This is a genomic window from Anabaena sp. UHCC 0204, assembly GCF_009711975.1.
Lineage (GTDB): Bacteria > Cyanobacteriota > Cyanobacteriia > Cyanobacteriales > Nostocaceae > Dolichospermum.
In genome coordinates this window covers 1-53,824 of record NZ_VIKW01000028.1, presented here as the reverse complement: position 1 = coordinate 53,824, position 53,824 = coordinate 1, and the positions used below count along the sequence as shown (strand labels likewise).

28 protein-coding genes are annotated in these 53,824 nt (G+C 37.2%); 18 read left to right on the top strand and 10 right to left on the bottom strand.

Annotated features, from left to right (window positions below; genetic code table 11):
* From FJR04_RS19745 to FJR04_RS19730, 4 genes are all read right to left on the bottom strand, one after another.
* Positions 1–2,281 (bottom strand): condensation domain-containing protein (locus tag FJR04_RS19745; RefSeq protein ID WP_168497928.1); only part of this gene is annotated, 2,281 nt, incomplete at its 3' end.
* Between the two features lie 15 nt (positions 2,282–2,296).
* Positions 2,297–11,026 carry a non-ribosomal peptide synthetase gene (locus FJR04_RS19740; RefSeq protein ID WP_168497926.1) on the bottom strand — a complete coding sequence of 2,910 codons (8,730 nt, stop codon included), beginning with the start codon at positions 11,024–11,026 and terminating at the stop codon, positions 2,297–2,299.
* A 165-nt stretch (positions 11,027–11,191) separates the two neighbouring features.
* Complete coding sequence (locus tag FJR04_RS19735; protein ID WP_168497924.1) at positions 11,192–12,232, bottom strand: TauD/TfdA family dioxygenase; 1,041 nt, start codon at positions 12,230–12,232, stop codon at positions 11,192–11,194.
* A gap of 54 nt (positions 12,233–12,286) precedes the next feature.
* A complete protein-coding gene (locus FJR04_RS19730; protein WP_168497922.1) occupies positions 12,287–15,736 on the bottom strand; it encodes a condensation domain-containing protein in 3,450 nt (1,149 codons plus the stop codon).
* Positions 15,737–16,425: 689 nt separating this feature from the next.
* Between FJR04_RS19730 and FJR04_RS19725 the strand changes: the two genes are divergently transcribed.
* The 5 genes from FJR04_RS19725 (at position 16,426) to tilS (ending at position 23,864) form a co-directional block, all read left to right on the top strand.
* Complete coding sequence (locus tag FJR04_RS19725) at positions 16,426–19,353, top strand: TonB-dependent siderophore receptor (protein ID WP_217359437.1); 2,928 nt, start codon at positions 16,426–16,428, stop codon at positions 19,351–19,353.
* 99 nt (positions 19,354–19,452) lie between these two features.
* Entirely contained in the window at positions 19,453–20,466 is a 1,014-nt protein-coding gene (locus tag FJR04_RS19720; RefSeq protein ID WP_168497920.1) for an iron-siderophore ABC transporter substrate-binding protein, read from the top strand.
* 6 nt (positions 20,467–20,472) lie between these two features.
* Positions 20,473–21,786, top strand: coding sequence for an MFS transporter (locus tag FJR04_RS19715; protein WP_168497918.1), 1,314 nt, complete (start codon positions 20,473–20,475; stop codon positions 21,784–21,786).
* A 391-nt stretch (positions 21,787–22,177) separates the two neighbouring features.
* Positions 22,178–22,903 (top strand): sterol desaturase family protein, encoded by a 726-nt coding sequence (locus FJR04_RS19710; protein ID WP_371418197.1) that lies wholly within the window; start codon positions 22,178–22,180, stop codon positions 22,901–22,903.
* Positions 22,878–23,864, top strand: a complete 987-nt coding sequence (tilS, locus tag FJR04_RS19705; protein ID WP_168497914.1) for a tRNA lysidine(34) synthetase TilS — start codon at positions 22,878–22,880, stop codon at positions 23,862–23,864. The genes FJR04_RS19710 and tilS overlap by 26 nt, the downstream gene beginning before the upstream one ends.
* A gap of 145 nt (positions 23,865–24,009) precedes the next feature.
* Here tilS and hmpF read toward each other — a convergent pair whose 3' ends face one another.
* Positions 24,010–25,761, bottom strand: coding sequence for a pilus motility taxis protein HmpF (gene hmpF, locus FJR04_RS19700; protein ID WP_168497912.1), 1,752 nt, complete (start codon positions 25,759–25,761; stop codon positions 24,010–24,012).
* 602 nt (positions 25,762–26,363) lie between these two features.
* On the opposite strand from hmpF, the gene FJR04_RS19695 reads away from it, so the two are divergent.
* From FJR04_RS19695 to FJR04_RS19675, 5 genes are all read left to right on the top strand, one after another.
* Positions 26,364–27,590 carry a response regulator gene (locus FJR04_RS19695; protein WP_168497910.1) on the top strand — a complete coding sequence of 409 codons (1,227 nt, stop codon included), beginning with the start codon at positions 26,364–26,366 and terminating at the stop codon, positions 27,588–27,590.
* Positions 27,591–27,766: 176 nt separating this feature from the next.
* The gene (locus tag FJR04_RS19690; RefSeq protein WP_168497908.1) at positions 27,767–28,132 is read left to right on the top strand and encodes a response regulator transcription factor; all 366 of its coding nucleotides are present in this window, start codon (positions 27,767–27,769) and stop codon (positions 28,130–28,132) included.
* Positions 28,133–28,145: 13 nt separating this feature from the next.
* Positions 28,146–28,679 carry a chemotaxis protein CheW gene (locus FJR04_RS19685; RefSeq protein ID WP_168497906.1) on the top strand — a complete coding sequence of 178 codons (534 nt, stop codon included), beginning with the start codon at positions 28,146–28,148 and terminating at the stop codon, positions 28,677–28,679.
* Between the two features lie 16 nt (positions 28,680–28,695).
* Positions 28,696–31,629 (top strand): methyl-accepting chemotaxis protein, encoded by a 2,934-nt coding sequence (locus FJR04_RS19680; RefSeq protein WP_168497904.1) that lies wholly within the window; start codon positions 28,696–28,698, stop codon positions 31,627–31,629.
* A 117-nt stretch (positions 31,630–31,746) separates the two neighbouring features.
* A complete protein-coding gene (locus FJR04_RS19675; RefSeq protein ID WP_168497933.1) occupies positions 31,747–36,543 on the top strand; it encodes a response regulator in 4,797 nt (1,598 codons plus the stop codon).
* A 213-nt stretch (positions 36,544–36,756) separates the two neighbouring features.
* Here FJR04_RS19675 and FJR04_RS19670 read toward each other — a convergent pair whose 3' ends face one another.
* Complete coding sequence (locus FJR04_RS19670; RefSeq protein ID WP_254445327.1) at positions 36,757–37,941, bottom strand: tetratricopeptide repeat protein; 1,185 nt, start codon at positions 37,939–37,941, stop codon at positions 36,757–36,759.
* Positions 37,942–38,271, bottom strand: a complete 330-nt coding sequence (locus FJR04_RS26285) for a tetratricopeptide repeat protein (RefSeq protein ID WP_254445326.1) — start codon at positions 38,269–38,271, stop codon at positions 37,942–37,944.
* 144 nt (positions 38,272–38,415) lie between these two features.
* On the opposite strand from FJR04_RS26285, the gene FJR04_RS19665 reads away from it, so the two are divergent.
* From FJR04_RS19665 to FJR04_RS19640, 6 genes are all read left to right on the top strand, one after another.
* Positions 38,416–40,515, top strand: coding sequence for a prolyl oligopeptidase family protein (locus tag FJR04_RS19665; protein WP_168497902.1), 2,100 nt, complete (start codon positions 38,416–38,418; stop codon positions 40,513–40,515).
* A 251-nt stretch (positions 40,516–40,766) separates the two neighbouring features.
* Entirely contained in the window at positions 40,767–43,769 is a 3,003-nt protein-coding gene (locus FJR04_RS19660; RefSeq protein WP_168497899.1) for a response regulator, read from the top strand.
* Between the two features lie 270 nt (positions 43,770–44,039).
* Entirely contained in the window at positions 44,040–44,582 is a 543-nt protein-coding gene (locus FJR04_RS19655; protein ID WP_168497897.1) for a phycobiliprotein lyase, read from the top strand.
* 264 nt (positions 44,583–44,846) lie between these two features.
* Complete coding sequence (locus tag FJR04_RS19650; protein WP_168497895.1) at positions 44,847–45,158, top strand: RNA-binding protein; 312 nt, start codon at positions 44,847–44,849, stop codon at positions 45,156–45,158.
* A 651-nt stretch (positions 45,159–45,809) separates the two neighbouring features.
* Positions 45,810–47,087 (top strand): pitrilysin family protein, encoded by a 1,278-nt coding sequence (locus FJR04_RS19645; protein WP_168497892.1) that lies wholly within the window; start codon positions 45,810–45,812, stop codon positions 47,085–47,087.
* 75 nt (positions 47,088–47,162) lie between these two features.
* Entirely contained in the window at positions 47,163–48,041 is an 879-nt protein-coding gene (locus tag FJR04_RS19640; protein WP_174763562.1) for a fructosamine kinase family protein, read from the top strand.
* A gap of 43 nt (positions 48,042–48,084) precedes the next feature.
* Here the strand turns inward: FJR04_RS19640 and FJR04_RS19635 are convergent, their stop codons facing one another.
* On the bottom strand, positions 48,085–49,605 hold the full coding sequence (locus tag FJR04_RS19635) for an NAD(P)H-hydrate dehydratase (RefSeq protein WP_168497890.1): 1,521 nt from the start codon (positions 49,603–49,605) through the stop codon (positions 48,085–48,087).
* 30 nt (positions 49,606–49,635) lie between these two features.
* Positions 49,636–50,406, bottom strand: coding sequence for a hypothetical protein (locus FJR04_RS19630; protein ID WP_168497888.1), 771 nt, complete (start codon positions 50,404–50,406; stop codon positions 49,636–49,638).
* Between the two features lie 210 nt (positions 50,407–50,616).
* Between FJR04_RS19630 and mnmA the strand changes: the two genes are divergently transcribed.
* Positions 50,617–51,672, top strand: a complete 1,056-nt coding sequence (mnmA, locus tag FJR04_RS19625) for a tRNA 2-thiouridine(34) synthase MnmA (protein ID WP_168497885.1) — start codon at positions 50,617–50,619, stop codon at positions 51,670–51,672.
* 40 nt (positions 51,673–51,712) lie between these two features.
* A complete protein-coding gene (locus FJR04_RS19620) occupies positions 51,713–52,789 on the top strand; it encodes an SGNH/GDSL hydrolase family protein (RefSeq protein ID WP_254445325.1) in 1,077 nt (358 codons plus the stop codon).
* Here FJR04_RS19620 and FJR04_RS19615 read toward each other — a convergent pair.
* Complete coding sequence (locus FJR04_RS19615) at positions 52,731–53,507, bottom strand: class II aldolase/adducin family protein (RefSeq protein WP_168497881.1); 777 nt, start codon at positions 53,505–53,507, stop codon at positions 52,731–52,733. The two genes, FJR04_RS19620 and FJR04_RS19615, sit on opposite strands and share 59 nt — an antisense overlap.
* Positions 53,508–53,824 lie beyond the last annotated feature (317 nt).

Here is a 53,824-nt window from a genome sequence, read left to right as displayed (position 1 = left end):
CCCCTAAATAGGTGAGTACACCAACTGTATTTTCTGTGGGACCATAGTGATTAATAATTCGACAATGGGGCGCATTTTTTTCTATTTTCTCAATCAAATTCCAATCAGCAGCTTCACCACCAAGAATTAGTAACTGACGGGGTACAATTTCCCAACACTGGGAACTTAACAAAGCTGATAAATGAGAAGGAACTATTTTCAAGCAGTCAATAGGATGACGGCGGAAATAATCAGCTAATGCAGCCGGATCTGATGCCCGTTCCCAAGATATAATATGCAAACTGCCACCACTACACAAGCAAGGGAAAATGACGGTATTACCTAAATCTGCGGCAAATGTGGAAACGTTGGCGTAACTTCCATTAGTAGGAAGTTTTAGCTTTGGCAATATTCCATATAGGTAATTAAGTAATTGTTGATGTTCAACTGCAACACCTTTAGGTTTACCTGTTGAACCGGAAGTATAAATGATATAAACTAGGTTTCTTGGGTGGACATTGTTAATAGGATTATCTGTACTTTCTTGAGAAATAATTTTCCAATCATTCTCTAAATTTACTTCTAGAATATTTAGAAACTGTTCTCTATTTTCTATTTCCTGTTCCCTAATTAAAACGGATGCTTGAGCATTTTCTAAGCGGAATTGTAACGCCTCTTGGGGAAGATTGGGATCGATTGGTAGGTAAGCACCACCAGCTTTGAGAACAGCTAATAAAGAGACGATAAATTTGGGTGATCGCTCTACACAAATTCCTACTACTGCTTCTGGTTTAACTCCCAATTTCTGTAAGTAATGCGCTAATTGATTAGCTTTACAGTTTAATTCTTGATATGTGATTTCTTCATTTTCAAATACCACAGCAATTTGATCAGGTGTTTTTCCTACCTGTTCTGCAAATAATTCATGAATACATTTATCACGTTGATAATCAGCCTTTGTTTGGTTAAATTCAATTAATAATTGTTGGCGTTCACTGGCGCTGAGTATTCCTAATTGACTGATAGGGATATCAGAATTATTAATAATATTTATCAATAATGTTTGAAAACTTTTCGCTAATCTTTGAATTGTTAATTGAGAAAAACAATTAATATCATAGTAAAATTCTGCCATTAAACTATGATTTTGTTGTGTACAAGAGAGTTTAACTTTGAAAGGTTCAATAACGCTGTATATCTCCTGTAAGGTGAATTTAACTTTTGTATCATGAGAGTTTTGACCAGAAATATTATTAAATTCAAAACCGATAGGAAACGCTATCAAACCATCATTTTCCACCGCTTCAGGTACAAAATAATCTTGCCATTCAGTAGCATTTTCTAATGTTTGTTTTACTGCTGCTAATACTTCTCTAAAGTTTAAATTGGGGGTAAATTTAGTTTTAATTGGTAGCCAAGTTGCTAATAAGCCAAGTACATCATTAAGTTCTTCATATTCACGGCGACTAGCTGCTGTACCAATAACAATTTCTGCCTCTCCTGTGAGTCGCCAAATCAATATTTGCCAACAAGCTAGTAAAACCACATCAGGAGTTTTTTCATACTTTTGAGCAAACGCATTAATTTGAGTCAATAATTCCTGACTAATAACTAATTGATAACGCTCAGTGACAAATTTATGGTTCTTTATTTGTCGTTCATCAGGTAATTTTAATGCTGATAAAGAGTTAATTCTTTGTTGTTGCCAATATGCTCTTCCTTCTTCTGCATCTTCATCTGTAAGTAATTGATTCTGCCATTCAGAAAATTGGACATACTGCACATAGTCTCCGCTTATTTCTTTACCTTGACAACTTTGCTCATAACCTTGACTAATTTGATTAACCAAGTTTTTAATTGTTCTATTATCTGCACACAAAGCAGGTAGAGAAATAATTAAAATATGCTGATTATCTGACAGTTTTATTAAACATAACCGCAGTGGTAAATCTTGAGATTTATTTTTATATTCCTGTCTTGCTTGCCAGCATAATTCTTGAATTTTTGAAGAAATATTTTCCTGATATAAATTACTTAAATCTAAATATTGCCAATTCAATGAATTCTTATCTGCTACTACCATGACTGGAGTTTTTACTCCTGGTGGGCGATAAAAACTTGTTCGCAGGATGTCATGATGATTGACAAGTTGATGAATAGTATTTTCCAGTATTTCTGGTTGGAGATTACCGTCAATTAAAATACTACATTGAGAACAGAACGCAGAACTGTTTTGCTGTAAATGCCACAGTCTTTTTTGTTGAGGAGCAAGTTGAAAGCCACTAATTACTTGAGTTTGCATAGTTTTGAAGAATACTTATTTTTGAATATCTTGAATATTAATCATTTCTGCCATTGCGACAACGATTTTACGCTCTCCCCAATAGGGATTTCTAGCGTGAGCAGTCAGCATATTATCTAGCATGATAATGTCACCTTTTTGCCAAGGGAAGCTAGTTTGTGCTTGTTGATAAACTGCATTAATTTCGGCAATTTCTGCTTCTGTAATTGGTGTACCGTCACCAAAGTAAACGTTCCGGGGTAATTTTGATTCTCCAAAGATAGATAGCAGCGATTTCCTAACATCTGTATCTAAATAGGAGATATGGTGTAATTGAATTTGGTTGAAAAATACAGGTTCGCCAGTTTTGGGATGTACTGCTAAAGCTGGACGAATTTGGCGAGTAACTAAACCATTATTATTATACCATTCAAATTCAATTTTTGCTTGATGGCAATAATTTTCTACTTCTTGTTTATCTGTGGTTTGAAAGAAATTCTGCCAACTCACATCTAAACCTTCAGCATAATTCCTCACGTACATTAACTGTTTAATGGCTAACTTTTCTCGCAATTGAGGACTAAGTAATTGATAAGCTTTTCTACAGTCAACAATTGGCGTTTCTCCACCTTTATCCGCAGGTTGAACACAGTAGAACCAAATCTTTAAAGGGAAAGAATGTAAATGAGAACTTTCATTGTGAAACAGTATTGCTTTATCTGCTGGGTAAGGAGTAGAACCATAAACTTTACCACCTTCATCTGTGCGGGGTAAGTCGCCATATTCAGCAAATAAATTAGGGCAAATTGTTTGAGCTAATTTTTCAAACTCTGAAACTGATTTTACATCAAAACCTCTAAATAAAATCGCTCCATGTTTAAATAATTCTGTTTCCAAATATGAGCGGTTATTTTCTATCCAAGATATGATATCAATTTCTGCATTATGGGGCTGAATTACCAAGGGGAATTTTTTCCCATCTTGCAAATAATCTGTTTTAATTAATTGCTCTACTGATAGATTAACAGCCTTGGGAGCAATACTCATGAATTTTTGTCTTTTAGCTGCTTTACGCTCCTGTTGTTGCATAATTTGTTGTTCCTTTTCTGCTGCTGTAAGCATTTCTAATGTATTGATATGGCTTTGAGGTTGGTTAACAATACTGTTGATTAATGTTTGCCAATGATTGGTTAAGTTAGTGATAGTATCTGAAGCAAATAAATCGGCGTTATATTGCCATTTCCCTTCTATACCTTGCTCGGTTTCTGTGAGGAATAGGGCTAAATCGAATCTGGCTACTTTGCTTTCTACTTCTAATAATTGTAAGGTGAGTCCTGGTAATTCCAAGGCTGAGTTTGGTGTATTTTGCAGGACAAATAACACTTGAAATAATGGGACTGTATTACTTACCTGACGCTCAGGTTGTAATTCTCTTACTAATTCGTCAAAAGGTAAATCTTGATGAGCGTAAGCTGCTAATGTTTGGGTACGAACTCGTTGTAATAATTCCAGGAAAGTGGGATTTCTTGTTAAGTCAGTGCGGAGAACTAATAAGTTAATAAAAAAGCCAATTAATGATTCAATTTCTGCTTGATTTTTGTTGGCAATATCTGTACCAATAACAATATCATCTTGGTTGCTATAACGTTGCAATAAAATTGTAAAACTCGCCAGCAGTGTCATAAATAAAGTAACACTTTCTTGCCGTGATAACTGTTGTAATTTCTGTGATATTGTAGCAGGTATCAAGAATGTATGACTAGCACCCCGGTTAGTTTTTACTTCTGCACGGGGAAGGGTTGTAGGCAATTGTAAAACGGGTAAATTAGCTAATTGCTGCTGCCAATAAGAGAGTAAAATTTCTCGTCTTTCACCTTGTAAATGTTGACGTTGCCAAACTGCAAAGTCTGCATATTGAATAGGTAATCTTGGTAAAGGTGAAGTTTGATTTTGACTAAAAGCAGAATATAGTGCTGCCAATTCTTTAATTAATATACCCGTTGACCAACCATCAAAAACAATATGATGAATCGTAAATAATAAGATGTATTCTTGTTGGTTTAGTTGCAAGAGTTTGCATCTTAATAATGGTGCTTGTTGTAAATTAAATGGTAGTTCAAATTCATCTATAGTATAACATTTAATTGCTTTTTGTTGCTCAATTTTCGTCAATTCTCCCAAATTCACTACAGGTATTTTTAACTGTACATCAGCAACAATTACTTGTAAAGGTTGACCATCACCTAAAATAAAGCTAGTGCGTAAAACTTCATGACGGCGAATAATTTCATTGATGCTTTTTTCTAATGCCTGTATATTCAATTCACCCACTAACTGAACGGCTGCGGGCATATTGTAAATACTGCTATTAGGGTTGAGTTGTTCTAGTAACCATAACCTAGTTTGAGCAAAAGATAAAGGTAAATTTCCGTCACGAGAAACAGGTGTAATTGTCGAAATACTTTCACTATTTAGTTGTTGAATTTCCTTCGCTAGTTCGGCAATGGTGGGAAATGCAAATAAATGTTGCAATGATATATCTACTGATAAGATTTTCCGAATCCGAGAAATAACTTGAGTTGCTAATAAAGAATGTCCACCTAATTCAAAAAAATTGTCATAAATACCAACTTGATAAACACCTAAAACTTGAGTCCAAATTGCAGCTAAAACTTCTTCCACTGGATAACGAGGAAACACAAAATTATCTGTTTCCAATTGAGTATTTTCTGGTGCAGGTAAAGCGCGACGGTTTACCTTACCATTAGGGGTTAAAGGTAAAAATTCTAAAAAGACAAAAGCACTGGGTATCATGTACTCAGGTAATTTTTGCCGTAAATATTGACGTAGTTGATCAATAGTGGTGTTTTCAACAACTAAATAAGCAACTAAATGCTGATTTTCTGGTACATCTTCCCGCGCCATAACTACACATTGACGCACTGCGGAATGCTGTTCTAAAACTGCTTCAACTTCACCCAATTCAATGCGGAAACCACGAACTTTTACTTGATAGTCAATGCGTCCTAAATATTCAATTTCTCCATTGGTAAAATAACGGGCTAAGTCACCTGTTTTGTAGAGTAATGTTTCGGGAATAAATGGATTAGAAATGAATTTTTCTTGAGTTAATTCTGGTTGCTTAAAATAACCCCGTGCTAAACCAGCACCACCAATATACATTTCTCCTGGAACGCCTACAGGGACTTGTTGTAGAGATTGATCTAAAATATAAATTTGCGTGTTAGCTAGAGGACGACCAATAGAAACGGTTTTTTGACTATCCTTAATTTGCTGAATTGTAGACCAAATAGTTGTTTCTGTTGGACCGTATAAATTCCAAAGTTGATAACATCTTGAGGATAATTGATCAGCTAAATTTTGAGGTAAGGCTTCGCCTCCACAAAGGATTTTTAGTTGTGAATTTCCTTCCCAACCGGCATCTAATAACATTCGCCAAGTCGCAGGGGTAGCTTGCATAATGGTTGCAGCAGAATTATTCAGTTGTTGTAATAACTGTGTACCGTCTGTTGCTATTTCTCGACTGACTAATATTAATTTAGCTCCTGTTATTAAGGGTAGAAAAATTTCTAAAACCGCAATATCAAAAGATAGGGTAGTGACTGACAGTAAACTATCTGCCTGAGTTAAGTGTAAATGCTGGTGCATTGCAGTCAGGAAATTTACCACATTTCTATGAGTAATTTGTACACCTTTAGGTTGGCCTGTAGAACCAGAAGTATAGATGGTGTAAATCAAATTATCCGGCTGAATGTTGCTATCAGGGGTGTTTGTTTCCTGAGAGGCGATGTTTTCCCAGTCCCGATCTAAACAAATAACTTGGGCATTATGGGGGGGGAGATGGGGTAATAAATGTTGCTGGGTTAGTAAAATTGGGATTTCTGAGTTTGCTAACATGAATCCTAAACGCTCTTGCGGAAATGTAGGATCTAGTGGGATGTATGCGCCACCTGCTTTGATAGTTGCAATGATGGCGATGATCATGGAGAGGGAGCGATCGCTACAAATACCCACTAGCACTTCCTTACCTACACCCAAGCTGGTTAAATATCGTGCCAGTTGATTCGATTTTGTATCCAATTCTGCATAAGTTAACTGTTGCGAACCAGCTACCACAGCCACAGCATTCGGTGTCTTGGCTACCTGGGTGGTAAACAACTCATGAACGCAGACATGAGGATAATTAGCTTCTGTATAATTCCACTCTCTCAATATTTGCTGCTGTTCTGCTGGTGTCAGTATAGATAATTCTGATATTGACTTATCTGGATGTTTAACGATATCTGTTAACAAAGTTTCTAAATGTCCCAGCATCCAGTTAATGTTATCAACAGCAAATAAATCGCTGTTATACTCCAATTCTCCGACTAAACTTTCACCATTCTCTATAAAAGATAAACTCAAATCAAATCGAGCCGTATTATTTTCTATAGGCAAATATTCTAAATTTAAACCTGACAACTTTAAGCCATCCCCAGGCGCATTTTGTAGGGCAAACATCACCTGAAATAGTGGTGTATGAATCAGATTTCTTTCCGGTTGTAATTCTTCTACTAACAATTCAAAAGGTAAATCTTGATGGGTATATGCTCCTAATGTTATTTCCCGGACTTGTTTTAAAAAATCACTAAAACTCAGATTATCTTTAAGTTGCGATCGCAATACCAAAGTATTGACAAAAAAGCCAATTAAACCTTCAATTTCCTTACGGTTACGGTTAGCAATAGGTGAACCTATTAAAATATCTTCCTGTCCGGTATAACGGTAAAGCAGAGTTTTAAAAGCTGCTAATAAAGTCATAAACAGCGTTACACCTTGTTTTTGACTCAAAGATTTTAATTCATTGCTCAAAACAGGAGAAAGTGTAAATATCTGCTTTTTACCAGTAAAAGTTTGTTGTTTTGGACGTGGTTTAGCAAAAGGAAGTTTTAATACTGGTAAATTACCATTTAATTGTTGTTTCCAGTAGTCCATTTGAGCAGAAAAGACTTCTGTTTGTAACTGTGTTCTTTGCCAAACTGCAAAATCAGCATATTGAATATTTAAACTAGGTAATTCATAAGCTTTACCTGTACAGAAAGACTCATAGAGAACAGCTAATTCTTGAATTATTACCCCTGCTGACCAACCATCAGCCACAATATGATGGATTGTGAACAACAAAATATACTCTTGTTTTGCTAATTGTAAAAGTAGGACATTTAATAATGGTGCGGTAGTTAAATCAAAAGCATAATTGGCTTGATTTTTAGTCCAATTTTGAGCTTCTATTTCTCGTTGTTCTGGTGGTAAATTCTGTAAATTTACCACAGGTAAAGAAATACAAATTTCTGCAATAATTACCTGTTTTGGTTCACCATCCACACTTAAAAAAGTAGTACGTAAAGCTTGATGACGGCGGATAATTTCGTTAAAACTTTGTTCTAATGCAGCAATATTTAAGTTTCCTTGTAGTCTTACCGACCTAGAGAGATTATAAGCATAAGTTCCTGGTTGTAATTGGTCTAAAAACCATAATCTTTGTTGAGCAAAAGACAATGGTAAATTATCTGTTTTTGTAACTTTTTTTATGGGTAAAACTGCTAAATTTTGTTTTGTTTTTAATGTTTTTTCTACACGCTGTGCTAGTTCTGCTACAGTTGGTAATTCAAACAAACTGCGGAGAGGTAATTCAACCTTAAAAGCTTCCCGAATTTGAGATATTACTTGTGTCGCTAATAGAGAATGTCCACCTAATTCAAAAAAGTTTTCTGTAATTCCTACTTGTTTAACACCCAAAATTTTGATCCATATTGCCGCTAAAACTTCTTCTATTGGGGTACGTGGTGCAATAATAGTACCTTGTTTGTGCGGGGATAATTCTTCTGGTGCTGGTAATTCTTGACGGTTTACTTTACCATTAGGAGTCAGGGGTAAGGCTTCTAAAATGACAAAGTGAGAGGGTAACATATAATTAGGTAAGTTGTCCTGCAAAAATTTATTTAGTTGATGTAAATCTATAGTCTCTGAATTTTTAGCAACTAAATAAGCTATTAATTGTTTATCCTTGTTCTCATTTTCTCGTGCTATAACTACCGCTTCTCTAACTTGGGAATATTGAGTTAAAAGAGCTTCAATCTCTGCCAATTCAATGCGAAAACCCCGAATTTTTACTTGATAGTCACTACGTCCAATAAATTCGATTATGCCATCTGGTAAATAACGTCCTAAATCACCAGTTTTATATAGTCTTGTACCTGGTTCATAGCTAAAAGGATCAGGAATAAATCTTTCCGCAGTTAAATCAGGACGATGTAAATATCCTTGTCCGACACCCCAACCACCTATATATAATTCACCAGTTACACCCATAGGTAATGGTTGTAAATATTGATCTAAAATATAGATTTGTGTATTAGCAATGGGTTGACCTAAAGGGATAATTTTGGTTGGTGTATCTGCTTCTATATTAATAGGATAAGTAGCAACAATACCACAAGTTTCAGTTTGACCAAACATATTAATCAGACGGGACTGATGTTGCAAATCAAATTTCCAAGTAACAGGAATATCAGATAATAGAGGTTCACTAGCAGAAACAATTAAGCGCAGTTGATTATCTAATAAATACTTTTTTAAATTTGATGCTAAATTACCCAGAATGTAATTACAATTACGCCAATAAGAAGGGACAATATCAATAACTGTAACCTGATCTTGCTTAATTCCTTGAAATAGTGCTAAGGGATCTTGACGTTGTTCTTGGGTGGCAATTTTCACCGTTGCACCCCGCGTCAAAGGAACTAATAATTGTCTAACTGAAGAAGAAAAAGCGAGAGATGCTGTGTGTAAATAAATATCATCAGCGGTAATATCTAAAGCTTTTTGCATTGCTTGGACATAGTGGCACAAATTAGCATGAGTGACGCGCACACCTTTGGGTTTACCTGTAGAACCAGAAGTGTAAATTACATAAGCTAAACTTTGGGGATAGTTGGTATCTATTAAATTTTTTTGAGATTCTTCATTGATAAAATTATCAATTTCATCTATATAAACTACCTGAATTGTATCTGTTGGTAGTTCTAGTTTAATATGTGATTGAGTTAATAAAACCTTGGGTTGGGAGTTTTCCAACGTGAACGCTAAACGCTCTTGTGGATAACTTGGATCTAGAGGTACATAAGCACCACCAGCTTTCAAAATAGCGAGAATACCCAATACCATTAATGGTGATCTGTTAACACATAAACCTACTAAAATATCAGAACCAACGCCCAATTTTTGTAAGTATCTTGCTATTTGGTTGGCACGGTTATTTAATTGAGCATAAGTAAATGTTTCATTTTCAAAAATGAGTGCTATTTTATCAGGTGTATTAATTGCTCGTTCACTAAAGAGTTGATGAATACATTGATAGTAATTATAATCAACTTGAGTATCATTAAACTCTCGCAGTAATTTTTGCTTTGCTGTTTGATCGAGAATTTGTAATTGTGAAATTGGTAAATCAGGAAAAGTTATAGCACTTTCTAATAACGTACAAAATTGTTTTAATAGCTGCTGAATATAATCAGATGAAAATAAATTACTATCATAACTTAGTTTTAACTCAAGAGAGTTATTTTGATCATAACTAGAAAGTTTGATTTTAAATCTATCAGTATAAACAGCTTGCTGATAAATTGAAAACTCAATTTCATCACTATGATAATTAACTAATTCTGGTTCAAGTTCAAAAGCAAAAGGTAAAAATTCGGTTTCCTTGTCTAATAAAAAATATTCTTCGTAACTAAAAGCCTCTACTAATTTGATTTGGATTTGCTCGCAAATTTCTAAAAAGTTATCTGTTCCTTGGATATAAACAGAAATTGGTAAGGTTTTAGATAATAAACCTAAAGCTAATTCTAATTCTTGATATTTACGACCTTCAGAAACAAAACCAATAATTAAATTATCTTGTCCTGTTAGTTTCCATAATAGTATATTCCAACAAGTCAATAAAAACTCACTGAGAGAAATATCATTCAATTGGAGATAACTATTAATTTTATTAGTCAAATCTACATCTAATTTACAGCTATAACTTTCTGGTTGAAATTCTAAATTTGCAGTTTTTTGACCAGGTAAATGTAATGCTGTTAAAGCTGAAAAATCTAAATTACTCCAATATTCTCTACCAGCTTGTGTTTCTACTCCTGTTAACAGTTCATTTTGCCACGCAGATAAGTCAGCATACTGTAACATTTCATCATCTAATATATCTTCTTGATGGCTGATAGCAGCATAAGATTCACTAATTAATTTAACTAAATTTTGTAATGTTATTTTATCTCCACAAATAGCAGGTAAAGCCATTAATAGAATATATTTGTTAGCTGCAATATTCACCAAAGATAAATTTAAAACAGCACCTGTTTCTAGATTAAAGTTTAAATTGAGAAACCCGTTAAATATTTGTTGTAATTTATCCTTTTGTTCCTGAAAATTACAACTACTTAAATCATATTCTTTATACAAAAACAGACCTTGATTATTAATAACTTGTAGAGGGAAATTCATTTCCGTTACATCTTGATAATTGGTGCGGAGAATTTCATGATTTTTAATAACTTGATTTACAGCCGATTTTAAAACTTCTATCTGCAAATTTCCGTTAATTGATACAGCACCGACAACACAATAATTAAAACTATCATCTTGTTGTAAATGCCATAAATATTTCTGTTGTGGAGACAATTCAAAACCGTTAACTTTCATCAGCATATCTTACTCCCATTTTCTATTTATTTCTGTGTTACTCAATTCTTAAAAAGATTTTTATTACAGCAGTTTTCATATATTTATTTAAACCACACTCTTGATACCTCTCTGAGCCTATGCGACTCTGCGTGAAACAAAAAATGAGTTTATTCACCTGAAGCTGTAATATTAACTTCTCCAAGGTTCAGACATTCCTACTACAACCTTTCTTTTACCAATAAAAGGGTTTCTACCATGTGCAGTCAGCATATTATCTAACATCAAAATATCACTTTGTTGCCAAGGGAAGACTATTGTATTTTGCTGATAAATATCCCGCAGTTTATCTAATACATCTACTGGAATTGGTGAACCATCACCATAGTAGGTATTATGGGGTAATTCTGCTTCTGAAAACTCAGATAATAACGCTGTTCTCATCCCCTTTTCTAAAGTTGAAATATGAAAAAATACAGCATGATTAAACCAAACCAAATCACCAGTAGCAGGATGTTTAGAAATTGCTGGACGTATTTGCCGAGTTCTTAATTTATTTCCTGTTTTCCACTCAAATTCTATCCCTTGATCATCACAAAAAGCCTCTACTTCTTGACGGTTATGAGTTTGAAATACAGTTTCCCAAGGTAAGCCAAAACCCTCACCAAAATTCCGCACATACATTATTTGCTTTTGGGCAAAAGTCTCTCTAATTTCTGCTGGTATGCTTTGATATAAATTCCTTGTATCTGCTATTGGTGTTTCTCCCCCTTGCTGTGCTGGTGTCACACAGTAAAAGAAGATTTTGAGAGGATAGGTTGCTGCATAGGAATTCTCACTATGGAGAAAAATACTTTGATCAGCAGGATGATCTGTAGATGTGTAGATTTTACCATAAACTGCACTACGAGGGGAAGAGCGATCGCGGTATTCTATTAAATTTCCAGATACAGTTCTAATTAACCCTTCAAACTCCTCAACATCAGCAACTTGAAAATTACGAAATAGAATACCACCATGCTGATACAAGTAACTCTTCACCAATTCTAAATTACTCGCTACCCAACTGACAAGATTAACACCTGCAATATTAGCTTCAATTAACAATGGCAAAGTTTCATCAACTTTTAAAGGTGCTACTTGTACCAACTGAGTAACAGCTTGTCTTCTGATTTCACCAAAACTTTTGAGACTAGGTTTTACTGCTACATTACCATATTGAATATCAGGCATTATTCACACTCCTAAAAACTTTTCTTCCTTCTCTGCGTACCTGCGGTTCGTTATTCAAAAATTTCCACTTTGATCAAACCGAGAAACAGCAGCGCGTTTAATAGACTTCAACTTTTGTAGACTAATATTTTGTAATTCCTGCTTTTGATCAAACTGTTGTTTCTGAACGATATTAACTAACTTATGAACCTGAATATCAGGACTTGCTATCACAGTCTGTAAAATCAACTCATAATGACTAACCATGAGTTTAATAGTCGTAGCTGCAAACAAATCTGTTTTGTACTCAAAAGATCCATTTATTCCCTGATCACTTTCCCAAACACTCAGCTTTAAATCAAACTTAGAAGTACCAACATCTACTTCTTCTGGTTGCCAAGTTAATTCTGAATTTTCAACGGTTGGTATCGGCGCATTTTGCAAAATAAACATCACTTGAAACAAGGGATTATAACTCAAGTTCCGTTCTGGTTTTAACTCCTCTACCAACTTCTCAAAAGGTAAATCCTGATGAGCATAAGCATCTAAAGCAACAGCACGTATTTGTTTAAGTAATTCTCGAAAACTGGGGTTGCTACTAAAGTCACTGCGAAAAACTAAAGTATTAATAAAAAAGCCAATTAAATTTTCAGTCTCTCGCCAGTTTCTACCTACAACAGGCGAACCAACTAAAATATCTTCTTGTTTAGTATAGCAGTAAAGCAAGGTTTTAAACACTGTCAAAAGAGTCATAAATAAAGTTACACCCTCTTGTTGATTTAATTTTTTCACACCTGCTTTTATTTCTGCTGGAATGGTAAAAAATTCCTTTTTACCTGTAAAGGTTTGTATTGCTGGTCTAGGTTTATCTGTGGGAAGATTTAGCAATGCTGCACTATTACTAAGTTGTTGTTTCCAGTAATTTAGCTGCTGATCAATAATATCAGATTGGTAATAATTTCTTTGCCAATAAGCATAATCTACATATTGAATACTCAACTCTGGTAAAAGCGCAGGTTTATTAACAGTAAATGCTGCATAAATCGTTGCTAATTCTTGGATAAGTACCCCAATTGACCAACCATCAGCAATGATATGATGTATGGTAATTATCAGCAAATTTTCATCAGGTTTTAGAGTTAGTAACTTTCCTCTTAATAGGGGAAGTTCAGCCAGGTGAAAAGGCTTTTGAGTTTCTTGTAAAATCAAACTTTGAATATCAATGTCACAATTTTCCTGAGTTGTAAAATGTGAAAATTTTACTTCTAAACTCTCATGAATAACCTGAACTGGTTTCCCAGCTACAGCGACAAATGTTGTCCTTAAACTTTCATGACGTTTGATAATTTCATTCAAACTGGTTTCTAAAATTACTCCATCCAGTTTACCAGTTAATCTAATAGCGATCGCTACATTATAAAATGGATTACCTGGTTCTAATTGATCAAGAAACCATAAACGCTCTTGGGCTAAACACAAAGGTAATTCACTATTTCTAGAAACACGCTGGATGGTTTGAATATTAGTTTGATTTGTTGACAATATTTGTTTGCCAATTTGAATAATACTCGTTTCAAATAAATCAACTGCTGAAACTGTTACTCCTAAATCTTTCTGAATCCGATTTTTTAAATCAAATGCTTGTAATGAATCAATCCCTAAATTACTTAAAGGCTGTTGTACATTAATTTCATTGAAGGGTATTGATAATAAATGGGATACTATTTGTTGTAAATAAGATTCGATATTTTCAGCTTTGACTTCTCCTAAATTTTCATAATTTAAAATACTACTATGCACAACTTGGAGATTACCAGCTAAAAATTCCACTTTGGTAGCACGACGTTGAATTTTACCACTGGAAGTTTTAGGAATAGTCCCACCTTTAATTAAAACGACTGCATAAACTTGAATTTCAAATTGTTGGGAAACAGCTTGACGAATTGCTGCAATAACTTCTAAAAAATCTGGTTTAGCCCGAAATTCTAATTCTTGAACTATAACTAGTTTTTCCTCATTTCCCACATCTATAGCAAATGCTGCTCCACCACTGCGACGTAATGCCGAATGGCTATTTTCTGTTATTAATTCAACATCTTGGGGGTAGAGATTACGCCCGCGAATAATGATTAAATCTTTGCTTCTACCAGTAATAAATAGTTGCCCATTATGGAAAAAACCTAAATCCCCAGTTCTTAAAAAACCACCTTCATTGCTATCTTTAATTTCAGCTTTAAAAGTTTCCTTAGTTTCCTCTGGACGTTGCCAATAACCTTGTCCAACACTGGGACTAAATACCCAAATTTCCCCTACTTCATTTTCATGACAAAGAGTGCAATTTTCAAGATCAACAATGACAATTTTTTGTCCTGGTATGGAAAGATTATAACCTACTAAATTAACAATATTTTCATCTGAATTGGTAGGGATAATTTTGTGCTGTTCTAATGCTGTTTTTTCCACTGAAAGAGTTACAGGTAAGGCTGATTTTACAGTTCCTGAAACCATTAAAGTTGCTTCCGCCATGCCATAACAAGGATAAAAAGCTTGAGGACGAAAACCACAATCTGCAAAGGTTTGACTAAACAGTTCTAAGGTTTGCTGACGGATAGGTTCTGCACCATTAAAAGCCACATCCCAACTACTCAAATCTAAGGTAGCGCGTTGTTCAGGAGTAATTTTCTCCACACATAAATGATAGGCAAAATTAGGCGCACCGCTAGTAGTTCCCTGATAGTCAGAAATTGCTGCTAACCAGCGATAAGGGTTTTGCAAAAAGGATGCTGGCGACATCATAATACAAGGAAAACCACCGTACAAAGGTTGCAATACCCCACCAATTAATCCCATATCATGATAAATCGGCAGCCAGGTTACAAACTTGCTTTGTTGGGAATGTTCCATGCAAGCATAAGTCATGGTTGCGTTATGGATTAAATTACCATGTGTCAACATCACACCTTTGGGTGTACCTGTAGAACCAGAAGTATATTGCAGAAATGCTAGAGTATCTGAATTTATAGGCGGTTCGCGCCAGTCAACAGCGATATCAGGTTGTATATCATCGGTAGTTAAGCAACGCAGATTAGTGTCTGCTTCGGCGACTAATAAAGATTGTATCTGCTGTAAAATCGTGGTCGTTGTTAAAACAATCGCCGCTTCAGCATCTTTGAGAATTGACAGGATTCTGGGTGTGTTGCGATGGTTGCGCGGTGGATAAGCGGGAACAGCTACCACACCTGCATACAAACACCCAAAAAACGCTGCTAAATAATCTAAACCCGGTGGGTACAGCAGTAACGCCCGTTGTTCAGTCAAATTTAATACTTGTAACTGACAGGCGAACTGACAAGTCAGCACTTGCGCTATCGCTCTACTTTGACGGTCTAACTCCTGATATGTCAAAGACTTTGCTTGTGCTTCTCCATCAAGCAAAAAAGTAAAAGCCTCAGTATTTAGTTGTTTTAAACACCTGTAACGTAGTAATTCTACAACGGTAGAAAAATCATTGATAGATTGAGTCATTGTACTTTCACAACCTTGATGCACACAAGAAAATTGAATTGAAGCCAGTTGAAAAACCTTAACAAAGAGCAATATCCCTAATGCTGACCTGTTAGTTTACAGTTATTAGCAGTGTCTCATTTGCGTCTATTTAGTCTGTTACTTACAGTCCGCCAATGTTTATTGCCAGTTATTTTCAATTATAAATTTCACCTTATAGCAATTAGTTGAAAATGACAATCAGTAATCTATCAATAAATTTTATCACTATCTTGATTAAGTATAAGTTTTTTACACCATCATAAATTACTACTGTAGATAGATGACAAATTCTAATATCAAAGATTTATGACTAAAAAGTAACAATTTTTTAGTCTGGACAATGACGATAAAGCCTTGTAATGTAAGGATTTCAGTCCAAAAGCCTAATCCAGCCATTACGTCGCCTTCAGTCAGCCCAGCTAGAGCCGATTTGAAAAAATACTTGCTTTGTAAAAATCTTTATGATAATACTTCTTAATAGTGATACCTATAACTGCAAATTACTTGCAGCTATTTAGTGAGGGATCTTTTATATAAAAGATAAACCACTATCAAGAAATTATTGCGTCATAGATTTGAGCGTGAAAGTTGCTGCTGGATGTGGAAGCACACCAGTATCAAACTTAGAGAAAACTCTGTTTACAGGTGTAGGGTAAGGAGTAACGGGAATGAAATCTGAATTAATTAATGAGATACGTTCGGTAGGATTAGCATTAGCTGTTATCAGCAGCTTAGTACAACCAGCGTATGCCCAAAAACAACCACAAGAAATACCTAGTGTTGAAGACAAAGAACATTATTCAACCAGTGCAGCGCAACTACTAGCACAAAAAGGCAATACCTCAGTTGCAAAAATTACAGGAATTAAAGTTAATACCACTGCTAAAGGCATTGAAGTAATTTTAGAAACTCCTAATATAGACGCACTAAATCCAGTCAATAAAAGCCAAAGCAGTAATTTTATAGTAGAAATACCTAATACAGTTCTATCACTGGGTAAACAAAACAGTTTTAACCAAAAAAATCCAGTTGCAGGTATTACCAATGTCAGCGTCACCCAAACAAATGCTAACACCGTCCAACTAACAGTTACAGGTGAAAAAGGTGTACCAATCGCCGAATTATTTGATGGTGATGAAGGCTTAATTTTTGAACTTGCACCCGTCGCATCTGCTACTACTTCAATACAGCAAAATCAAACAGTAGTTAAAATTAGTGAAGTTAAATTTAACAAGACTAACAACGGCTTAGAAATAATCTTAGCGACTCCAGAAGGTGACAAATTACAAGTAGCGTCGAAAAAAGACGGTAACACTTTTATTGTTGACATTCCCTCAGCCCAGCTTACTCTACCCAATGGTGATACAGTTAGTCAAAAACAACCTATTCCTGGAGTTAGCGATATCACAATTTCTAACTTTAATAGCAATACCATCAGAGTTACTGTGACGGGAACAGATAATACACCCACGGTAGAATTATTTGATAGTAACGATGGTTTAATTTTTGGTGTCACTTCTACTGCTTCCACCCCTCAACCAGAAACACCAACAAACCAATCAGAAAATCAAACTCAACCAGAAGAAACAACTGCTTCAGAAACACCAATAGAATTAATAGTTACAGGTGAAAAAAATAGCGGTTACTTTATTCCCGAAGCTACAACTGCCGCTAAAATAAACGTACCATTGCGTGATATTCCTGCATCTGTACAAGTTATTCCCAAAGAAATAATTCAAGACCGCCAAGTAATTAGACTTAACGAACTAGCAGATAATGTCAGTGGTGTACGTCCTCAAGAAACCTATGGTGGACTAGCATCTCAAGGTTACTTTATTCGTGGTTTTTCTACAGGTTTTGAAACTCTGCGTGATGGTGTAAAAGATTTTGGATTTTTGAGTCCTCGTGATGTCGCTAATGTGGAGCGGGTAGAATTTCTCAAAGGACCTGCATCAGTTTTGTATGGTAGCGCCACCAGTCCCGGTGGTGTTGTCAATACTATTACTAAAAAGCCCCTGGAAGATCCTTTTTATCAACTGAATGGCACAATTGGCAATAATGACTTTTACCGAGGAACAATTGATTTTTCTGGACCTTTATTAGAAAATAAATCCGCACTTTACAGACTTAATGCAGCTTACGAAAATGCGAAAAGTTTTCGTGATTTCGTAGAAAATGAAAGTACCTTTATTGCCCCAATGATTACCGTCAAAGCGGGAGAAAGGACAAATCTTACCTTTGGTTATGAATATCAAAAATATGACTACACTTTTGAACGGGGTTTTCCTTCCAATAATAAGGTAGTTTTTGATTTGCCTATCAACCGTTTTTTAGGTGAGCCTAATCTCAACCGAGGTGAATTGAAATCTAATAATTTCACCTATACACTAGAAAGTGAATTTGGGGACAACAATAATTGGAAATTCCGTCAGGTTTTTAATGTAATTGATGTTAGTGGTAATACTAGAGGTGTGCAGCCAAGGCGTGTAAATGCCGACGAACGGACAGTATTACGAGCATATCGCAATGTTGATGAAGACCAGAATAATTTAACATTTCAAAATGAAATTAGTGGCAAATTTAAAACAGGTTCAATTGCCCATAATGTGCTTGTAGGATTGGAGTTATCCAATTACAGATATGTGTACGACTTTTTGAGTGGCAGCATTGGTGATTTAGATATTTTTAACCCTGTTTATGGCGCACCAGTACCTACGAATCTGAGCAGGTCTAATGAAGAATATGGTGGAGATAATATTGCAGTCTATTTCCAAAATTTAGTAGAACTAACACCACAAATTAAATTACTTGCTGGTGGTCGTTTTGATAATGTTGATTCTTTTTATCGAGATGTAGAAACTGGTACAGTCTATGATGAGACTTCAGACTCTAAGTTTTCGCCAAGAGTAGGGTTAGTTTATCAACCAACTGATTCTACATCAATTTATGCTAGTTGGACTAATTCTTTCAATCCACAAATATTTGGCAAGACTCGCAATAATGAACCTTTTAAACCAGAAACGGCAGAACAATTTGAAGTAGGAATTAAGCAGGAGTTTTTGAATAAACGGTTATCAGCAACTTTAGCTTATTTCGATATAACCAAGCAAAACGTTTTAACAACAGATCCTGAAGATGATAACTTTAGCATTCAAACAGGTGAACAAAAAAGCCGTGGTTTTGAATTAGATGTTGTTGGTGAAGTTCTTCCTGGTTGGAAAATAATTGGTACTTATGCTTATACAGATGCCAACGTTACCAAAGATAATGACTTACAAGATAATCGCTTGGTTGGTGTACCTTACAACAGTGCAAGTTTATGGACTACTTATGAATTTCAAAAAGGTAATTTGCAAGGGTTCGGTTTAGGAATTGGACTTGTTTATGCTGGAGAAAGGGAAGCGAGTTTACCAAATAATTTGAAAATTCCTTCATTCGTTAGAACTGATGCTAGTGTTTTCTATAAACGGGATAATTGGCGTGCTGCTATTAATTTTAAAAACCTCTTGGATACTAAGTATTACGAGTCTCAAGGTTTCTTTATTGTTCCGGCTGCACCATTAACAGTATTGGGAACGGTTTCTTTCGATTTTTGATTTGCATTGAGAATAGGGTTAAATAATTAACTTCAATTGGCGGGAAAATCCCGCCTCTAAAACTTTCAATACTTGGTGAATGTTTTCAGATTAAAACCAATGAAAAAAGGATATTTTGCTGCTCTCAGGCTATGTATTTTAACTGCTATCTCTTTATTGATAGTTACTGCTTGTCATAGTGGGTTTCATCAAAATACTAGAGAAATCAAAACAAAGCCATTAGCATTAGCGGCAGAATGTCGGTTAGTGAAACATGAATTAGGTGAAAGTTGTATTCCACTTCAACCCAAACGGGTAATAGTCACTGAACAATTAGCTTTAGAGGTAGTATTAGCATTAGGAATAAAACCAATAGCTGCACCAGAATCTGCTTTTGTAGCGAATAAAGCTAATTTTTTGGGTAATAAAATAGCAGGTATAACTTATATAGGTAACGAGAATCAGTTAAACATTGAGGCTATTGTCAATTTACAGCCAGATTTGATTGTTAGTTTATACGGTATTAATCCAGAAACCTATAAATTATTTTCGCAAATTGCCCCTACAGTCAAGGTGAAATATTCTCAAAGTGGGTGGAAAGATTCTTTACAACAAATGGGTGATGTATTAGGTAAAAGTGATGTCGCTAAAGAATTATTAACTCAATATCAAGAAAAATTAACAAGTCTCCGGTCTGTGTTGGGTAATAAAGTTGAGAAAATCAAAGTTTCTGTAAGTAGATTTCATGGACAAGTTCAATTACCTGAATTTCGTTCTCAATATTCTTTTCCTGGAAGTATTTTGGCAGAATTAGGAATTTCTATGCCAGATAATCAAAAGAATTTAATCAAGTCTCCTGATGATAATTTAATTATTCTCAGCTTAGAAAGAATAGATTTACTCGATGCAGATATTTTATTTATAGCTGTAGATCCGGGAGCTAAAAACCTATTTCATAAATATCAAAATTCTCGTCTTTGGCAAACACTAAATGTAGTGAAAAATCAACAAGTTTATAGTGTTGATTCTAGTTACTGGATATTTGGTAGTATTTTGTCAGCCAATGTAATAATTGATGATTTATTTAAATATCTTCTTGATCAAAAAATGACTAATATTAATATAATTAATTAATCTAAAATGCGTACTTTTCTTATTATCTGGTTTGGTCAGTTTATATCAACTATTGGTAGTTCTATGACCAATTTTGCTATCAAACTCTGGGCTTGGGAACTGACAAGTCAGGTAACTACATTAGCTTTACTCAGTTTGTTTACATTGATTCCTAGTATTTTAATTACATTGGTTTCAGGATTAATTGTAGACCGTGTAAATAGAAAAATATTGATGATAATTGGTGATGCAGTAGCAGCTATATCTACTGTATTTATCTGTTATATTTATTTAAATAATCAATTAGAAACTTGGCATCTTTATTTAACTAGTGCTGTGAATGGGGCTTTTGGTGAAATTCAATCTCTGGCATATTCAACATCAATTTCTATGCTAGTTCCCAAACAGCAATACACTCGCGCTAGTAGTATGAATTCTGCTATTCATTACGGTTCAATTATTATCGCTCCAGGATTGGCAGGCGTACTCTATTATATGATTCATTTGAGTGGAATTTTAGTTATTGATCTGGTTAGTTTTACAATAGCGATCGCTACCATTTTCACAGTCCATATTCCCCAACTAAACATCAACAATAAATCTCAGAACGATCTCAATTTTTGGCAAGAAATAATCTTTGGCTTTCGCTATCTTATAGCACGTCCGAGTCTCTTCGCTATGATCGCAACTGGTTCTTTATTTTGGTTCTTTCATGATATCGGTGCAACCTTATCTTCTGCGATGATTTTGGCACGGACAAATAACAATGCAACAGTGTTAGGAAGTATCTCTTCTGCGGCTGGCTTGGGTGGAGTGACAGGAACTATAATTCTGAGTATTTGGGGTGGTTCTAAACGGCGGATAAATGGCTTTTTGTTAGGAATGATTGGGGCTGGAATCAGCAAAACAGTATTTGGTTCTGCACAAGGATTAATGATTTGGCTACCCGCACAGTTTTGTTCTTCCCTCAATTTTCCTATGTTGACAAGTTCCAGTACAGCTATTTTGTTGAGTAAAGTTAGACCAGATTTACAAGGACGAGTCTTTGCTACTGAATCTAGTATTCAACAGATTGTTTCGGCGATCGCTGTCTTCATTTCTGCTTTGCTTGCTGACCATGTTTTTGAACCTGCTATGATGCTAGGAGGTAGTCTTACACCCTTGTTTAGTGGTTTATTTGGAACTGGTAAAGGTGCAGGAATGGCAATTTTGTATGTGATTTCTTCTCTAGGTTTGTTGTTAGTTGGTTTGGGTGGATATGCTTACCCCAAATTGCGGAATGTAGAATATATTGTCCCTGATCATGATGTTGAATACCCACAAATAGCAAAAATACCCTAAGAGGGTGTTTGAAAACTTTTTCGTGTGGGATGCAATGGTGACTATATCAATTAATGGCGTTGCTGAATCAGAGTATGAAATTTACAAATTAGATATCTTTAACTCTTAATTCTTTGCGCCTTTGCGCCTTTGCGTGAGGCTAATTCATACATTCAATCAGCAACGCCCAATTAATTTATGCTTTCAAACAAAAATATGATAACATTAATAATTGTAAAATCTGACTCCTGCTATAGCGTTGTTGGTAAAAATCTGTATAATTTCGATTTGTGATCAAGAACTTTTCAAACAACCTCTGTCACTAAAAATTTATTTTATGCTCCCTAGTCTGCCACAATTTGGTATCTCAAGTTTATTCATGTTTTTCGTGCTTTCGACACGATACCTGATTGTGTCTTCGCTACTCTATTGGTTACTTTGGGTTCGTCGTCCCCAGTCTTGGGAAGTTCGTCGTCTTCATGATATGGATGAACGCAAGAGTAAAATGAAGAGTGAAATCAGATGGTCGCTGTTATCGTGCTTCATTTTTGCCTTACCAAGTGGTTTTATGATGGAAATGATCGCTTTGGGACAAACAAAGGTTTATATAAATCCTATACAATATAGCTGGGCGTATTTGCCAATTAGCCTATTTATCTATTTGTTTTTACACGATACTTATTTTTATTGGACTCATCGCTGGTTGCACATTCCCAGCATATATCGGCGCTTTCATAAAATACATCACGAATCTATTAATCCTACTCCCTGGACTTCTTTTTCTTTTGATCCAGTCGAGAGTATGATGACGGCAATTATTATTCCCATTCTGATTTTTATTATTCCCATTCACATTAGCATGGTGGGATTATTACTAACATTAATGACGATATTTGGCGTTGTTAATCACACAGGTTATGAAGTTTATCCACTTTCATGGATGCGTGGGTTATGGAATGAACATTGGATTACACCAACACACCACACTCTTCATCATCACAAATTCAATTGTAATTATGGTCTTTATTTTCGGTTTTGGGACAAATTGATGGATACAGATGTGATGATCAAAACGCCATTTATGAATGAGATTCCCTTAGTTAAGAAAAATAATGAGATGGACTCCTCTCCACGCTAAAATACATCGTACCATTCGCGATCGCCATCTATTTACACCCAACCAAAGGCTATTAGTTGCAGTTTCTGGAGGACAAGATTCTTTATGCCTAATTAAATTATTATTAGATATACAACCTAAATGGGGATGGAATTTAGCGATCGCTCATTGTGATCATTGTTGGCGCGATGATTCTCAAGCTAATGCTCTCCATGTCCAAAATTTAGCACAAAGTTGGCAGACACCTTTTTATTTAGAAACTGCTCATCAACCTGTAAACAGTGAAGCTACAGCCAGAAATTGGCGATATCAAGCTTTAACTAAAATTGCCCAAATTCATAATTATCAATATATTATTACTGGACATACGGCGAGCGATCGCGCGGAAACTCTACTATATAATTTAATGCGTGGTACTGGTGCAGATGGTTTACAAGCTTTAAATTGGCAACGTCCATTAACTGAGAATATCATTTTAGTCCGTCCATTATTGGCAGTTACCCGTTCCCAAACAGAGCAATTTTGCCAAGAATTTAATTTACCAATTTGGGAAGATTCCACAAATAAAAATTTACAATATGCGCGAAATCGTATTCGTCAAGAATTAATCCCATATTTACAAGAAAATTTCAACCCCCAAGTAGAAGCAAATCTAGCTCAAACAGCAGAACTACTACAAGCAGAGGTAGAATATCTAGAACAAACAGCCCATCAGTGGCGGCTAGAAGCCTTAGCAACAGATGAAAAAGGTGATTTACAGTTAAACAAAAGCATATTACGAACAGCACCCTTAGCAATACAACGGCGCGTGATGCGTCAGGTACTCCTAGAAATACTTCCCGATGCTCCCAACTTTGAACACATTGAAAAATTAACGGCTTTAATTACAGCCCCCAATCGTTCCCAGACTGATCCTTTTCCTGGTGGAGCAATAGCGATAGTCCAAGGCAACTGGATTTATATCAATCAGTATTCCAAGTAAAAAAATGCCCAATTGTCATTGCGTTCGCGGAGCGTGGCGTTAGCCATATGGAGCGGAGCGGAATGAAGCAATCTCTGGTTTTGGATCATTTATTGTTTGAAACACTCTCAAAGCAAAAAGAAGGATTAAATATCCTTCATGATTGCTAGATTAATACCTCTGGTAAATTCATCAAATCTTGGACAGCCTGACGCATCTCGTCCATAATTTGTAACTGATGATCGCCAGTTGTTTGCGCTTGAGTTAAAGATTCAGCAATTCTTTGTAACTGATCCCGAACTCCATCCAGAGCATCTTGAATAGGTTGTAAAGCTTCTTGATAAAGATTGACTTTACTCCCACATTCAACAGTCACTATTCGTAGATTTAATAGTTGTTCTTCCAGAGATTGAACCGCTTGACGATCAGTTTCTACTGCTTGAGTTTGATGATCAATCGTCTCCTGATCTGCGTTAATAGCAGTCAGTATCCGTTCTATATCACCCTCTAAGTTTTGTAGTTCCTGGGATTTTTGTTGCTTTTGCCCTTCAATCTCCAAAACAATTGATGCTAAATCACTAGATTCACTATGTAAATCAACAGTAACTCCTTGCCTTTGCCATAATATAAATTGATTTTGTTGGAGAGTCTTTTGCTGCCCATTTAAATTGCGTCTTTGTCCTACTAAGCTTTCGTTTAGCATTTCATAAAGATCACGTTCATCGGCTAATTCAGACTCTAAATCTGTCCGTTCTTCTCCAAAAGAATTGGCAATTTTTTCTTGGAGTTCTTCTATAAGTTCTTGCTTGTATTTCAGTTCTTGTTCTTGTTCTTGAACAAAACCGGAATCCCTATCTAATTTCTCCTGCCAGTCTTGTACCATCCTTTCCAATTCTGCTAAGGGCATTTGCTGCAAGGCTTCTACATCAACATCCTGTTTGGGGATTTCAGCATCTGTGTTAGTTGCCAAAAAACTGAGCTTTTGGTACAAATTCTCCTCAGTTCCCAAATGGTGTTTGAGTATAACAGCTAACTCCCGTTTACTATCAACTGTTGCGACCTTTAATTGCACCTGAGTAATCTGTTGTTCTAGAGAACTTTGTGCAATTTTTAATGCGTTTTGGCGATCGCCTAGAGTTTTTGTTAGTTCCTCTATCTCCTGTTGATGCTGATTAGCTGCATGACGTTGTATATCCAACTGTTGCCAATATGGATTAAGAGCGTCCTGTTGCTTCTCCACCAACTCCACAGCACAATTTAGGCTTTCTCTTACTGTTTCAATAGGATTAATCTGACTAGATAAGCGATTAAGTAAATCACTTAATACCTGACCTTTTTCCCTATCTATAGCCTGAGAGTTTTGGGAATTCGTCTCTTGCTGTTCTAAACGACGTTGTTCACCGCGTAGATGCTCCCAAGCCCCTTCCAACTCCTGACGATTACGTTCAACATCTGCCCGTAAACGTTCAATTTCCATGCGCGAAGCATCAATGGTTTGTTGTTGGGTATCTAAACGATTAAAGTCATTCTCCAATTGTTGTACTTGTTCCCAACGTGATTCCATCTCCATTTCCCGACGATTCAGTTCTTGAACCTGAATCATCAGTGACTGTTTCCACTGATCAATTTCATCTTCCTTGAGCTTAAACTTTTCCACCTGTCGGGAAAAATTCTGCAAAATATTCACCAATGGACGACCTGCGTCTTGAATCCGCTGTACTTGACGATTCGGACTCAATTCCACCAGTACCAATGCACCATCATTTAATTTATTGGCTTCATCAGCAACAATCATTTCGTCCGGTACGGGACTCCAGTTTTGGTCATTGCGTTGACAAGCGAGCAATTTGAGTTCGCTTTTGCCACCACCACCAAGTAAGCCACTCTTCTGTTTTTGTACTTCTGCTAAATACAGCACACCGTCAATCCTTTTGATGTACTTCTTGTCCGTGTTTTAGGATATACCTTAGATTATTCTATTAACTTATTTTCTTTAAACTTAGTTTAGCAGCACAACCAAGATAAAACTATTCTCCGGGACGTGACACATTTTGATACTTCTATATACTGAATACAAATCATTTTACTGCTCCCCTAATATATACTCTTAACCACTTCACTGAGTACAGTTTCCGTGTAATCACCGCCTTTAGCCTTATGATATTACAATATCTTAATATTTGTTCCATATATTTTTTTTTCTGGACTACTTGTATAGAGAATAGTATTGCTACTCTGTATTAGCTGATCAACATTGACCCTCATGAAACATAAAAAAAATAAATGACAAGATAGGAGTCAATATCAAGGTGTAACGAGTACGGTGGAAGAGCAACTCATCAATAAATTTCCGAGTCCCACAAATTTTATGTATTTAGACTAGATGTGAGGGATGGGAATAAAAAAAGTGTTGTGGAGTCTGAGGCAATTTTATGATTTTTACCCCTGACTCCTTCGGCGCTCAAGATCAACATTCATCAAGTAATCACACTGATACAGCAAGGAGTGCTTTGTAGCTAAATGCAGGGAAATTTAAACGAAATTGATATTTGCAGCATCCTACAACTGATCGAGTTAGGACAGCGAACCGGACAATTATGGGTAGAATCCCATACCTCACACCAAAATAACAAACTTAGTGGAGAAGAAATTTTCAAATGCCGACAAGGTGGAGAAAGTACACCACAATCATGGTTTGTCTTTTTTCTCAATGGTCAAATTGTCTATTGCCAAGCAGGTGATAGTAGTTTATCGCGGATTGACGATTATTTACGTCATTACCGAGTTCAAAAGCGACTTGAATCCAAACAACTTGCATCCCTAACATCTACAAATTCTCCAGAGTATGCTTATATTTGGGCGTTGTTGGAGCAAAACATCATCACCCCTAAAATTGCTCGTACCATCATTTATGGCTTGGTACAGGAGACTTTATTTGATCTCTTGAGCTTACACCAAGGCAGTTTCATTTTTGATCTAGGGACAGCACTAGTACCACAATTAACCACATTAGAAATTGCTCCACTAGTTGCCAAAATTACCAAGCAGGTGCAAGAATGGAAGCAATTATACCCACATATTCAATCAACAGAACAATTACCTAATTTAGCCGACATAGCTAAACTAGGTGCTTCATTGCCAGAGGTTACAGTCAAAAAATTACATAGCTGGGCTGATGGAAAAACTTCTTTACGCCAACTAGCTCGCTATTTGAACCGTGATATTTTAACAGTAGCCAAAGCTATATATCCTTACATACAGCAGGGTTGGCTGCAATTAGTATATTCAGAAGCTTATCATCCCCACAAACAAAAACAGAATTGGGAACAAGTCGAAAATTATAAAGGGCGGATAGTATGTATTGAAGATACACTAGTCATTTGTGAGACGATAGAGTCAATATTAAAATCAAACGGTTATGAAGCAATTTCCATTACGAATCCTTTGCAAGCCCTTAGTCTCGTTTTTCAAATTCAGCCAGATTTAATTCTCTGTGATATTGCTATGCCAGAATTAGATGGTTACGAGATTTGTGCCATGCTGCGGCACTCCACCGCATTTAGAGTTGTACCGATTATCATGCTAACTGGCAAAGACGGATTTATTGATCGTGTTCGCGCCAGGATGGTAGGAGCAACGGATTATCTGACAAAACCCTTTACAGATCAGGAATTACTAATGCTAGTAGAGCAATATCTAAATTCAGACTACTGTACAGGTATACAAATAGGATACAAGACTTGTTAATTGGGTACAAGATAGGGTAAAAAATGTTATCACCAGAATAAAACTACTTGTTGAACCAACTTCCATATACAGTAAAGTAGTGAAACAATAGACTTAATTTATACAGTTAATCTTTGTCGTGAGAGCAAATCGTGTTCTCTACCAGAACGTCTAAATTAGGAGGTAAATAGACATTTATGAGTACAGTTCTAATTGTTGAAGATAGTATTGCCCAAAGGGAGATGATTACAGACCTCCTCAAAGCTAGTGGCTTAAAAGTCACCCATGCAGGCGACGGTGTAGAAGCTTTAGAGGCGATTCAAAACACACCTCCCGATTTAGTGGTTTTGGATATTGTCATGCCGCGAATGAATGGGTATGAACTCTGTCGGCGATTAAAATCTGATCCCAAAACCCAAAATGTTCCTGTAGTCATGTGTTCTTCTAAAGGTGAAGAATTTGATCGCTATTGGGGGATGAAGCAAGGGGCAGATGCCTACATAGCTAAACCTTTTCAACCAACCGAGTTGGTAGGAACAGTCAAACAACTGCTGCGAGGATAAGGATGACAACAACATGGTTAGCAAACCAGACTTTTTAAGTGGCACTGGGCAAGATCAATTCCGTCCCGAATTACAACTAGAAAGTCCTGAAGGTGAGTTACATTTAAGGTTTTATCTGCCCTCACGTCAGGAGTTTGCATTACAAGCAACTGGGATTAGAGAAGTAATTGAACTTAGTCCAGATCGAATTACCCCAATTCCGAATACATCCCCCCTACTTTTAGGTACTCTAAATTTACGGGGACGGTTAATTTGGGTGGCTGATTTAGGTCAATTTTTGGGTGAAGCAACTGCCTTAAATACAGATTGTTCCGAAATACCCGTAATTGCTATCGAAGATCAAGACACCATAGTAGGCTTAGGGGTAGAAGAAATTTGTGGCATGGACTGGCTTGATGTCCAAGATTTAAGGCCGCAAAATAATGTACCAGATACTATGGCTCCATTTTTGCGTGGTGAATGGGTATTTGATACAAAAAAAGAAAATAAATACTTACGACTACTTGATCAGATAGCAATTTTGCGAAGTGCGCGGTGGGCAGGATGAAATTGGGAGGGAGGAAATGGCAACACGTATAGATGATCACGATCCAACTTATGAGCAAGCAAGAATAGCCTATGAACAACAGGACTATGAATTTGCTGCCACATTGATTGATCAGTTAGTGCAGAATTTACCAAATGACCCTGACTCACATTTGTTAAGGGGGCATATTTACTATGTTTTGCAAGAATATGAAGTAGCAAAAGATGAATATCAAAATGTATTAAAATTGACCGATGAACAAGAACTGATTAATTTAGCTAATGATTGTTTAGCAGCGATCCATCAGTATACACATCCTTTTGGCAATTATGAAGACTCTGAACCGTCATCTAATGGTGTAGTCAAAGATGAGGAATCACTGGATTTGGGAGTGATGGGGGATTTGAATAGTCACAGTTTTGAACTCAAGTCCTTTGAAGACTACGAACCACAGTTAGATAATCTAGAAAATCCGTCTTTATCTAATCCTTTTACAAGTGATTTAGAGAGTATGGACTTTGACAGCACCTCATTAGATATGGGTGGTGTGATGAGTGACGATCCTTTTGCCTTGTCTTTAGACTCGGGAAGCCAAGATAATCACCTAAGTAATAATCTGATATCAGATCAATTAGAATTACCTCCTTTTTGGCAAGATGAGATTTCTTCTAGTCAAAATAGTGCTGGCATTAGTAGTAATTTAGAAAATGAAAATTTAGGCATAAGTGATGGGGCTAATAGCTATTCACCTTTTGCTGAAACTAAATTATCAGCTAATTATGAAGAAGAAGATGCCCCGGAAATATTGATGGGAGAAGATATAGAAGAGTTGATAGGTGATGATTTTGGAGATATAAACCCAAACCAAAAAGATGAGGGTTTAGAGATTAACGAACAGGTAATCAACAATAATATAGAAGATAATTGGCAAGATAGCCTGGAAGATGACTTGTCTCTAAGTGGCCAAGATAGTTGGGTGAATAAGATTTCCGATGAAGAAATAGCACCTATGTCAGAGATAGAACTAAATCAACATGAAGCAATATCTGCCAGCCTAACTAACAATTCTGCCCCGCCTAAACAGCAGTTGAATGTCAATGCTTCATCAGGGAAAAATAGTTTTGATGATGATAGTTTTGATTTAGATGCTTTTGAATCAGCTTTTGGTGCAGAAGATGAAGGAGAATTTAGTGCAGAAACCTTTATTTCCAGCCAGGATACCAGCAATATTTTAAGTGGAGACACTAATAATAAGAATAATATAGAGTTTTTAAACGACTTTGATGAATTTGATGATCTGGGTGATATACCAGGATTTGACATCACCGAAGATGATAGTTTTCATGATGAGGGTATTCTCTCAGAAGCCCTAGATAGTCAGGGAAATTCGTTAAATCAATTTATTGATGATTCATCGGATCAGGACATAGGCGATCGCGATGAAGAACTATTCACAATTACAGGCGCTCAAGAAGTAGTTCCCGTCTTTACTCAATCCGATGTCGCCAAAATAGAACCCAACGTATCCTTTGAACAAGGGATATTTGGAGTCTTTGAAAACGCCTCCCTAGACAAAAAACAATGGTACATTGCTGGGACTGTCGGGTTAGCATCAGCAGTTATTGTTGCTCTTGTTAGCTCACTAGCAACTTTAGCCTCACCGGCTCAACAGCGAGAATCAGTCAGAAACACAGGTTGGTTAATGGCCTTAGCCGCAGGAGTTACAGGTGCAGCTACCGCAGGGTTCATGGGTAATCTCACCCTCAGACAAATTCGCCGTTCTACCAAGGATCTGCAAACTCAGTTTGATTTAGTGCGTCAAGGGAATCTGAACGTCGAAGCGACAGTCTATTCAGAAGATGAATTAGGCTACTTAGCCACTGGCTTTAACGACATGGCAAGAGTAATTTTTACCACTACCAATGAAGCTCAACGTAAAGCCATTGAACAAGAAGAAGCCAAAGAAAACCTGCAACGTCAGGTAATTCGTCTTCTAGACGACGTAGAAGGGGCAGCTAGAGGAGATTTGACAGTCCAAGCAGAAGTGACCGCCGACGTACTCGGAGCAGTAGCTGATGCCTTTAACCTGACAATTCAAAACTTGCGGGATATTGTTCAACAGGTAAAAGTAGCGGCACGGGATGTTACCAAAGGTTCAACCAACTCAGAAACCTTTGCTAGAGCCTTATCTGGGGATGCTTTACGACAAGCAGAAGAATTAGCTGTCACCTTGAATTCTGTACAGGTAATGACCGATTCTATCCAACGGGTAGCAGAAGCAGCCAGAGAAGCAGAATCTGTAGCCCGCGATGCCAGTCAAATTGCCCAAAAAGGAGGAGAAGCCGTAGAAAATACCGTAGCGGGGATTTTGGAAATTCGGGAAACAGTAGCCGAAACTACCCGAAAAGTGAAAAGGCTGGCAGAATCATCCCAAGAAATTAACTCTATCGTCGCCTTAGTTTCGCAGATTGCGTCCCGCACCAACTTACTAGCACTGAACGCCAGTATTGAGGCAGCCAGAGCAGGAGAAGCGGGACGGGGGTTTGCCATTGTTGCTGATGAAGTACGTCAGTTAGCAGATAAATCCGCCAAATCCTTAAAAGAAATTGAGCAGATTGTGATGCAAATTCAAAGTGAGACTAGCTCCGTCATGATGGCGATGGAAGAAGGCACACAACAGGTAATTCATCAAACAAAATTAGCTGAAGAAGCCAAGCGATCGCTCGATAACATCATTCAAGTAGCAGATCACATTGATATTCTGGTACGTTCAATTACCAGTGATACTGTAGAACAAACGGAAACTTCCCGCGCGGTGGCACAAGTAATGCAATCCGTGGAACTAACAGCACAAGAAACATCTCAAGAAGCACAGCGGGTTTCTGGAGCTTTGCAACATTTAGTAGGAGTATCCCGCGATTTGATTGCCTCTGTGGAACGCTTCCGAGTAGAAACCATCGAATCAAGGTAAGAGGCAAAAGTAAAAAGGCAAAAGTAAACATCCCTGTATACTTCTATGCCTAGTCTTTTACCTTTCGGTTTGCTATGCGCCTTTTCTTTTACCTTTTACCTGAATTAACTTATGACTATGCAGCCGGAACAACAACAACGGATTTTAGGTTACTTTCTCGAAGAAGCCAGAGAACACCTGAACACCATCGAACAGGGATTACTTAATCTCCAAAGTACCCTGAACGATTCAGAAATGATTAATGAAGTCTTCCGCGCCGCCCACTCCATCAAGGGTGGTGCGGCGATGCTTGGTCTGAGTAGTATTCAACACACATCCCACCGTCTCGAAGATTGTTTCAAAATCCTGAAAGATCATCCAGTTCAAGTGGATCAGAGGTTAGAATCTTTACTTCTAGATGTCTGTGATACCTTAAAAGCACTGATAGATCATCTGGGTAATCCATTTGGTTTATCGGAGGAAAAAGCCCAGGCGCTGATGTCGAAAACTGAACCAGCGATGGAATGCCTAAATGAGCATATAGAAAAACTAGTCCAAGCAGGCAATACTGGGTTCACGAGTCCTGAAGATACACCTGTAACCCATCTACAACTAGATATACCCTTACCTGTACAGCCACAGCCATCACCCGTCACCATCAGACAAAATCAGGATTGGACTGAATTTCAAAGTCAGGTATTACAAATCCTGCGGGAAATGCTGCAACTGTTTAAACAAACTGGCTTATCTTCTTCCCGTGACAATCTCCAAAACTGCTGTCGTCAATTAGTCCAAATTGGTAGAAACTTAAATTTATCAAATTGGTGCAATTTATGTGAATCGGCGGGACTAGCTATCTCCAATCCCAATAATAGTTATCTAACTTTAGCTAAGATAGTGATCACGGAAATTAAACAGGCTCAAGAGTTAGTCCTCCAAAATAGAGCAGCAGAAATCACTATTAGTCAACAATTAGAAACACTATTTGCTCTTCCCGAACTAGAGTTTTTAGAATTTGAGGAAACAGAACCAGATTTAGAACCAGCAACACCAGTAAATGTTATTAATACTCATGGATTTACTGATAAACCTTTATTAAATCATGATCACCCAGTTATTCTAAATGACAATAATATTGCTCACAATGGTCCAGAGGTAGGAATTTCTGAGTTAAATACCCTTGCTGATTTATTTGAAGGTGACACACCTGATCTGGATGATAATTGGCAACAGGTGGAAATATTAGACGATATTAATAACTATCAATTGTCAATTAATGATAGTGAGACTGATAATAATAACTATGATTTAGATGATTTACTCTTCTTTGCAGATGCAGAACAACATGAAGTAACTCCCCAAAATGCAGAAGATTTAAATTTCCTGTTTGATGACAATCTATTAGAAATAGACAATACCGATTCAGCTACGCCATTAGAATTAGTTGATACTTCATCTGTAGTACCGAATAATATTCTAGAAACAGAAACAGAGCTAAAATTTCCTTCAGATGAAGTATTGACAGAATTAATCGCTATTTCTAGAGAATCCCGTCAGCATGATGAAATAACACAATTAACAAATATTAATGCTGATGAACAGCTAGAAGAATTATCATTAACAATTGCAGAACCAGAAACTCCCACGGAAATATCTAATGAATCTGCAACCAGTTTTGATAGTTTATTTTCGTCTCAATCTAGCATAAATGAAGATGCTAATCTCTTGGCTGAAATTACGCCGACACCAGCTAAAAAATCAGCAACAAAACCATCAACTCCAGAAAGTTTATCTTTAGATAATCTATTTACAGAAGTAGAAGAAAATACTCCACTCCTGACAAATGAATTTGATGATTTGTTTGGAACAGAAGAAACAATTACTAATATTTCTAATTCAATCAACGATCTAGATAACTTCTGGGGTGATGTAGATATATCACAACCAGAAACAACTACTCCAGTTAATCAAGATATAGCTAAAGAGTTAGAAGAAAGTTTATTTACTGCATCGGTAGAAAAGGTTACTAATTCCCAGCCAGCAAGTAATAATAGTCTAGGGGGAGAAGATTTTGATCTGATTTTCCAAGAGCAAGAACAATCTTTGGATCTATTCTTTACTACTGATGATGATAGCGATCGCCCAGCAGCAGTAGATAATCTATTTGGTGATGTTGTTGATGCTACCGCGAATCATCTTCCTATCATCGAATCTAGGGAATTGGCGGAATCAGGAATTAATGGTTTTTCTCAAGCACCAGAAGAGTTAGATTCAATTCCCGAATTTACCCAGCAGCCTCTCCTGTTTGAGACTGGGGAAGAAAACAGTAATGAGAATTTATCTTTGTTTGCAGAGGAAATAACTTTCACTCCCGAAAACCTTGTTGATAATGATGTATCGGCTACTTTAACTGAGGAGGAAACTGGGTTAGATTTTGGGGCGGCGTTTGCTGATTTTGAGTTAGAATCAGAGTCAAATTTGTCCCCAGAAACTCCAGAATTAGCAACTACAGAATTAGATGAATTTGCAGAAATAGAAACTCTATTAGAGCAACCAGAATTAGATGAATTTGCAGAAATAGAAACTCTATTAGAGCAACCAGAATTAGATGAATTTGCAGAAATAGAAACCCTATTAGAGCAACCAGAATTAGATGAATTTGCAGAAATAGAAACCCTATTAGAGCAACCAGAATTAGATGAATTTGCAGAAATAGAAGCTCTATTAGAGCAACCAGAAGAAAATGCTAATCAGGTATCAATTCAAGACGAAGATTTTGCAGCCTTAGAAGCATTGCTAGGTGAAAATGTAGAACCAAGCACAGTTCCACAGGTATTCCAACAGCCACCGATCATTAATCAACCGGCGACAACTTCTATATCCAGATTAGAAGATGAATTTAGTGAGTTAGAAGATTTGTTAGCACAAGCTGATCAAACAATGTCTAGCACATTAGCAACATCAGCGAAAACTTCTAGCAGCAAAATACCACGTCCAACTACTCGGCGCACCCTCAGAGAAGAAACCATGAAAATTCCAGTTAAACAACTGGATGATATGAGTAACTTAGTTGGGGAATTGGTAGTAAATAGAAATACCTTAGAGCAGGATCATGAACGTTTACGACAGTCATTAGATAACTTGCTAGTTCAGGTACAGCATCTTTCTGATGTAGGAGCGAGAATGCAGGAATACTATGAGCGATCGCTCTTAGAAGCCTCACTTCTAGCCAGTCGCCGCTCCAGAGATAATAGTAGCTCATCGGGAAATTCCCATGATCGTGGGTTTAGCGAAATCGAAATGGATCGGTTTACACCATTCCATATCCTGGCGCAAGAAATGATTGAATTTATTGTTAGAGTCAGAGAATCAGCGAGTGATATTGACTTTGTTACCGAAGAAACAGAACAGGTAGCCCGCCAACTGCGTCAAGCAACAGGACAGTTACAAGAAGGACTCACAAAAGCGCGAATGGTCCCCTTTACCCAAGCTATTGATCGCTTGCGTCGGGGGGTACGAGACAATGCCATTAAGTATGGTAAACAAGTAGACTTAGTGACAGAAGGTTTAGACACCTTAATTGACAAGATGATATTAGATCATCTCACAGATCCTTTGACTCACATGGTCAATAATGCGATCGCTCACGGAATTGAAACCCCAGCAGTGCGCCAAGCCGCAGGTAAATCACCCACAGGAATCATCAGCATTCGCGCCTTACAACAAGGAAATCAAACCGTAATTTCTGTCAGTGACGACGGCGCAGGTATCGATCATGAAAAAGTTAAAAACAAAGCGATCAAGAAGGGTATTATCACCCCTGAACAGGCGAAAACCATGACTCGCCCAGATATCTATGAACTCCTGTTCCTCCCTAGTTTTAGCACCGCTGATGAAGTGGATGATATCAAAGGTAGAGGTGTGGGAATGAACGTAGTTCAAAACGATATCAGCGAAATTCGCGGTACAGTTGGCACTGACTCAATTTTAGGGAAAGGAACTAGTTTTACCATTCGGCTACCACTAACCCTAAGTATTTGTAAAGCCCTATTCTGCATCTCAGATCGGACTAGAATCGCTTTCCCCATGGATGGTGTCGAAGATACCCTAGATATCCCCGCCAGAAATGTTCAAAAAGATGCTAATGGACAATCATTTATTGTGTGGCGGGATACCATGCTCCCCTATAAACCATTAAAAGACATCCTGGTTTTCAATCGTCAGTTGACCCGTGGTAACGTCTATGGCGCTAATAGAGATGATGACATGGTATCTGTAGTCGTTGTCCGCTCAGGTAGTACAATGATTGCCTTACAGATTGATCAGGTTTTGAGTGAACAAGAAATTGTAATTAAACAATTTGAAGGACCAGCACCTAAACCGAGTGGTGTAGCTGGTGCTACAGTTCTTGGTGATGGCATGATTATGCCCATTGCCGATGTCCTAGAAATTGTTGATATCTTCCAAGGTAAGATGTCTAAGAACATTGTTGGCAATTGGCAACAACCACGTTCTCCTGCGCTGGATCTTCCTACCGTTGATAAGGTGGAAACAACTGTGTTAATCGTTGATGACTCGATCACAGTTCGAGAACTACTATCCCTTACCTTTAATAAAGCCGGTTATCGTGTTGAACAAGCCCGTGATGGCCAAGAAGCTTGGGATAAACTGCGTTCTGGTTTACCCTGTGATATTGTCTTCTGTGACATTGAAATGCCCCGTTGTGATGGGCTAGAGTTACTATCCCGCATTCAGAAAGATAATACTCTTAACCACTTACCTATTGCCATGCTTACCTCCCGTGGTGCAGACAAACATAGACAAATGGCTGTACAACTAGGCGCTAGTGGCTACTTTACTAAACCTTATTTAGAAGAAGCACTTTTAGAAGCAGCTTCTCGAATGTTGAAAGGAGAAAAACTTCTGAGTATTTAGAGCTAGAAGAAGGTGACAGGTGACAGGTGACAGGTGACAGGTAAAAGAAAGAGTTGTAGGGGAGAAGCATTCGGACGATAAATTATCGGTTTTTTCCATGTAGGGGCGTTCGCGGAGCGTGCTGGAAGCATCAGCATTCGGGCGATAAATTATCGGTTTTTTCCCAAGTTTATTTTCCGAATGCTTCGCCCTTACATAATTGTCAATTTTTACTCATAATCCATTCCCAATCAAAACAAAAGCAGCCCAATAATAGGGATGGCTAAATCCATCATTACTTCTTATTAGGGCAATTTGTGCTTTTTGTAAAGCCTCAGATTTTGTCGTATTTCCTGCTTTTAATTCCGTATAAAACCCATTCATTAAAGCTTGCTGATAAAACCCCAAAGCCTTGTCATATTGACTTTGTTTATGGTAAGTTCGTCCTATACTACTAATAGTTATACCTTCTCCAGTGCGATCGCCTACTTCTTGATAATTAACTAAAGCTTGTTGATTTAAAACTATGGCTTGCTCATATTTACTGAAATTATGATTAATCCGGGCAATATTGTTCAGCGTGACACCTATTCCTAGTTTATATTTATTTTCTTTGTAGATATTTAAAGCTTGTTGATATAAACTTAATGCTTGGTCATATTTTCCCAAACTAAAGTAAATTTGCCCGATATTATTGAGATTTAGGGCTTCACCTTGGAACTGAAAAGAGTCTTTACCAAAAGCATCACCAACATTAGCACGAGTAGGAATTTGTTGTAAGGCTTGGGAATTTTCACCGAGCGCATTGTAAAGTAATTTGATCTCTTTTGTAGTTGTTCCCTGATATTCACCAGTACGGAATTTTTGGTAAATAGTTGCAGATTTTTCCGCCAGTTCTAAAGATTTGGGATATTGACCTAAACTAAAATAAGTAGTTGACAAATTATTTAAAATTGCGGCTTCTGTACCATAAAAACAAGTTAATTTTTCTTTATAGCAGTAATCTTGAACAGTAGTTAATGCCTCTTCATAAGTAGCAAGAGCCTGAGCATAGTTACCCAAATTTACATAAATTACACCCATATTATTGAGAGTTTGAGCGGCACTAATTCTATTATTAGCTGCTTTTTCAATTGCTAGATTTTGTTGATAGTAATCAAGAGATTTTTGATATTGTCCTAATCGAAAATAAACAGCACCAATTTCTGTGAGGATATTTTTTTCCTCTGTAACAAAATCATTAGCATTTTTGGGGTTAGTGGCTTTGAGTTCCCTAATAATATTTAAAGCTGGTTGATAAAACTCTAAAGCCTGGGGATAGTTACCCAAACTTACATAAACTTCACCCAGATAAACAAGAGGTATCCATTCATTTTGACGGTTTTTTGTCGCCTTCTGAATAGCTAAAGCTGATTGCAATTATTCTATCGCTTTTAAATATTCTCCTTTGCGAAGATACACATAACCAATATTCACAAGACTATTACCTTCACCCCCCTTAGCACCGTATTTTTGGAAAATGGCTAAGGATTCTTGAAATAATTTTAGCCCTGCTTGCAAATCATCTAAACCAATTATATCTTTATAGATTAAAGCTTCACCTTGATTATTCAAATAAACGGCTTCAATGATTTTTTCTTCAGATGTTGGTGTTGGTGCTTGAGCAATTACCTGTTCGGAAAGATAAAAAACACAATAGGGAGAACCTAATGTGAGCAAAATAATTGCCACAGTTAAACGTAAGTTCATATTTTTTTAATTTTTTAATTGAATTCAGTTTGATACCGTATATCAGTGTAGCAAATAATTTTTCCCAATTTAACTTCCTATACCATGCAACAAGCAGCAATCAGATATTAGTATAGATATAACAATCTTATTTATCTTTAAGTTATGTCTGACATTAAAAAAGCCCTTACCTATCCCACCATTAGCAAAAGTAATCAAATAGATAATTATCACGGAACTAAGATTGCCGACCCTTACCGGGCTTTAGAAGACCCGGATACAGAAGAAACTCAAGCTTGGATTGAAGCGCAAAATCAAGTGACTTTTAGCTATTTAAACGCAATTCCTGCTAGGGAAAAAATTAAACAGCGACTGACCAAACTTTGGGATTATGAAAAATATGGGACTCCTTTTAAAGAAGGTGAAAATTATTTTTATTTCAAAAATGATGGACTCCAAAACCAAAGTGTCCTTTACACACTCCCAACTCTAGATTCAGAACCGAGAGTTTTACTTGATCCTAATCAACTTTCAGAAGATGGTACAGTTGCTCTTTCCGGAATTTCTATCAGTGAAAATGGTCAACTTTTAGCTTATGGTTTATCTAGTTCTGGTTCTGATTGGCAAGAATGGAAAGTTAGAGATATTACCACAAGCGAGGATTTAAAAGATCATTTACAATGGATTAAATTTTCTGGTGCTTCTTGGACTCATGATCATCAAGGTTTTTTCTATAGTCGTTATGATGAACCGAATGAAAGAACTAAATTAACTGCGTCTCCTCAAGAGGAGCAATTTTCCAAAACAGATGTTAATTATTACCAAAAGCTTTATTATCACAAACTTGGTACATCTCAATCTGAAGATATTTTAGTTTACCATCGTCCTGATCAAAAAGAATGGGGTTTTGGTGGTAGTGTCACAGAAGATGGTAAATATCTGATTATTTCCGTGTGGTTAGGAACAGATTCTAAGAATTTGGTTTTTTACAAAGATATAACAAATGCTGATGCTGAAGTTATTGAACTAATTAATGAATTTGAAGCAGACTATAGCTTTATTGATAATGACGATAGTGTTTTCTATTTTCGGACAGATTTAAATGCACCAACAGGTAAAGTTATTGCCATTGATATTAAAAATCCCCAACCAGAAAATTGGCAAGAAATTATTCCTCAAGCTGTAGAAACATTAGAAAGTGTTGGTATTCTCAATCATCAATTTGTGGCTGATTATCTCCAAGATGCCCATAGTCAAGTTAAAATATTTGACCTAAAGGGTAACTTTGTGCGAGAAGTAGAATTACCAGGAATTGGTTCAGCTAATGGGTTTGGAGGTAAACGTCATGATACAGAAACCTTTTATAGTTTCACTAGTTTTACCAAGCCGGGGACTATTTACCGTTATGATATGCAAACTGGTAAAAGTGAAATTTTCCGGCAACCTCAAGTAGATTTTAATCCTGATGAATATGAGACAAAACAGGTTTTTTATGAAAGTAAAGATGGCACAAAAATACCCATGTTTATTACTTATAAAAAAGGGATTAAACTAGATGGGAATAATCCCACTTATCTTTATGGATACGGTGGTTTTAATATTTCCTTAACCCCAAATTTTTCAGTAAGTATGTTAATCTGGCTAGAAATGGGGGGAGTGTATGCCGTGCCTAATTTGCGTGGTGGTGGTGAATATGGAGAAGAATGGCATCAAGGAGGAATGAAGGAGAAAAAGCAAAATGTTTTCGATGATTTTATTGCTGCTGCGGAATGGTTAATTACTAATAATTATACTCAACCTGCAAAATTAGCGATCGCTGGAGGTAGTAATGGAGGATTGTTGGTGGCAGCTTGTATGACACAACGCCCTGATTTATTTGGTGCAGCTTTACCCGCAGTGGGTGTGATGGATATGTTACGTTTCCATAAATTTACCATTGGCTGGGCTTGGGTTCCTGAATATGGTTCAGCGGAAAATGCAGAAGAATTTGCAATTTTGTCTGCCTATTCACCTTTACATAATTTGCAACCGGGAACAGCCTATCCAGCGACTTTAATTACTACCGCAGATCATGATGATCGGGTTGTTCCTGCTCACAGTTTTAAATTTGCTGCGGCTTTACAGGAAAATCATGGTGGTGATGCTCCTGTACTAATTAGAATTGAAACAAAAGCCGGACATGGTGCAGGTAAACCAACAGCTAAAATTATTGAAGAAGCAGCAGATAAGTGGGGTTTTGTGGTAAAAGTATTGGGGGTTAATTAACAATTGAAACAAAGCCTGTAGGGGCGAAGCATTCGGGTGACAAATTATCGGTTTTTTCCCAAGTTTATTTTCCGAATGCTTCGCCCTTACGCCCTTACTCCTGCTGTATAGCGTTTCCTCATCTAATGAGGTACAAAAAATCTGCGTTTATCTGCGGTTAATTTTTACCGCTTGTACCTCACAATGGTAATTGCTATAAATGCGGCTTTTGCTTCATCACTGAAACAATAAATAAATCTTTAAAATTAACTATGGTAGTAACTAATTATTCAATCCTATTTTTAGAAGATTCCCTAGTAGATAGGTTATTATATACTCAATTTTTAAGTAAAGATAAGCTGGCTACATATCAGATTATTGAGGCTAAATCAGGATTAGAAGGATTAACCAAACTAGAGACAAATCAGCCAGATTTGATCCTGTTAGACTATCAATTGCAAGATATGAATGGGTTGGAATTTCTTCATCAGTTGCAGTTGCAATTTGGTAATCTTCAGATTCCTGTGATTATTTTGACAGGGACAGGAGACGAAAAGATTGCTGTGCAAGCGATGAAGCTCGGTGTTCAAGATTACATTGTTAAAGACAAAATAACACCTGAAGGGCTGTGTCGTACCATTCATGCGGTGCTAGAGAAAACCCGCTTGATCCAGAATATCCAGATGCAGGAGCAGCAACAAAAATTACTAGCAGCGATCGCTCTCCGCATTCATCAATTCATTCATTTAGAAGATATTTTACCCGTAGCTGTCCAAGGAGTGCGGGAATTTCTCAAGGCTGATCGGGTAGTGATATACAAGTTCTGCCCGGAGATGAATGGCGAAATAGTCGCTGAGTCCGTTCTGCCTGAATGGACACCTTTTCTAGGTAAGCAAATTCAAGAAAGTTGCTTTTGGGAAAATCAGACCGCTTATCATCGGGGCAAAATTCGAGCAATTGCTGATATCTACAATGCGGGATTCACACCCTGTCATATCAACTTGCTAGAGCAATTTCAGGTTAAGGCTAATTTGGTGATGCCGATTCGGCTGAAGTATCAGCACACAAAAACAGAGGATGATTGTCAGGTTGAAGAATTGGCAGATCAATCCGCTGCTGATGCTTCTTCTCATACCCTGTGGGGATTGCTTATCGCTCATCAATGCAGTACCACTCGTCAATGGGAAACCCATGAACTCGATTTACTGCAACAACTTTCAGTACAACTTGCTGTTGCCATTCAGCAAGCAGAACTCTATCAAAATCTGCAAAACTTGAATGTCTCCCTAGAACAAAAGGTACAGAAACGCACTCACCAACTAGCAGCCAGCGAGAGAAAATATCGGGCTATCTTCAATCAAAAATTTCAGTTTACAGGGCTACTTTCCATAGAAGGGAATGTTTTAGAACTCAATCAAGCATCCTTAGAATTTACTGGCTTGGAGTTCGCAGATTTGGTAAACCGTCCCATGTGGGAAATTTATTGTTGGCAAAATTCCCAGGAAACTCAGGAACAGTTAAAGCAAGCGATCGCTCGTGCTGCCCAAGGTGAGTTTATTTCCTACGAAGTAGATGTGCTAGGACCAGATCATCAAATCCTCACCCTTGATTTCTCATTACGACCGCTGAAAAATGATGCTGGAGAAGTAGTGATGCTAATTCCAGAAGGACGGGATATTACTCAAGCCAAGCTGAATGAAACTAAACGCAAGCAAGCAGAATCTATTTTAAAATTCCAAGCCCAAATTCTCGAAGAAATTCACGATGCTGTCATTACTATGGATATTAATGGCATCATTCAAAGTTGGAATTTCGGCGCTGAGAAATATTACGGCTATACTGCTACGGAAATGATTGGGCAAAATATCACTATTGTATATACAGATCCAGTCTATCCCATTCAACTCTATACAGATATAATCGCCCCCCTCTTAGCAAAAGGTCGCCATGAGATAGAGGTAATGCCCTGCCGATCAAAATCAGGAGAGATCATCTATGTCAACTTGCGGCTTTCAGTGATGCGAGACGAGCATGGTAAGATTATTTGTCTAATTGGCTGCTCCCATGACATCAGTAAACAGCAAGCAGCACTGATTGAGCGCAATCATCTCTTAGAACAAGAAAAAGCTGCTCGGAAACACGCGGAAACTGCTAACCGCATCAAAGATGAATTTTTAGCGATTCTATCCCACGAATTACGAACACCTCTCAACTCCATCCTGGGTTGGTCTAGTTTATTGGGGAAAGGGAAGTTAGACCCAGCCAAAACCGCTGAAGCTATCAGCATTATTGAGCGCAATGCCAATTTACAGGTTAATTTAATTGATGATTTACTAGAGATGTCCCGGATTCTCCGGGGTAAAGGTATTTTAAATATTTCTACAGTTAATCTAGCTACGACAATTTCCGCAGTTGAAGAAATACTCAATTTAGCAGCCCAAAGCAAAGAAATTCAGATTCAAACTATGATTGAACCAAATATTGGTTTAGTTGCAGGTGATCCAGTTCGTCTACAACAAATCGTTTGGAATCTCTTATCTAACGCTGTCAAATTTACATCTCAGGGTGGACGCATAGAAATTAGGCTAGAACGGATTGACTCTGATGCTCAAATCACTGTCAGTGATACAGGTAAAGGTATCAACCCAACATTTTTACCCCATATATTTGATTACTTCCGTCAAGAAGACAGTTCAACTACCAGAGAATTTGGTGGACTGGGGTTGGGATTGGCAATTGTCCGCAATTTAGCAGAACTGCATGGTGGAACTATTAAAGCTGATAGTCCTGGACTGGGACAGGGCGCTACTTTCACCGTTAGACTACCACTGATGACGACTTCCTCTGAGACTGCCTCCGACAACCATCAACAAAATATATCTTCAGATTTAAGCAATATTAAGGTTTTAGTCGTAGATGATGATGCTGATTTGCTGCATTTGGTTGCTTTCGTTTTGAAAATGTATAACGCCGAAGTTTTCACCGCATCATCTTCATTAACTGCTTTAGAAATGCTCAGACATATAAAACCAGATATTTTAATTAGCGATATTGGGATGCCCCAAATGAATGGCTATGAACTCTTACAACAAATTAGAAGTGGCATCATAGATGATGTTAGCAAAATTCCAGCGATCGCTCTGACTGCCTATGCTGGTGAATTCAACCAACGCAAGGCTCTGGCTGCGGGTTTTCAAATGCACTTATCCAAACCCGTACAACCACAAGCTTTAGCTACAGCCGTAGCCCAACTAATAGCTATGTCGGGTAATTGATTATCGGTTTTTTCCCATGTAGGGGCGAAGCATTCGGAAAATAAACTTGGGAAAAAACCGATAATTGATCGTCCGAATGCTTCGCCCTTACGCTTACTTCGCCCTTGATCTTTTCTTGGATTCACTTGTATATTAAGAATAGTAAATAATAATTGCATTTTATCGCCATATCAGATAAAGCCAGATTTTTTACCATGACCTGGTAACAGATGACACGGAAAGATAGCGGCAATCAAGCAACAATTTATAGATACATGAGGACAGTAAACAGTGACAACATCGCTCAAACTGATTCAAACCGCTGATGAACAGCAGATTGCAGAGTTCTTTCAAGAATCCGTAGGTCAATGGCATTCTGAACGGCGTTACTATACCCTACCCCGTGGCGAAACAAAGGAAATGGAGAGTTTAATCACCATCCGATTTTTAGAACAGGGGTGTGAGGAATTACAAACACTAGCCCAAATCCATGATTTAATAGATTTGGAGAGTTTGACCTGTGGTGCTTGTGTGTCTTGGCAAAGTACCAATAAGATTAACCCTAGACAAGAATCTCAAGGTTTAACTCTGTTTGGGGCTTTGGGTAATATTTTGTATAGAGATCGCGGTTTTGCCACTTCTAAGCCAGTTACCGCTGATTATTATTTACCGAATCCACAAACTCTGTGTTTGCGAACTGAATACAATAATTCAGTATTTGAGGAAGAAATCAAATTTATTGGTAGTAAATATCGCACCAGACAGAGCATTATATCCCGTGCAGGTGAGCAATTGATGATTGGTCAATATCTGGAAAAGCGCATTGAGGCTTAGATTTAGGGGCTAGAGGTGCAGGGGACAAGGATTTCGAGATTTGTGTTCATGTCATTTGTGAGAGCGATCGCTAAACAAATATAACTTTTTATAACGTTTTTGGACTCATGCCCACAATTACAATTTCTTGTGCCATAATCAGGGCATGGGAATTAATTCGGTGACGGTGTTTGTTGTTAGTATTGGCAGGTTTTCGCTTTTGGTATATACAGACTTCCCTCCGAAATCTAAATCTCTACACTCTTATGATTTTGGAGACATTCTATGTCAATTTACGTAGGTAACCTCTCTTATGAAGTTACACAAGATACCCTGAGCGCAGTTTTTGCAGAATACGGTTCTGTAAAGCGTGTTCAACTTCCTACAGACCGTGAGACAGGTCGCTTGCGCGGCTTCGGTTTTGTGGAAATGGGTACTGAAGCTGAAGAAGCGGCTGCCATTGAAGCCCTTGACGGTGCTGAATGGATGGGTCGTGACCTCAAAGTGAACCAAGCAAAGCCTAAAGAAGATAGAGGTTCTTTTGGCGGTGGTGGTAATCGTGGCGGTGGTAATCGTGGCGGCGGTGGTCGTTACTAAAGCTACTAAGCAGGATATAGCTAAAAGACTCTAGCTATATCAATGCTAAATAATAAAAATTACTTATTCCGTTCGCGGGATAGGTAATTTTTTTTGGGTTTGTAGTCAGGACTTTAGTCCTAATTTAAGGGCTGAAGCCCTTACTACCAAATCATCTCAAGATATTTTTACTTTACTTAATCTATCAAAAACCTTGCACTCTTTGAACATCAAAAATTTTAGGGCTATTCAAGTTTATTAATAAGGGTTTTGTTGAATTTCTTTGACAACTATAAGTAGGCAGGTAAAATTAATTATATAAAAGATTTGGATTTAATGTAGGGGTAGCGCCCCTGTGCCTACCCCGGTATTTGGGGCAACCACAGGGGGTTTGCCCCTACAAAATTGATTGGTTTAGGGATTTTTAAAATGTTCAATTTATTTTGCACTACTACTTATTTAAATTTTTGATCATATTAATGCTGAAATAAAATTCAGAGTATACCAAATAAAAAAATACTGAAAAAAAGATTACATTTGAATAGTTACAGAAAATTCAAATAATAAGACTTACTATATACAACAATTTTTAGCTAATAAGTCTCTACAAGGTTTACACCATCAAGAGAGTTGTAAGATAGAAGAAGTAACATAGCTCTTCACTCACCACCAATGACATCAACTCTGCTGAAATTTCCACTCCTGAATGCTCCCACGCTGCACCGTTTACCCAACGGTTTAACCATTATCGCCGAACAAATGCCCATAGACGCGGTTAATCTCAACTTATGGGTAAAAACAGGTTCAGCCATGGAGTCAGATGCTATCAATGGCATGGCTCACTTCTTAGAACACATGATTTTTAAAGGCACAGAGAAACTAATTAGTGGTGAATTTGAACGCCGGATTGAAGAGCGCGGTGCGGTAACTAATGCTGCTACCAGCCAAGATTATACTCACTATTATACCACAACTGCTCCTAAAGATTTTGCAGAATTAGCACCATTACAAATAGATGTTGTCTGTAATCCTAGTATTCCTGATGATGCTTTTGAGAGAGAACGGTTAGTAGTTTTAGAAGAAATTAGACGTTCTGAAGATAACCCCAGAAGACGTATTTATCGTCACATTATGGAAACCGCTTTTGATACCTTACCCTATCGTCGTGCTGTACTAGGACCAGAAGCAGTTATTTCTCAAGTTAAACCGCAACAAATGCGAGACTTTCATGCTCATTGGTATCAGCCTCAGTCAATCACAGCAGTAGCTGTGGGTAATTTACCAGTAGAAGAATTAGTAGAAATTATCGCCGAGGAATTTAATAAAAATCATCAACAAACAACAAGCAAGTTAACGCAAACAACAGTAATTCCTGAACCAGCATTTACAGAAGTTGTGCGCCGAGAATTTGTTGATGAAACTCTCCAACAAGCAAGATTAGTGATGATTTGGCGAGTTCCTGGATTGATGGAATTAAATGAAACTTATGCACTTGATGTTGTAGCTGGAATTTTAGGACATGGAAGAACATCGAGATTGGTGCAGGATTTACGGGAAGAACGGGGATTAGTATCTTCAATTTCTGTGAGTAATATGAATAATGTGTTGCAAGGTGTATTTTCGATTTCCGCCAAATGTGATGTAGAAAATTTAGCTGCTGTAGAAGAAGCGATCGCTCAACATCTTCGCACATTACAAACAGAATTAGTCAAAGAATCAGAAATTGCTCGTGTTCGACAACGAGTAGCCAATCGGTTTATATTTGGGAATGAAACACCAAGCGATCGCGCGGGGTTGTATGGTTATTATCAGTCATTAATTGGTAACTTAGAACCAGCATTTAATTATCCCCAATATATTCAAGCACAAGAAGCAACTGATTTAATGCAAGCTGCTGCATACTATCTTTCTCCAGATGCTTACGCTGTAGTTATTATCAAACCAGCCTAGTAGACGGGGGGTTTCCTCTTATTAGTCAGTTGTACAACCATCAACTGACAACTGACCACTAACAACTGACAAACCATGATTTGGACTGAAATTGATACCCATATTAGCCAGATTACTGGCGAAAAATTTTTAAGCCAGCAGCATTTATCTATCAGTGGTGGATGTATTAACCAAGGGTATGCTGTTAGTGATGGTAAATTGACTTACTTTGTTAAACTCAACCAAGCTACCAAAGCGGAGATGTTTGCCGCAGAAATGTTAGGTTTACAACAAATGTATACCACAGGAACTATCCGCGTTCCCAAACCCCTTTGTTGGGGAACTACAGGCAATTCTAGCTACATTGTTCTGGAATGGCTAGAAATGACAACTGGTAATAACAAATCATGGCAAGAAATGGGGCGCAAATTAGCAGCCATGCACAAAATAACCAGTAATCAAGGTTTTGGTTGGGATATGAACAATACCATCGGTTCTACACCCCAAATCAACAATTTATCTAACTCTTGGATTGAATTTTATACTCAACACCGTTTAGGTTATCAATTTAAATTAGCAAAAAGACGTGGTGGCAATTTTCCTTTAGAAGATAAATTATTAACAGCTATTCCTGAATTATTAGCAAATCATCAAGTCCAACCCTCATTAGTACATGGAGATTTATGGGGAGGAAATGCAGGTTTTACAGTTGAAAACGAACCAGTAATTTTTGATCCAGCAACATATTTTGGAGATAGAGAAGTTGATATTGCCATGACAGAATTATTTGGCGGTTTTCCGCCAACTTTCTATCAAGGTTACGAAGAAATATTTCCCTTAGATACAGGATATGAAAACAGAAAAATCCTATATAATCTATATCACGTTTTGAATCATTTTAACTTATTTGGTGGTAGTTATGGTTCTCAAGCAAATCGCATGATTGAGAAAATTTTAACTAAATCTAACTCTTAAATTCCTCTCTGCGACTCTGCGTCTCTGCGTGCAAAAAACTAGCTCATTTATCCAGAACTTGCAGTAAATATTGTGTCAGTGTAAAAGCATCAACTCCTAATTCTGTTCTTGCTTGTGCTGCTAAAATTCCACCTTGAGAATGCCACCAAACCGCAGTTGCAACGATATCTTCTATAGCAATTTCTGGATTATTAACTTGCGCTAATAATCCACCCAATAAGCCAGTTAACACATCACCACTGCCACCACGGGCTAAAGCTGGGGTACTTTCGGGATTTATCCAAACACCACCTTGAGGATTAGATATAGCCGTTCTTGCCCCTTTTAATAGGACTACAGCCCCACTTTCTTGGGCTGCTGTTTGTACTGCTTTAACTCTATCTGTATATTCAATATTGGGAAATAACCGTTTAAATTCTCCAGTATGAGGTGTGAGAATTGTGGTTGATTTGCGCTGTTTTAAGGTAGGGATAGTTCCCAATTGTGCCAAAATATTTAAAGCATCAGCATCAAGAACTAGAGGACATTCACATTTAATCATTTCAGGAATAATAGAAATATTATCTTTAGTTAAACCAGGTCCGCAAGCAATTGTAGTAAATGAATTTAAATCTGTATTTTCCGGTAATTGTAAATGAGAAATTGCTCCTGTTTCCGTTTCGGGACAACCAATAATTAAGGCTTCTGGTAAATGGGAAACTAACAACATCTTTAGAGATTCTGGTACAGCAATTGATAGCATTCCCACACCAGAAGCCCGCGCACCCAAACCTGTTAAAATTGCTCCACCTGCGTAACGTTTTGAACCACAAATTAATAATAAATGTCCTTGTTTATATTTGTGAGTAATTAGGGGACGGGGTAAAGGTAAAGTAGATAATGCTGTTGTTTGAGTAATGCGTTTTATTTGGGGAATATCACCTAAAACAGCATGAATATCTGCTAAGGGAATATCAAAATCAATTAATTCAGCTTTACCAACATAAGCTAATGCTTGTTCTTGCAATAAACCTTGTTTCCACAAACCTAAACAAAATGTATAATTAGCCTGAATAGCTGTTCCTAAAACTTCTCCTGTATCTGTATGTAAACCTGAAGGTATATCAATACTAATAATGGGCTGATTTTTGGCATTAAAATGATTAATTGCAGCAGCAATAGAATCAGTTATTTCTCTTTCTAAACCAAAACCAAATAAACCATCTATTAAAAAATCACAATTTGGTAATTCGGAAATATCTTGATAACAAGGAATTCCCAAACTTTGAATATATTGAAAGTGTTGTGAAGTTAATTCTTTTAACTTAGAAAAAGGTTGATAAATCCAAACTTCATAACCGCGAAAATGCAATTCACGAGCTACTACTAAAGCATCTCCACCATTATGACCGGGACCAACTAAAATTCCCACACTTTGCTTTTGAGAAATAATAGCCTGTAACCGTTGGGAAACTAATCCCGCTACCTTTTCCATTAAAGCAGCTACAGGCATTCCCGCAATAAATATCCGGGCTTCAATCTCCCGCATTTGGGCTGCGGTAACAACAAATTGTTCTTTAGTCATTAGGAAAATTTTACTCTATTACCTATTACCTTATCTTCCATAATAAATCCTCGCATTACCATAACCTGAATTCTTTAAATAGCTATTCCATTGTTCTGCTTCAGAGCGATCGCTAAATGGTCCTACAGCTATATGCGCTCCTCGTGGTTGATTTCTCCTAAATACATTAATATTGCTGTTTACTTTTTGCCGAATTTCTGTACCCAAAGCAACTAAATTATTAGTATGATTGGGAATAACTACATAATAGAATTTTCCTCTTACCTGTTGATTATTAATTGGAGAGGATTGCTGATTATATTCATAAGGATTATAAGAAGCTACCTGCGTAGAATTATTAACTCTTACTTCTCCATTAGAAGAGTTAACAATACGAGCGCCATAAATACCTTGTGATTCTAATTCTCTCACTCGTCTTAGAGCATTTACTTGTCCATTGAAAACGCCAGATTGAATAATTTTACGTCCCTCATAATTGCGGATATAGGCACTACTTTCTATTTGCTTAACTCGCTGCAAGGTTTGGGAATCACTACTATCAACATAGACAAAATAGCGTTCAAAATTTTGGTTATTTGGATTATTATATTCTACTGGTTGCATTGGTTGTACCAGTGGTAATGACTGCTGACTGGTGGGAATCTCATAGATATATGGCTGCACCACTTGTGCTAAGAATAGACTATTGTTGGGTATTTGTGCTTGCACTTGACTATATTCAGACATCAAACCCCAAGATCCACTGATAAGTAAGGAAAATACAGATACAGTAGCAACCTGACTAACTCTTAAAGTAGGCATATTTGTAACCAGCTTTTTTGTGTTTTTACTAGATATTATTGTAATCAGTAAATTGAAAATTACGGTTATATATTCAAACTCCTCCAAGGTAAATTCTGGAGACAACTATTTCGTAGGTATGCTACAATTGGACAGTCTCGCACCTTGTGGTAAAATAAAAAACTGCTTTGTCGCCAAAATAAGCCGCAAGCACTTTAAAAAGTGTGAATTATGAAAAAAGTTGTCGTTGGTCTTTCTGGTGGCGTTGATAGTTCCGTAGCCGCCGCTATGCTGCATAATCAGGGCTATGATGTAATTGGTTTAACCCTTTGGCTGATGAAAGGCAAAGGGCAATGTTGCTCTGAAGGAATGATCGACGCGGCTGATATTTGTGAACAATTGGGTATTCCCCATGAAGTTGTTGATATTCGGGATGTCTTTCAAACAGAAATTGTTGATTTTTTAGTAACTGGTTATAGTGTGGGAATTACACCGTTGCCTTGTTCTCAATGTAACAAGACGGTGAAGTTTGGTCCAATGGTGCAGTATGCACGGGAAAAATTGGAATGCGATCGCATCGCTACAGGTCATTATGCCCAAATTCGCTACGATGACGCTACTAATCGTTACCAATTGTTACGAGCCGTTGACCGCAACAAAGATCAATCTTATTTTCTCTATGACTTGTCTCAAGAATTATTAGGGGCTTCCATTTTTCCCCTCGGTGAACTAAATAAAACTGATACTCGCAGAATTGCCAGTGAATACAATTTGAAAACCGCCGATAAACCGGAAAGTCAAGATTTATGCTTAGTAGAAAGTAACGGCTCAATGCGGGCATTTTTAGATAAATATTTAGCTCCCAAACCCGGTGATATTGTTGATGCAACTGGTAAAGTGTTGGGACAACATGATGGTGTCCATCATTACACTATTGGTCAGCGAAAAGGCTTAGGAATTGCGGCGGCTGAACCCTTGTATGTGATTGAACTAGATGCAGCTAATAACAGGGTAATTGTAGGCGATCGCACCAAAGGAACTCAATCAGAATGTACAGTAAATCGGATCAATTGGGTTTCCATAGCTGAACCTATTACCCCCATTCGCGCCGAAGTCCAAATTCGTTATCGTTCTCAACCCGTACCCGTGACAGTAATTCCCTTAGAAGATTCCCGTGTGCGTTTAGTATTTGATGAACCCCAATTCAGCATCACACCTGGACAAGCTGCGGTTTGGTACGACGGAGATTACGTATTAGGTGGAGGAATCATTGAACAATTTAATTAAATTTAGTCGTATTCCTACGCACTAAATCCCAACCTGTGTTATGAGTTGTAAAGCATATCATGGTAAATGTACTGGGGCATCTCCAAAAATCCGTATGAAAAAACAACTTGTAACAGCAGGGTTTGTTCTCTTCTCTTTCATGCTACCTGCAAAAGCTTCCGCAATTAGTCAAGTTTATGTTTTCGGTGACAGCCTTGTTGACAATAGTAATGTCTTTACCGTCTCTGGTGGCACTTTTCCCCCATTTCCCTACTTTCCAGGACGTTTTTCCAATGGACCTGTCTGGACGGAATCTCTAGCAGATGATTTAGGATTAGGTAAAAAACTCAACAATTTCGCATTTGGTGGTGCTACTACAGGTGACACCAATAATATAAACGCTGCATACCCACAATTTCCACAATTACCTAATCTACCAGGACTAACTCAGCAAATTCAAGGTTTTGCAGGACTTAACCCCAAAGCGGATAAAAATGCCCTTTACATAATATCAGCGGGGGCTAATGATTATTTGAGTATTCCAGATTTTACCAATAATGCCCTTATTGGACAAACAATTAATAATGCAGTTAGCAATTTAGAAAATGCAATATTATCTCTCTCTGTTGTCGGTGCTAAAAACTTCTTAATAGCTAATTTACCTAACTTAGGAGATATTCCTGCTAATAACAAGACTCCTCTAGCTAATAGTCTCAACTCTTTAACTGCATTTCATAATTCCAAATTGAGTCAAACTATCAATGGTTTGAATCAAGAAAAACCAAACCTCAATATCAAAATTTTCGATGTTAATTCTGTTGTCAGTCAGATTATAGCATCACCAACAACATTCGGTTTCACAAATGTAACTGATGCTTGTTTAAACATTGTTGAAGAAACTATGTGTTCTAATCCCGATAAATATTTATTTTGGGATAACTTGCATCCCACAACTGCTGCTCATGATATAGTTGCCGAATCAGCACGAGCAATGATTCCTGAACCTCCAACTACCTTGAGTCTACTAGGAATGGCTGCTTTAGGTGCAACAGGAGTTATCAAACGTAAACGGAAAACCCTTAATTCAACAAATCTGGTTCTTGCTGGACAATCATCTCATACAAAGGTTGAAAGCTAAACCAACCCAGTTCATGAGAACCAACTTGATCATGAGCTATCTTGGCATATTCCGGTTTAATCGGGCTAGGTGTTCCCGCTGCTTCCGCTAACAATTGGGCTTGACAAGAACGCTCCATTGTGATAAACCACCAAACAGCCTCATCAATAGTATTACCTACTGTCAGTAAGCCGTGATTTTTGAGAATAACGGCTTTATTTTTTCCCAGAGTTTGAGCAATGCGCTTTCCTTGTTCAGGGTCAAGAACAACCCCCGTATAATCAGTAAATATACTATGGTCTTCGTAAAAACTACAAGCATCTTGGGTTAGAGGGTCAAGGAGACGGCCAAGACTAGACCAGCTTTTACCATAGATAGAATGGGCGTGGGCTGCGGCTACCACGTCAGGACGGGCTGCATGAACTTGAGAATGAATAGCAAAAGCAGCGCGATTTACTGGACGACTACCGTAAATTACATCACCTTGCTGATTAACTAATATTAGATCACTGACTCGAATTAAACCAAAGTGCATTCCAAAGGGATTTACCCAAAAATGTTCAGGATTTTCTGGGTCACGGGCTGTAATGTGTCCAGCGACACCTTCATCAAATCCAAATCGGGAAAATAGCCGTAATGCTGCTGCTAGTCGCTGTTGACGATGTAATCTCTCTTCGGTAATCGAAGTAAATGTGGGAATTTGGGGACTATTTGGCTTTTCTATCGGTTTTTCTGTCATATATAGCTTTTGTAGAGAATATTTTTAGCAGATAACAAGTTTAAAATTATAGGTTATTTTGTAAAATAACCCAAATAAACAAAGAAAAAACCGCAAAATATTACATTTCACGGTTTTTAGTATGGTGTGAGGAGTTTAACTCCCTATCATCATAGAGTATCAGCAAGATAAAAACTCTTTCGTAACAGTTTTGGTAACAAGATTTTTTATTTTTGTTATTTCCTAAGTTTCCTGAATTAATTTTTGCACTTGTTCCCACTCCTCTACACTTACCTTAAAATTAGTGGAATTGGGAGCGCGAAGTACCAATAAGTTTT

What these genes read in the sequence shown, in the direction of transcription:
- FJR04_RS19715 (WP_168497918.1), top strand. Translation starts at nt 20,473, where the DNA reads ATGCGTACTTTTCTTATTATCTGGTTTGGTCAGTTTATATCAACTATT.
- FJR04_RS19685 (WP_168497906.1), top strand. Translation starts at nt 28,146, where the DNA reads ATGGTTAGCAAACCAGACTTTTTAAGTGGCACTGGGCAAGATCAATTC.
- FJR04_RS19690 (WP_168497908.1), top strand. Translation starts at nt 27,767, where the DNA reads ATGAGTACAGTTCTAATTGTTGAAGATAGTATTGCCCAAAGGGAGATG.
- FJR04_RS26285 (WP_254445326.1), bottom strand. Translation starts at nt 38,271, where the DNA reads ATGAACTTACGTTTAACTGTGGCAATTATTTTGCTCACATTAGGTTCT.
- FJR04_RS19725 (WP_217359437.1), top strand. Translation starts at nt 16,426, where the DNA reads ATGAAATCTGAATTAATTAATGAGATACGTTCGGTAGGATTAGCATTA.
- tilS (WP_168497914.1), top strand. Translation starts at nt 22,878, where the DNA reads ATGAGATGGACTCCTCTCCACGCTAAAATACATCGTACCATTCGCGAT.
- FJR04_RS19735 (WP_168497924.1), bottom strand. Translation starts at nt 12,232, where the DNA reads ATGCCTGATATTCAATATGGTAATGTAGCAGTAAAACCTAGTCTCAAA.
- FJR04_RS19665 (WP_168497902.1), top strand. Translation starts at nt 38,416, where the DNA reads ATGTCTGACATTAAAAAAGCCCTTACCTATCCCACCATTAGCAAAAGT.
- FJR04_RS19740 (WP_168497926.1), bottom strand. Translation starts at nt 11,026, where the DNA reads ATGCTGATGAAAGTTAACGGTTTTGAATTGTCTCCACAACAGAAATAT.
- FJR04_RS19635 (WP_168497890.1), bottom strand. Translation starts at nt 49,605, where the DNA reads ATGACTAAAGAACAATTTGTTGTTACCGCAGCCCAAATGCGGGAGATT.
- FJR04_RS19650 (WP_168497895.1), top strand. Translation starts at nt 44,847, where the DNA reads ATGTCAATTTACGTAGGTAACCTCTCTTATGAAGTTACACAAGATACC.
- FJR04_RS19620 (WP_254445325.1), top strand. Translation starts at nt 51,713, where the DNA reads ATGAGTTGTAAAGCATATCATGGTAAATGTACTGGGGCATCTCCAAAA.
- FJR04_RS19630 (WP_168497888.1), bottom strand. Translation starts at nt 50,406, where the DNA reads ATGCCTACTTTAAGAGTTAGTCAGGTTGCTACTGTATCTGTATTTTCC.
- FJR04_RS19675 (WP_168497933.1), top strand. Translation starts at nt 31,747, where the DNA reads ATGCAGCCGGAACAACAACAACGGATTTTAGGTTACTTTCTCGAAGAA.
- FJR04_RS19660 (WP_168497899.1), top strand. Translation starts at nt 40,767, where the DNA reads ATGGTAGTAACTAATTATTCAATCCTATTTTTAGAAGATTCCCTAGTA.
- FJR04_RS19645 (WP_168497892.1), top strand. Translation starts at nt 45,810, where the DNA reads ATGACATCAACTCTGCTGAAATTTCCACTCCTGAATGCTCCCACGCTG.
- FJR04_RS19695 (WP_168497910.1), top strand. Translation starts at nt 26,364, where the DNA reads ATGCAGGGAAATTTAAACGAAATTGATATTTGCAGCATCCTACAACTG.
- FJR04_RS19730 (WP_168497922.1), bottom strand. Translation starts at nt 15,736, where the DNA reads ATGACTCAATCTATCAATGATTTTTCTACCGTTGTAGAATTACTACGT.
- FJR04_RS19720 (WP_168497920.1), top strand. Translation starts at nt 19,453, where the DNA reads ATGAAAAAAGGATATTTTGCTGCTCTCAGGCTATGTATTTTAACTGCT.
- mnmA (WP_168497885.1), top strand. Translation starts at nt 50,617, where the DNA reads ATGAAAAAAGTTGTCGTTGGTCTTTCTGGTGGCGTTGATAGTTCCGTA.
- FJR04_RS19680 (WP_168497904.1), top strand. Translation starts at nt 28,696, where the DNA reads ATGGCAACACGTATAGATGATCACGATCCAACTTATGAGCAAGCAAGA.
- FJR04_RS19615 (WP_168497881.1), bottom strand. Translation starts at nt 53,507, where the DNA reads ATGACAGAAAAACCGATAGAAAAGCCAAATAGTCCCCAAATTCCCACA.
- FJR04_RS19640 (WP_174763562.1), top strand. Translation starts at nt 47,163, where the DNA reads ATGATTTGGACTGAAATTGATACCCATATTAGCCAGATTACTGGCGAA.